Genomic DNA, 56,948 nt, shown 5'->3' with positions numbered 1-56,948 from the left:
ACGTGGCGCCGGGTCTCCGTAGAACGTCAGCCGGAGGTCGCGGTCCCGTCCTCCATGACGTCCCACTCGGCCTGCGCGCGCCGGTGCCACCGGTTGCGCAGGTCGTGGAAGACGGCCGCGGCCCGCGGCCCCGGCCAGTCGTGCTGGAGCAGCTCGGCGGGCAGGTCGGGGTCGAGGAACGGGAAGCGCCGCCACTCCTGGATGAGCAGCACCTGGTTGACGAAGGCCTCCCGGCCCGACTCGGGGGTGACGCGCTCGAAGCGCTCGATGAAGCGCAGGTAGCGTTTCTCGACGTCGCCGAGGTCCCACGCGGCCATGATCAGCTCGCCGGTGTCGCCGATCCCGGCCGACGGGCCCGTCCAGGCGAAGGTCCGGCTCTCCGGCACCCCGGCGGTGAGGACCAGCCGGCGGCCGTCCCAGTCGTGCGGGCCGCGCATGAAGCCGTAGATGCTTCGGTGCCCTCGCGCAGCAGCCGGTCGCCGGCGCCGGTCAGGCTCCAGCGCACCCTGCGGCCGTGCCGGGCGGGTTCGAGCAGGCCCTCGGCGGCCGTGCGCGACAGGGCCTGGCGGGCCGACTTCTCCTCCACGCCGAGCGTGCCGAGCGCGGTGACCAGGGTGCCGGTCCAGACCTCGCCGCCGCGGGGGAGCACGAACTCCCCGAGAACGGTCAGCAGCAGCGAGCGGGCGCCCGCGCCCGCCTTCTCGCGCCGGCCATGACGTGCTCCGTCAGCGGCCACGGCAGCCTCCTCACGCACTACAAACCTCTGACGGCGCATGCTTGCGGCGTCGAGCACAGTGTAAGGGCCACACCCCAATTACCCGTAAAACCAGTAGGAAATATTGACTTATCTGGAATGTCGGCTTAGCGTCGTGACCATGAGCCAGGGCCCCCTCCTCACCAAGCGCCCCCACGTGGACTTCGGCCACGTCGCCAGCGCCCAGTGTCGTTGATCACGGATCGACCGCCGCGGCGTGGCCGCCGTCGCCCACGCCCCCGCCCTCTTCCACCCGCGCTCGTTCTCCCGTGAGGAACATCCCCGTGAGGAACATCCCCGTCATCCCCACCAGCTCAGCCCTGCCGTCCACCCGCCACCGTCCCGGCCGCGAGGGGAGCGCGGCATGACGGAAACGCTGCCAGGGCGCACCGTGGGCGCCGACCACTTCCGCCGCGCGCTCGCCGTGCACGCCAGCGGCGTGGTGGTGATCACCGCGCAGACCGACGGCGTCCCGGTCGGGCTGACCGCCACCTCGTTCTCCTCCGTCAGCCTCGAACCGCCGCTGGTCTCCTTCTACGTGGACCGTTCCTCGACCACCTGGCCGCTGCTCGGCGCCGCCGACCACTTCGCGGTCAACATCCTGGCCAGCGACCAGGCCGAGGTGGCCACCCGCTTCGCCCGCAAGGGCGTCGACCGGTTCGCGCCGCCCACCCGCTGGCGGCCGGGGCCCCTCGGCGCGCCGCTGCTGCGGGACGTCTCCGCCCACCTGGTCTGCCTGCCGTACGAGCGGGCCGAGGTCGGCGACCACATCCTGGTCGTCGGGCTCGTCGCCGAGGTCGAGACGCACAACACCGGCCGCCCTCTCCTGTACCACCAGGGCCGTTTCGGCCGCTTCCTCCCGCACCCCGAAGACTGACATTTCCGCACCTGGAGCTGAGTGTGACCATCTCCACCGGGACTCCCACCTACGCGAGCCCCGTCGACCACGTCTCCTACGGCCAGTACGGGCCCGGCCGCCTGCACCTGTCACCGGACTGGAACCGCCCCCTCTACCCCTTCCAGGGCCGGATCACCGCCGACGGCTCCAGCGGCCACCCCGCCGAGCCGGGCCGCTACCACCTCTACGTCTCCTGGGTCTGCCCGTACGCTCACCGCGCCGCGATCGTCCGCAAGCTCAAGGGGCTGGAGGAGGTGGTGTCGCTGTCGTACGTGGACGACGAGCGCGACGGCCGCGGCTGGGCCTTCAGGGAACGCCGCGGCCCCGACCCCGTCAACGGCTTCACCCTCCTGGAGCAGGCCTACGAGGCCACCGAGGAGGGGTACGGCGGCCACATCTCCGTCCCGGTCCTCTGGGACAGGAAGCAAGGGGTGATCGTCAGCAACCACTTCCCCGACATCACGATCGACCTGGCCACCGAGTTCGAGCAGTGGGCGGACCCGTCGATCGACCTCTACCCCGAGCCGCTCCGCCCCGAGATCAACAAGCTGAACGGGTGGCTCCACCACGACGTGAACACCGGCGTCGGCCGCGTGGCCCGCGCCCACGGTAAGGAGCGGGAGGACGAGCGCCACCGGGTGCTGGCCGCCCTGGAGTGGATCGACGAGCGGCTGGCCGAGCGCCGCTACCTGACCGGCGACACGCTGACCGAGGCGGACGTGCGGCTGTGGGTGACGCTGGCCAGGTACGACGCCGAGTACAACCGCGACCACCTGATCAGCGACTGGGACCTGTCCGGCTTCGAGCACCTGTGGGGGTACGCCCGCGACCTCTACCAGCGCCCGGCCTTCCGAGAGACGACCGAGGGCCTGCCCGCCGGCTGGGACACCCCGCACGGGAGGCACTCCCGATGAGCCGCAAACAGGTTCACCTCGCCGCCCACTTCCCCGGCGTGAACAACACCACCGTCTGGACCGACCCCCGCTCGGGCAGCCAGATCGACTTCGCCTCGTTCACCCACCTGGCCAGGACGGCCGAACGCGGCAAGCTCGACTTCTTCTTCCTGGCCGAGGGCCTGCGGCTGCGCGAGCTCAAGGGCCGCATCCACGACCTCGACGTGGTGGGACGGCCCGAGTCGCTCACCGTGCTCAGCGCGCTGGCCGCCGTGACGCACCGCCTCGGCCTGGCCGGGACCGTCAACGCCACCTTCAACGAGCCGTACGAGCTGGCCAGGCGCCTGTCCACGCTGGACCACCTGAGCGGCGGCCGGGCCGCCTGGAACGTGGTGACCACCTCGGACGCCTTCACCGGCGAGAACTTCCGCCGCGGCGGCTTCCTCGACCGCGCCGACCGGTACGAGCGGGCCGCCGAGTTCGTCCGCCTGTCCCGCGAGCTGTGGGACTCCTGGCAGCCGGACGCGGTCCTCGGCGACCAGGCGGCGGGCCGTTTCCTCGGCCAGGACGACGCCATCGGCACGGTCAGGCACCGGGGCGCGCACTTCTCCGTCGAGGGCCGCTTCACGCTGCCCCGCGGCCCGCAGGGGCACCCGGTCGTCATCCAGGCCGGCGACTCCGGCGAGGGCAGGGAGTTCGCCGCCGCCCACGCCGACGTGATCTTCACTGGGCACGGCTCGCTGGAGGACGGCAAGCGCTTCTACGCCGACGTCAAGGGCCGCCTGGCCAGGTACGGCCGGCAGCCGCACCAGCTCAAGATCATGCCCGGCGTGACGTTCGCGCTGGGCGACACCGAGGAGGAGGCCGCCGAGAACGCGGCCGCCATCCGCCGCCGGCAGGTCGGCCCGCAGACCGCGATCGCCTTCCTGGAGCAGGTGTGGGGCCGCGACATGTCCGCCTACGACCCGGAAGGCCCGCTGCCCGACCTCGAACCCGACCTGTCCGACGGCGTCTCCCAGGGCCGGGTCGCGATCAAGGACCGCGCCGCCGTGGCCGCCAAGTGGCGGGCCCTGGCCGAGGAGAAGGGGCTGTCCATCCGCGAGCTGGTCATCGAGGTGACCGGACGGCAGACGTTCATCGGCACGCCTCGCACGGTGGCGCGGATGATCGACGAGCACGTGCAGGCGGGCGCCGCCGACGGGTTCATCCTCGTCCCGCACCTGACGCCGGGCGGGCTGGACGAGTTCGTCGACCGGGTGGTGCCGCTGCTGCAGGAGCGCGGCGCCTTCCGTGCCGACTACACCGGCACCACCCTGCGCGAACACCTGGAGCTGGCATGACCCTGCACCTCGCCGTGGCGCTGGACGGCGCCGGCTGGCACCCGGCCGCCTGGCGGGAGCCGAGCGCCGCCCCGCGCGCCCTGTTCTCGGCCCGCTACTGGGCCGGGCTGGTCACCGAGGCCGAGCGCGGGCTGCTCGACTTCGTCACCATCGAGGACGCCCTCGGCCTGCAGTCCACCCTGACCGACGCGCCCGACGAACGCACCGACCAGGTACGGGGCCGCCTCGACGCCGTCCTGCTGGCGGCCAGGCTGGCCCCCCTCACCCACCGCATCGGCCTGGTGCCGACCGCCACCACCACCCACACCGAGCCGTTCCACGTCGCCATCGGCATCGCCGCGCTCGACCACGTCAGCGGCGGGCGCGCCGGCTGGCGGCCGCAGATCTCCGCACGCGGCTTCGAGTCACGCCACTTCGGCCGCAGGGACTTCCCGCCGCTCGACCAGGTGCTGAACCGCCCCGGCGGCGCGGACCTGTCCGCCGACCCGCACGTGCGCGACCTGTTCGCCGAGGCCGGGGACGCGGTCGAGGTGGCACGGCGGCTCTGGGACAGCTGGGAGGACGACGCGGAGATCCGCGACGTGCCCACCGGCCGGTTCATCGACCGGGACAAGCTCCACTACATCGACTTCGCCGGCCGCTTCTTCTCCGTCAAGGGGCCCTCCATCACGCCCCGGTCGCCGCAGGGGCAGCCGGTCGTGGCCGCGCTGGCGCACGCCCGCCTGCCGTACGAGTTCGCGGCCGCACACGCCGACGTCGTGTTCGTCACACCGCACTCGGCCGAGCAGGCGCGCGCCATCGTGACCGAGGTCAGGGAGCTGTCCGCCGACGTGAAGATCTTCGCCGACCTCGTCGTGTTCCTCGGCGACGACGCGGCCGGGCGCAAGGCGCGCCTCGACGAGCTGGACGGGGCCGAGCTCGCCTCCGACGCCGCGATCTTCACCGGGCACGTGCGGGAGCTGACCGGGCTCCTGCTGGAGTGGCAGAGCGCCGGGATCCAGGGGTTCCGGCTGCGGCCGGGGGCGCTGCCGTACGACCTGTGGCAGATCGCCTCCGGGCTGACGGGCGAGCTGCGCGCCCGCCAGGCGTTCAGGAGCCGGTACGAGGCGCCGACGCTGCGCGGGCTGCTCGGCCTGCCCCGCCCGGCTAGCCGCTACGCGGAGGCACGATGAAGTTCCTGCTCATCACGCTGATCACGCACACCGGCGACAGCTCGCCGACCGACCGGTTCCGCGAGGTCGTGCGGAACGCCGTGCTGGGGGAGGAGCTGGGCTTCGACGGGTTCGGGGTGGGGGAGCGGCACGAGCGGCCCTTCATCTCCTCCTCGCCGCCGGTCGTGCTCAGCCACATCGCGGCCAGGACGTCCAGGATCCGGCTGTTCACGGCGGTGACCACGCTCAGCCTGCTCGACCCCGTGCGGGCCTACGAGGACTACGCCACGCTCGACCACCTGTCGGGCGGCCGCCTGGAGCTGATCATCGGCAAGGGGAACGGGGCGGCGCAGGCCGAGCTGTTCCACGTCACCGCCGAGGACCAGTGGGAACGCAACCGGGAGTCGTACGAGCTGTTCCGCCGCCTGTGGCGGGAGGACAAGGTCACCTGGGCGGGCCGGTTCAGGCCGCCGCTCGCCGAGGCCGAGACCTGGCCGCGTCCCCTGCAGCAGCCGATCAGGGTCTGGCACGGCAGCGCCACCAGCAAGGAGTCGGTGGACCTGGCCGCCCGCTACGGCGACCCGCTGTTCTCGGCGAACGTCACCAACCCCATCGAGCCCTACGCCGAGCTGATCGACCACTACCGGGAACGCTGGGCGCACTACGGGCACGACCCGGCCGCCGCCCTCGTGGGGGCCGGGACGGCCGGCTTCTACGCGGCCAGGACCTCCCAGGAGGCCATCGCCACCTACCGGCCGATCTACGACGCCCGCGTGGCGTTCCAGCGCGAGCTCGGCCTCCCGGTCGTCTTCCCCACCCTGGAGGACGCCATCGAGCGCAGCTCCATCCTCGTCGGCAGCCCGCAGCAGATCGTCGACAAGGTGCTGCGCTACCACAAGCGGTTCGGGCACGAGGTCATGCACCTGCACGCCGACGCCGACGGGCTCACCCCGGCGCAGCACCGGGGGGCGCTGGAGCTGTTCCAGAGCGAGATCGCGCCCGTCCTGCGGGCCGAGATCCCGAGCCGGCCGTTCCCCGCGCCCCCCGTCCCCGCCGCCGCGGCCACCAGTACCCCCGTCAGTGCCGTCGCCGGAGGTGACTCATGACGCTGTCCATCCTCGACCTGTCCCCGATCCCCTCGGGCGGGACGGCCGCCGACGCGCTGCGCAACACCATCGACCTCGCCCGGCAGGCCGAGCGGTTCGGCTACCGCCGCTACTGGGTGGCCGAGCACCACTTCGCGCCCGGCGTGGCCAGCTCGGCGCCCGCCGTGCTCATCGGGCTCATCGCCGCGGCCACGGACACCATCCGGGTCGGGTCGGGCGCCGTGCAGCTCGGGCACCAGACGCCGCTGTCGGTCGTCGAGCAGTTCGGCCTCGTGGACGCGCTCCACCCCGGGCGCGTCGACCTCGGCATCGGCCGCTCGGGCCAGCGCCGCGCCGAACTGGCCACGGCCCGCCCGCCTGCCGAGTCTGCGGCGGAGCGGGTCGTGGACGGCCTGCTCATCCCGAAACCGTTCGACTTCTCCACGCTCGTCACCCACCCGCAGCTCGCCCACCACGCCACCCTGCTCCAGCAACCCGGCGCGCAGACCCCCGACTTCGCCGGGCAGATCGACGACGTGCTCGCCTTCCTCGGCGGCACCCACGAGGCGCACGCCGTGCCCGGCGAGGGCGCCGACCTGCAGGTGTGGATCCTCGGCAGCAGCGGCGGGCAGAGCGCCCAGGTGGCGGGGGAGCGGGGGCTGCCGTTCGCGGCCAACTACCACGTCAGCCCCGCCTCCGTCCTGGAGGCCGTCGAGGCCTACCGGGAGGCGTTCAAACCCTCCGCCTGGCTGGCCGAGCCGTACGTCGTCGTCTCCGCCGACGCGGTCGTCGCCGAGGACGAGGCCACCGCGCGCGAGCTGGCCTCCCCCTACGCCCTGTGGGTACGCAGCATCAGGACGGGCGCGGGCGCCATGCGGTTCGCCACGCCCGCCGAGGCCGCCGCCCACCCCTGGACCGACGCCGACCGCGAGCTGGTCAGGGACCGCGTGGACACCCAGTTCACCGGCACGCCCGAGCAGGTCGCCGAGCGGCTGCGCGTGCTGCGCCGCGTCACCGGGGCCGACGAGCTGCTCGTCACCACCATCACGCACGACCACGACGACCGCGTGCGCTCGTACGAGCTGCTCGCAGAAGCCTGGAACCGCCGGTGAAACGCCTGATCCCCGCCCTGCTGCTGGCCCTGGCGGCGTGCGGCGCCCAGCCCGCCGCCGAGCAGGCCGCCCCCACCTCCCTGACCTGGGCCATCGAGACCCAGCCGATCACGCTCAACCCGCAGCAGTGGGCCCAGAACAAGGTCAGGCTGCTCGTGTTCAACCAGTTCGACGCGCTGCTGACCAGGAAGGAGGACGGCTCCTTCGGACCCTGGCTGGCCACGGCGTGGAAGGTGTCGGACGACGGGCTGACCTACACCCTCACCCTCAGGGACGACGTCACCTTCCACGACGGCACGAAGTTCGACGCGGCCTCCGTCAAGGCCAACCTCGACCAGTTCCGCGTGCCCGGCTACAACCCGGCCGTGGCCGCCATCCAGCTCCGGGCCTACCAGGAGGCGAAGGTGATCTCGCCGGCCACGCTGGAGATCACCCTCAAGGAACGGGACGCGCTCTTCCTCGACTTCCTCGCCTCCCCCTACGCCGGGCAGGTCTCCCCGAAGTCGCTCAAGAGCGCCAAGGACCTCAAGTTCGGCGGGCCCGACCTCGCCGGCACCGGGCCGTTCATCCTCGACAGGTACGTGCAGGGCCAGGAGATCCACTACCGCCGCAACCCCGCCTACAACTGGCCGCCCGACGGAGCCGCCCACCAGGGCCCCGCCCACCTGTCGGAGATCACCTACCGGTTCCTGCCCGAGGCCGCCGTCCGCGTCGGCGCGCTCACCTCGGGACAGGTGCAGGTCATCGAGGGCGTGCCCGCCACCGAGGCCGGCCTCATCCAGCGGGATCCCGGCCTGTCCCTGCAGACAGCGCTCAACTCCGGCACCTCCTTCTCCTACTACTTCAACACCTCCCACGCCCCCTTCGACGACCAGCGCGTACGGGAGGCCTTCCGCGAGGCCGTGGACGTGGACGCGGTGCTGCGGGCCGTCTACCAGGGCACCGCCACCAGGGCGTGGAGCATCGTCGCCAAGGGCGGCACGTTCTACGACGCCTCGCTGGAGAACTCCTACGGCGGCGACCCCGCCAAGGCCAACGCGCTGCTCGACGCGGCCGGCTGGAAGCAGCGCGACGCGCAGGGCTACCGGGTCAAGGACGGCAAGCGGCTGACCGTGCGCACGGTCGCCTCCGCGCCGTTCGTCCGCGACCGCCGCGACATCCTCGCCCAGGCCATCCAGGCGCAGGTCAAGCAGAACGCGGGCATCGACTTCCAGGTCAAGATCGTGGACCAGGGCACGGCCCAGAAGGCGCTCGACGACGACGCGTACGAGATCTTCGAGAACTCCCGCGGCGACTCCGACGCCGGGGCGGCGCTCAACCTCATCCTGCCGACCGGCGGCGCGATCAACCGGACCCACTTCTCCGACCCGCGGGTGGACAAGTGGCTCGCCGAGGCCGGAGCCACCTCCGACCAGGCGCGCCGCAAGGAGCTCTACACCAGGGTGCAGCGGGAGGTGGTGCGGGAGAAGGCCATCGTGTTCCCGATCTACGTGCCCGCCGACCAGATCGCGGCGCAGAAGAGCGTGCAGGGGCTCCGGTTCGACCCCGCGTCCGGCACGCCCGCGAACGCCTACGACGTACGGATCGGCACGTGACCAGCCGGCCACGAGGTGCGGGTCGGCAGGTGGCCGACCGGCCACAAGGTGCGGATCGGCAGGTGACCGGCCCGCTGAAGGCGGTGCGGAGGCTGGGGGTGGTCAGGCGGCTCGGCGCCGGGCTGGCCGTGCTGTGGGCCGCCGCCACCGCCTCCTACGTCGCGCTGCTGCTCGCCCCGGGCGACACCGTGGACATCCTGGTCGGCGACGGCATCGACACACCGGAGATCCGGGCCAGGATCGTCGAGGAGTGGGGGCTCGACCGGCCCGAGATCGTCCAGTACCTGTCGTACCTGTGGCGGCTGCTGCACGGCGACCTCGGGCGCTCCTACCAGTTGCAGCGCGGCGTCGGCGAGATCCTGGCCACGCAGGTCGGGCCGACCGTCCAGCTCACCCTGGCCGCGGCCGCCGCCGGGGTGACGCTGGCCGCCGCCATCGCGCTCGTCACGGCCGGGCGCGGCCGGCTCGCCCGGGGCGCGGCCTCGGTCGCCGAGCTGGTGGCGGTGTCGGTGCCGCCGTTCCTCGTCGGGATCGTGCTGCTGGCCGTCTTCTCGTTCACGCTCGGCTGGTTCCCCGTCTCGGGCGCGCAGGGGCCGTCGGCGCTGGTGCTGCCCGCGCTCGCGCTCGGGCTGCCCATCGCGGGCGTGCTCGGGCAGGTGCTGCGGGGCGGGCTCGAACGGGCGCTGGAGCAGCCGTTCGCGGTCACGGCGCGGGCGCGCGGGCTCACCGAGCGGGCGCTGGTCGTCCGGCACGCCCTGCGGCACGCGCTCATCCCCGCCGTGACACTGGCCGGCTGGTTCACCGGCACCCTGCTCGGCGGGGCCGTCATCACGGAGGTGCTGTTCGGCCGGCCCGGGCTCGGGCGCGTCGCCATGGACGCCGTCACGGGGCGCGACATGCCGGTGGTCATGGCCGTCGTGCTGCTGTCGGCCGTCGTGTACGTGACCATCAGCACGCTCCTCGACCTGGCCTACCGCGTCATCGACCCGCGAATCCGAGGCTGACCGCCCATGACCGCACTCACCCCGGCCCCGTCCCCGCACCCGCCCGCCGGTGACGCCGCACGCCTGCCGCACCAGCCCGCCAGTGAGGCGGAGTCCTCGCGGCGTCCGCCCGGCGGCCCTTCTTCCAGGCGTCCGGCGCGGGCGCGCGGGCAGGCGGCGGCGAGGGTGCCGGCCTCGCCCGGCGTCCTGCGGCTGCTCCTGCCGAGCGCCTTCCTTCTCCTGCTCGCGCTCGCGGTCGCCGTACCGGGCCTGCTGACCGGCGCCGATCCGCTCGCCGCCGACCCGCTCAGCGCGCTCGCGCCCCCCGGGCCCGAGCACTGGCTCGGCAGCGACCACCTCGGGCGCGACGTGCTGGCCAGGGTCGTGCACGGCGCCCGCCACTCCATCAGCATCGGCGCCGCCGCCACCGCGCTGGCCGTCACCTCCGGCGTGCTGCTGGGCCTGGCCGCCGGGCTGTCGCCCAAGTGGGCGGACGAGGCGCTGGCACGCGCGTTCGACGTGCTGTCCACCCTGCCCGAGCTGCTGCTCGCCCTCCTCGTCGTGGCGATCACCGGCCCCGGCACCGGGAACGTGATCTTCGCCATCGCCGTCGCCCAGATCCCGAACTACGCCCGCGTGATCCGCGCCCAGACCTTCGTCGTCCGCCGCTCCGGCTACGTCGAACAGGCCGTCACGTTCGGCCGCCCCCGCCTGGCGATCACCGCCGGGCACGTGCTGCCGAACGTGCTCGGGCCCATCCCCGTGCTGGCCACCATCGGGCTCGGCCAGGCGGTCATCGCCAGCTCGGGGCTGAGCTTCCTCGGCATGGGGCCGCAGCCCCCGGCCGCCGAGTGGGGCGCGATGCTCTCCGAGGCCCGCAACTACCTGCGGGTGGCCTGGTGGGAGGCGCTGTTCCCGGGGCTGGCGATCACGCTGACCGTCGTCTGCCTGACCGTCGTCGGCCGCCGCCTCCAGCGCCGCTTCGAAGGAAGGACCCCATGACCACGACTACCGCCGTCCAGCCGTCCCCTCTGGTCGCCGTGGCGGACCTCCGGGTGAGCTTCAAGGGGACGGAGGTCGTGCGAGGGGTGTCGCTGTCCGTCGCGCCCGGTGAGTGCGTGGCGATCGTGGGGGAGTCCGGCTCCGGGAAGAGCGTCACGGCGCGGACCCTGCTCGGGCTGGCCGGGCCTGGCTCGGCGGTGCGGGCGTCCGCGTTCACGGTCGCGGGGCAGGACGCGCTGGGGTTCGGGGAGCGGGAGTGGCGGGCGCTGCGGGGCAGGTTCGCCGGGCTCGTGCTGCAGGACGCGCTGGTCTCGCTCGACCCGCTGCGCACCGTGGGCGCGGAGATCGGCGAGGTGCTGGCCGTGCACGACGTGGTGCCGCGGCGGTGGCGGGAGAGCAGGACGCTGGAGCTGCTGGAGGCGGCCGGCGTCCCGGAGCCGGAGGTACGGGTCCGGCAGCGTCCGCACGAGCTCTCCGGCGGGCTGCGGCAGCGCGTGCTCATCGCCTCCGCCATCGCGGCCGAGCCCGAGCTGATCATCGCCGACGAGCCCACGACCGCGCTCGACGTCACCGTGCAGGCCCAGATCCTGCGGCTGCTCGCCGAGCGCAAGGCGGAGGGCACCGCGCTGCTGCTGATCAGCCATGACCTCGCCGTCGTCGGGTCGATCGCCGACCGCATCCTCGTCATGCGCGACGGCCGGGTCGTCGAGGAGGGACCCGCCGGGGAGGTGCTGGCCGCGCCCGCGCACGACTACACGCGCGCCCTGCTGGCGGCGGTGCCGTCGGCCGCCTCCCGCGGCACCCGCCTCACCGACGGAACCCCGCTCCCGCACCGGCCCCGGACCCTGAGCGCCGCGCCGCCCTCCGCCCCGAGCGCCGCGCGGGCCGCCGCCTCAGATGCCGCCCCAGCCGAAGCGCCAGCCGTCTCGGGCGCAGCGCAGGCCGCCTCGGGCGCCGTCCCGGGTGCCGGTGGGGAACCGGTGCTCGCGGCCGTCAACCTGACCCGCTCCTACGGCTCCCGCCGCGTGGTCGAGGACGTCTCCTTCGCCCTCCACCGGGGCGAGACCCTGGGCATCGTCGGCGAGTCCGGCTCGGGCAAGACCACGGTGGCCCGGCTGGCCATGGCCCTGCTCGAACCCGACCACGGCCGGGTCACCCTGCACGGCGAGCCCTGGAGCGGCCCGCGCGAGCGTCCGCGCCGCCCCCGCCGTCCCACCATCCAGCTCATCTCCCAGAACCCCCTGGACTCCTTCGACCCCCGCCACACCACCGCCCGCCTGATCGCCGAGCCGCTGCGGCTGCCGAGGGCCGAGCGGCGGGCACGGGTGCTGGACCTGCTGGCCCGCGTCGGCCTCCCTCCGGAGGTGGCCGGCCGGCACCCGCGCGAGCTGTCCGGCGGCCAGCGGCAGCGGATCGCCATCGCCCGCGCCCTCGGCCCCCGCCCCGACGTGCTGGTCTGCGACGAGCCCGTCTCCGCGCTGGACGTCTCCGTCCAGGCCCAGGTGCTCGACCTGCTCGCCGAGCTCCAGGCCGAGTACGGCACCGCGATGGTGTTCATCTCCCACGACCTGGGCGTCGTCCATCACATCGCCGACCGGGTGCTGGTCATGAAGGACGGCCGGGTCGTGGAGGAAGGGCAGGTGGACGAGGTGTTCACCGCGCCGCGCCACCCGTACACACGCGATCTGGTGGCCGCGGTGCCCCGGTTGCCCGCCGGCGAAGTGGCAGATCTCCCCTTGACGGCGGCGAAACCGCAGGTGAGCGCGGGGATGTGAGCCAAGGGGAGGTGGCGCAACCTCCCCGTTATCCCCTTTTTCCTACTCATTAAGTAGGTTAGAGGGCATGGAACGGATGGCCCTCGACGATCGGCGGCGCCGGGCGGATCGTGCCCGGCAGGTCGCCGACCTGCTGAGAAGACAGATCATCCACGGCGGCTTCCCCGGCGGGCAGCTCCCGCTGGAGGCGGCGCTGGCACGCGAGTTCGACACCTCGCGCAACACCGTGCGGCAGGCGCTGGACCTGCTGCGCGAGGAGGGCCTGGTCGAGCGGTGCCCGGGGGTGGGCACCACGGTGGCGGCCGAGAAGTACCCGCACGGCCTGCACCGCCTGCTCGGCCTGGCCGAGACCCTGCACGAGCACGGCCGGGTCGTCAACCAGGTGCGCACGATGACCCTCATCGAGCCGCCCGCCCCGGTCAGCCACCGGCTCGGGCTGGCGCCCGGCGAGCAGGTCGTCTACCTCGAACGGCTGCGCAGCCTCAACGGCCTGCCGCTCTCGCTCGACCTGACGTACCTGGTGCGTGACGTCGGCGAGCCGCTGTTCGACGAGGACCTGGCGGGCAACGACATCTTCGTCCTGCTGGAGACGATCACCGGGCAGCCCCTCGGCATGGCCGAGCTGACCCTGGAGGCGGTCAACGCCGACCCGCACACCGCCGCCGCGCTCGGCACGCCGCGCGCAGCCGCGCTGCTGATGGTCGAGCGGCTGACCCACCTGGCCGACGGCAGGCCGGTGGACCTGGAGTTCATCCGTTTCAGGGGTGACCGGCTGACGATGCGCGGCCACCTCCGGCGTACCGAGAAGGAGGAGCAGGCATGGCCCTGATCGAGCAGCGGGTCGAGGTGCCCGTGACGATCGACGAATCCCTGTGCATCGACGGCTGCACGTTGTGCGTGGAGGCGTGCCCGCTCGACTCGCTGGCGATCAGTGACGAGACCGGCAAGGCGTACATGTACGTGGACGAGTGCTGGTACTGCGGCCCCTGCGCGGCCCGCTGCCCGGTCGACGCGGTCACCATCAACATCCCCTACCTGCTGCGATGAAGGAACGCGCGATGCGCAAAGCGCTCATGGCGGCCGCCCTGCTGCTGGCGGCGACGGCCTGCTCGGTCTCCGGAGCGTCCGGCGACGGCGGGAAGATCACGCTCGTCGTCGGGTACCAGTCCAGGACCATCAACACGGTGACGGCGGGCACGCTGCTGCGCTCGCTGGGATACCTGGAGAAGCGGCTCGGCGACAGGTACGCGGTCGAGTGGCAGGACTACGAGACCGGCGCCCCCATCACCGCCAAGATGGTGGCCGGCAAGATCGACATCGGCTCGATGGGCGACTACCCGCTGCTGATCAACGCTGCCAGGACCCAGCCGATCCCGGCCGCCCGCACCGAGCTGATCTCCATCACCGGCTACAACCTGCGCGGCGGGCTCAACATGGTACTGGTCCCGCCCGGCTCCACGGCCCGCACGCTGTCCGACCTGGCCGGCACCAAGATCTCCGCCAGCGTCGGCTCGGCCGGGCACGGCACGCTGGTGCAGGCGATGGAGCGGGCGAAGATCACCGCAGAGGTGGTCAACCACCAGCCCGCCGTCGGCGCGGCACAGCTCGAGTCGGGCGGCGTGCAGGGGTACGCGCAGTTCGTGGCCTGGCCCGGCCTGCTGGCCTTCCAGGGCAAGGGCCGCCTGGTGTACGACGGGTCGGCCCTGGACGTACCGACCTTCCACGGGGTGGTGGCGCGGCAGGCGTACGCCGAGGAACATCCGGAGGTCGTGGACGCCTTCCTCAAAGCCCAGCTGGACGCCACCCGCTACCTGCACGAGCACCCGCTGGAGGCGGCCGAGTCCGTGGCGAAGGACACCGGGCTGCCCGCCGAGGTGGTCTACCTCTACAACGGCCGGGACGGCATCTCGACGTTCGACGTCACGCTGAAGGAGCCGCTGCGGCAGGCGCACCAGCGCGACGTCGCCTACCTCAAGCAGATCAGCTCCGGCTTCTCCGGCGTGGACGTGCAGGCGTTCGTCAACGACAGCTACCTGCGCAAGGCGTACGGGGCCGCGTACGACAGGGACCGGGCCTCGACCGCGAACCCCGCCACGACCACCGGCCACGACGCCGTCTGCGGCCGGCCCGTCACCGACCCGGGCACCGCCTCGGAGCTCTGGCTGGCGGGCGAGAGCGCGACCAGGCCCGCCGCCACCCCCACGTGCCTGCTGCGCCAGATCGCCGCCGCCCGGGGGAAGGTGCGGGCGGCGTACGTGCCCGACACCGTGACCGGCACCAGGTGGTTCGCCGACCGGTCGGTCTGGCTGAAGGAACCAGGCGGGAGCTTCCTGCCCTTCACCACCCAGGAAGGCGCCGACGCCTACCGCGCGGAGCACCCGAAGGCCGAGCCCGTCGGCTACGCGGACGCGCTCGCGTCGGTGGCGGGGGGAGGTGACGCCCGATGACGGCCGACGCCCGGATCACAGACGCCCGGATCACAGACGCCCGGATCACAGACGCCCGGCCTGCCGAGGTCCGGCCTGCCGAGGTCCGGTCTGCCGACGAGGTCCGGGCTGCCGAGGGCAGGACCGCTGGGGCGCGGGCTGACGGGCCGCGGGCCGCCGGCGCCCAGGCGGGCGACCCGCCGGGGGCGTCCGCCTGGGCGCGACGGCGCGCCAGGAGCGGCGCGAAGGTGCGGCGGCGGCTCGTCGGGGCCGCGTCCCTGCTGGTCGCGGCCGGGCTGTGGCAGGTGCTCACCGTCACCGACGCCCAGGTGTGGCTGCGCTTCGACCGGCTGCCCACGCTGGGCGAGATCGGCGCCGGCACCGCGAGCCGGGTCACCACCCCGCTCTACTGGCTCGACCTGCTGCAGAGCCTGATCAGGATCCTCACCGGGTTCGGGCTGGCCGCGGTGGCGGGGGTGGCCGCGGGCGTGCTGGTGGCCAGGTCCGCCAGGGCGGGGGACGTGCTGACCCCGCTGTTCGAGGCCGTGCGGCCCATCCCCGCGATCGCGCTGGTGCCGGTGGCCATCCTGCTGTTCCCGGCCGACGAGCAGGGCATCGTGTTCATCACGTTCGCCGCGGCGTTCTTCCCGATCATGGTGAGCACCCGGCACGCCGTACGCGCCCTGCCCACCCTGTGGGAGGACGCCGTCAGGACGCTGGGCGGCGGCCGCCGTCACGTGTTGTGGCACGTCGTGCTGCCGGGGATCCTGCCCGGGGTGTTCGGCGGCCTGTCGGTCGGCATGGGCGTGTCGTGGATCTGCGTCATCTCGGCGGAGATGATCTCGGGAGAGTTCGGGGTCGGCTACCGGACGTGGATGTCGTACACGATCGTCGACTACCCGGCCGTGATCGTCGGCATGATCACCATCGGGGTGCTCGGCTGGCTCACCTCGGCCGCCGTCGAGCTGGTGGGGCGCCGGGTGACGCCCTGGCTGCCCAGGGCGCAGGAGGAGTCGTGACGCTCGGCATCACCCTGGAGTCCCTTTCGCTCGGCTACGCGCGCGGCCCCGTGCTGCGGGAGGTCGACCTGGCGGTCCGGCCCGGCGAGGTGCTGGTGATCGTCGGCGCGTCGGGGTCGGGCAAGTCCACGCTACTGCGCGCGCTGGCCGGGCTGCTGCCCCCGCACGGCGGCCGGGTCCTCGCCGATGACGCGGAGGTCACCGGCACCTCCCGGGAGCGGGCGATGGTCTTCCAGGACGACGGGCTGCTGCCCTGGCGTACCGTGCGGCGCAACGTCGAGCTGCCGCTGCGCATCCGCGGGCTGTCCAGGCGCGAGCGCAGGGCGGTGGCCCAGGACTGGCTGGCCCGCGTCGGCCTGGAGGGCCACGAGGACCGGCTGCCCCGCGAGCTGTCGGGCGGCATGCGCCAGCGCGTGCAGCTCGCCCGCGCCCTGGCGGGGACGCCCCGCGCGGTGCTGATGGACGAGCCGTTCGGCGCGCTCGACGCCCAGACCCGCGCCGGCATGCAGGCCCTGCTGCTGGACGTGCTGCGCGACACCCGGGCCACGATCGTCTTCGTCACGCACGACGTGGACGAGGCGCTGCTGCTCGCCGACCGCGTCGTGGTCCTCGGGCGGGGCGGCGTCCGCTCGGTCGTCGAGGTGCCCTCGCCCCGCGACCCCGCCGCCGGCCGCGCCGGCCTGCGCGGCCAGATACTCGAGGAGCTGTGAAGATGGAGATCCCCCCGATCGAGGACCGCCTGCACCTGGAGTGCGAGGTGCTCGTCGTCGGCGGCGGCACCGCCGGGACGATGGCCGCCATCACGGCGGCCGAGCGCGGCGCGCGCGTGCTGCTGCTGGAGAAGGCCCACGTGCGCCACAGCGGCGCGCTGGCCATGGGCATGGACGGCGTCAACAACGCGGTCATCCCCGGCAAGGCCACGCCCGAGGACTACGTCGCCGAGATCACCCGCGCCAACGACGGCGTCGTCAACCAGAAGACGATCTACCAGACCGCGACCAGGGGCCACGACATGGTGCGCCGCCTGGAGGGCTACGGGGTGAAGTTCGAGAAGGACGAGCACGGCGAGTACGCGGTGCGCCGGGTGCACCGCTCCGGCAGCTACGTGCTGCCGATGCCGGAGGGCAAGGACGTCAAGAAGGTCCTGTACCGGGTGCTGCGGCAGCGCCACATCCGGGAGCGGGTCCGCATCGAGAACCGCGTCATGCCGGTCAGGGTGCTCACCTCCGGCGGCCGGGCGGTCGGCGTGGCCGGCCTCGACTCCCGTTCGGGGCGGTTCGTCACGGTCTCCGCCGGAGCCGTGATCCTCGCGACGGGCGCGTGCGGCCGGCTCGGGCTGCCCGCCTCGGGCTACCTGTACGGCACGTACGAGAACCCGGCCAACGCCGGCGACGGCTACGCCATGGCCTACCACGCCGGTGCCGAGCTCAGCGGCATCGAGTGCTTCCAGATCAACCCGCTGATCAAGGACTACAACGGCCCGGCCTGCGCGTACGTGGCCAACCCGTTCGGCGGCTACCAGGTCAACAACCAGGGGGAGCGGTTCGTCGACTCCGACTACTGGTCGGGACAGATGATGGCCGAGGTGTCGGCCGAGATCGGCTCCGCCCGCGGCCCCATCTACCTCAAGCTCTCCCACCTGCCCGACGAGACCGTCACCGCCATCGAGAACATCCTGCACACCACCGAGCGCCCTACCCGTGGCACGTTCCACGCCGGGCGCGGGCACGACTACCGCACCCACGACGTGGAGATGCACATCTCGGAGATCGGCCTGTGCGGCGGCCACTCCGCCTCCGGCGTGTGGGTGGACGAGAACGGCGCGACCACCGTGCCCGGCCTGTACGCCGCGGGCGACCTGGCCTGCGTGCCGCACAACTACATGATCGGCGCCTTCGTCTTCGGCGACCTGGCGGGCGCGCACGCCGCCGCCCACCACCGGGTGCCGGGCGCGTTGCCCGAGGACCAGATCGCCGCCGCGCACGAGCTCGTCTACCGGCCCCTGCGCCACCCGGACGGGCCGCCGCAGCAGCAGGTCGAGTACAAGCTGCGCCGCTTCGTCAACGACTACGTGGCACCGCCGAAGACCGGGGCCAAGCTGGAGATCGCGCTGGAGTCGTTCGAGCGGATGCGGGAGGAGATCGCCGCGATGGGGGCGCGCACGCCGCACGAGCTGATGCGCTGCGCCGAGGTGGACTTCATCCGCGACTGCGCCGAGATGGCGGCGCGCTCCTCGCTGGCCCGTACCGAGAGCCGGTGGGGGCTCTACCACGAGCGGGCCGACCTGCCCGGGCGCGACGACTCGCAGTGGCTGTTCCACCTCAACCTGCGCAAGCGCGCCGACGGGGCGATGGAGTTCGTCAAGCGGCCGGTGGAGCCGTACCTCGTGCCCGTCGAGGAGTTCACGCCCGTCCAGGCCGAGCCGGTGGTGCTGGGTACGCGAGGCGCGGTCGCCGTCGTGCGGCGGGCCGCCGGCCAGGTCGTGCGGCAGGCCGCGGTGGGGCGCTCGCCGCGGATCCTGGAGCTGCACCGGCTCGCCGAGCAGCAGCCGGCCGTCTCCGACCTGGCCCCGTACCTCGCCGACCCCGACCCCAAGGTGCGCCGCGCCGCGATCGCCACGCTCACCGAGACCGTCCCGCCCGGCACGGGACCGGCGTTGGCGGAGGCGCTCGACGACGCCCACGGCACCGTGCGGCGGGCCGCCGCCACCGGGCTGGTCGAGCTGGTCGAGGTGCTGCCCGCCACCGGCACGTTCGGTGCCGCGCTGGCCGGGCGGCTGCCGAGCGGGGACGCCACGGTACGGGCGGCGGTCCTGGACGTGCTGCGCGCGCTGCGGCTGGGCGGCACGGAGCTCTTCCACGGCGCGCTGCACGACGCCGACCACCGGGTGCGGATCGCGGCCGTCAGGGGGCTGGTCTCGCTCGACGCGGTCTCCGAGGTGGCGGGCGCGGCCACGGACCCGTCACGAGAGGTGCGCGTGTGGGCGGCCAAGGGCCTCGGCCTGATCGGCAAGCCGTCGCCGGCCCTGGGGGTGCTCGCCGGCGACGCCGACCCTCTGGTCAGGGCCGCCGCCCTGGAGTCGTCGGCCGCCACGCGCGATCCGCTGGTGTCGGCGGCCCTGGAAGGGCTGCGGGACCCGGCCTGGCAGGTGCGGGTGGGGGCGGCGCGCTGCCTGGCGGCCGCGGACCCCGCCACGGCGACGCCGCCGCTGGTCGCGGCGCTGTCGGACGCCAACCCGGACGTACGCAAGGCCGCGGTGCTGGCGCTGGGGCCATGGGCGGCCGCCACAGGTGCGAGCGGGACTGGAACGGCCGGCGCGGGTGCGAGCGGGACTGGAACGGCCGGCGCGGGTGCGGACGGTACTGGGGCGGGCGGCGCGGGTGCGGACGGCAACGGCGCGGGGGGCGCGGGTGCGGAGGGCAACGGGGCGGACGGCACTGGGGCGGGCGGCGTGTGGGCCGGTGGCGCGGAGGTGGTGCGGGCGTTGCGCGGCGCGCTCGACGACACGGACGCCGACGTCCGCGCCTACGCCCGCCGTGCCCTGGCCACCCCACGACGCCACACCAGGAATTAGCACTGGGAGTTTTGGCCCTCACTCCGCCACAATTGGTGAAGTGTGCCTCTTTTGGGACTTAAGTGGCGCGCGGCCTATTTGTGGTTCATCGAGTGATTGGCGAGTGCATGGCGGGCGAGCACAGGCGTACGGTCCTGGTGGTACGAGGCGGGTGGGAAGGGCACGTCCCGGTGGCGGCCACCGACCTCTTCGTGCCCTTCCTCGAGAAGAACGGGTTCGAGGTGCGGCTGGCGGACAGCCCGGCGCCCTACGCGGACCCCGCGTACATGTCCGGGGTCGATCTCATCGTGCAGTGCTACACGATGGGCACCATCGAGCAGGACCAGCTCAAGGGCCTGCGGGCGGCGATCGAGGCCGGCACCGGGATGGCCGGCTGGCACGGCGGCATCGCCGACTCCTACCGCAACTCCTCCGACTACCTGCACCTGATCGGCGGGCAGTTCGCGTGCCACCCGGGCAAGCACCCCGACGACGAGGACGCGGGCACCGAGCGGCACAACTTCGTCCCGTACACCGTCAACATGCTGCCCGAGGCGGCCGCGCACCCCATCACCGAGGGGATCGGCGACTTCGACCTCGTCACCGAGCAGTACTGGGTGCTGGCCGACGACTACAACGACGTGCTGGCGACCACGACGCAGAAGGTGCGCCCGTGGGACCCCTGGCACCGGGAGGTGACCTCGCCGGCGATCTGGACGCGCCGCTGGGGCAAGGGGCGCATCTTCGTCGCGACCCCGGGGCACAGCCTCGACGTCCTGCAGCACGACAGCGTGCGCACCATCATCGAGAGGGGAATGTTGTGGGCCAGCCGCTGAACCTCGGCATCGTCGGTTGCGGGGCCATCTCGGCCCAGTACCTGCGCACCATCGACCGGCTGCCGCAGGTGCGGCTGGTGGCGGTGGCCGATCTGGACCCGGAGCGGGCGCGGGCGGCGGTGGCGGCGTACCCAGGCGTGGATGTGCTGGGCGTGCCGGAACTCCTGGCCGACGCCCGGATCGACGCCGTGCTCAACCTGACCATCCCGGCCGCGCACGCCGAGGTGGCGCTGCTCGCCATCGCGGCCGGCAAGGACGTCTACTGCGAGAAGCCGCTCGCCGCGACCGGCGAGGACGCGCGCCGGGTGCTGGAGGCGGCCGAGGCGGCGGGGGTACGGGTCGGCTGCGCGCCCGACACGGTGCTCGGCACCGGCACCCAGACCGCCCGCCAGGCCATCGACGACGGCCTCATCGGCCGGCCGGTCGCGGCCACTGCGACGATGGTGACGCCCGGTCACGAGCGCTGGCACCCGAACCCGGACTTCTACTACGTCGCCGGCGGCGGGCCGCTCCTGGACATGGGGCCGTACTACATCAGCAGCCTGGTGACGCTGCTCGGCCCCGTGACGACGGTGATCGGCGCGGCCAGCCGTACGCGGGCCAAGCGCACGATCGGCTCAGGCCCGCGCCAGGGCGAGGAGATCCCGGTCACCGTGGACACCCACGTCACCGGCGTGCTCGTGCACGAGTCCGGCGCGCTGTCCACGCTGGTGATGAGCTTCGACGCGGTGGCCACCAAGGCGCCGAACATCGAGGTGCACGGCGAGCGGGGCTCCCTCGTGGTACCCGACCCCAACCACTTCGACGGCGAGGTCATGCTGACCCGCCTCGGCGACGAGGGCCCGCGCCCGCTGCCGGTGTCGGCGGGGTACGCGGGCGCGGGCCGCGGCGTCGGCCTGATCGACCTCGCCGAGGGCCGCGAGCCCAGGGCGGGCGGCACGCTGGCCTTCCACGTGCTCGACGTCATGGAGTCGCTGCTCGCCTCGGCGCACGAGGGCCGGGCGGTGGACATCGAGAGCACCTGCGAGCGACCCAAGCCGGTGGCGCTGGACGGGCTCGGCGCCGAGCGGTAGTCAAGCGAGTGAAACCGTCCTGACTGCCGGATGAGGCCGTCAAACGGTTGCGGTCGTCAAGCGGATGAGGTCGTCAAACGGTTGTGGCCGTCAGGCGGGCGAGGCCGTCAGCGGGCTGAGGCCGTCACGGCGTGCGGAAGCCCCGGAACGTCACGGGCTTGCGGGTCTCGAAGCCGAGCCGCTCGTAGAGGGCGATCGCGCCGGTGTTCGCCTCGGCCACGTGGAGGAAGGGACGTTCGCCGCGAGCCAGGACACGCGCGGTGAGGGCACCGACCAGGCGGGCGGCGTGCCCTCGCCCGCGTGCCTCCGGGGCGGTGCAGACGGCGCTGATCTCCGTCCACCCCGGAGGCCGCAGGCGCTCGCCCGCCATCGCCACCAGGGCGCCGTTCTCGCGCACGCCGAGATAGGTGCCCAGCTCGCGGGTACGCGGCCAGAACGGCCCCGGCTGGGCGCGGGCGACGAGGGCCAGCATCTCGGGCACGTCGTCCGCGCCCAGCTCGACCACGCCGGCGCCGGTCCCGGCGGGCGGGCGATCGGGCCCGACCATCTGCCGGCCGTCGAGGACGAAGACCGGCTCCCAGCCCGGCGGCGGTGTCGCCGGGCTGCTGAACATGTCGGCGAGCTCGCCCGTGCCGAGCAGCCGGGCGAGGTCGGCCCACTCCTCCGGTCCCGCGCCAGGGGTCACCGTGGAGAAGGTGGCGACTCCCGGCTGGTAGGTGGCGGCCCGGCCGAGCCGGCGGGCGAGGTGCGCGTGGTGACCGCGCAGCGACTCGCCCACCGGGTCGTCGAGAGCGGGGACGTCGCGGCTGACCATGGTGCTGCACCTCTCGTGTCCTGCGGGGATCGACGGCCATCCTACGAACCACGCGAAGCGCCGCGGGCGCCGGGCCGGCCGGCACCGGCCTGTCGGGCACTCCCTCCCACTCCGGGCACGAGACCTGTCAGAGGGAGCCGGGACGGCCGCCCTTCTGCGCGGGCACGGGAGCGGGCCGCCCAGCATCGACGACATCATCACGATCCCCGTGGCAGGCGGCTACGGGCGGCTCCCCGGCATGTCGCGGGATCTCGACGGGGCCGGCGTGCGCGTGGCCGACCTGGCGCTGCGCCGGCCGAGCCCCGACGACGCCTTCCTCACCCTCACCGGCCTGTGACGGCCCTGCCGGACCGGCGCCGGCAGGGCCTGGCACAGCGCGGCCAGGGCCCGGCGCGACCCGGGATCATCGCGGCTCACCGGACGGAGTCGCCGGTGGTGGTCAGGTCGCGGCGGTAGGACTCGGGTGCCTTGTAGACGGCGATCATCGTCACGACCGCTCCCACCATGACGTACACCGCCACCAGCGGCCAGCGTGACCCGTCCGCCCCGGCCAGGGCGGTGGCGACGAACGGCGTCAGCCCGCCGGCGAAGATGGAGGCGATCTCCCGTCCGGCCGCGGCCCCCGTGTAGCGCCGCTCGGCGGGGAAGAGCTCGGCGTAGAAGGCGGGCTGGATGGCGTTGATCGCGTTGTGCCCGACGTTCAGCACCAGCACGTACCCGAGCACGATCAGCACCATCGACCCGCTGTGCAGCATCGCGAAGAACGGGAAGGCCATCACGAACACCACTGCCGCCCCGAAGAAGTAGACCGGCCGCCGCCCGATCCGGTCCGACAGGGCGGCGAAGGCGCCGTGGCTGACGAAGGCCAGCACCGCGGCGATCAGGATCGCGTTGTTGAGCTGCGCCTTGTCGATCCCGATGCTCGCCCCGTAGGACAGGGCGAACACCGTGAGCAGGAAGTACGGCAGCGCCTCGGCGAACCGCAGGCCCACGATCAGCAGCAGGTTGCGCCAGTCGTCGACGAAGATCCGGCGGATCGGCCCGTGGGCGTGACGCTGCGGATCCGCGGCGACGGCCTCGGTGAAGACCGGGGTCTCGTGCAGGCTGCGCCGCATCCAGAACGTCACCACGAGCACCACCGCCGACAGCAGGAACGGGATGCGCCACCCCCAGCTCAGCAACTGCTCGTCCGGCAGCGTGAAGACGTAGGCGAAGACGCCCGTGATGAGGATCTGCGCGGAGAACCCGCCGGTGTTCGGCCAGGCGCTGAAGAAGCCGCGCCGGTGCGGCGGCGCCGACTCCAGCACGATGATCATGGAGCCGCCCCACTCGCCGCCGACCGCGAACCCCTGCAGCAGCCGCAGCACCACCAGCAGGACCGGCGCCCAGACCCCGATCGAGTCGTACCCGGGCAGCAGGCCGATGAGGATCGTGCTCACCCCCATCAGCACCAGCGTGACCATCAGGGTGGACTTGCGGCCGTGCCGGTCGCCACGGCTGCCGAAGTAGAGGCCGCCCAGCGGCCGGGCCAGGAAGCCGACCGCGAACGTGCCGAAGGCCGACAGCGTGGCCACGAAGCCGCCGGCGTCGGGGAAGAAGACCTTGGGGAAGACGACGGCGGCGGCCGTGCCGTAGACGAGGAAGTCGTAGTACTCGAGGGTGTTGCCGAGGAAGCTGGAGGCCGTGACCTTCCAGGTGTAGCGAAGGTCGGTGCGTGGGGGAGAGGTCGCGACCATGGCGACGCCCTTTCTGCCGTGCGGCATTCGACGTTTCCGCAGGGATTCAGTTGCCGCACACTATGACTCGGCAAACGGTTAACCGTCAACGGTTAACGTTGACCGTATGCCGTCCAGCGCGTTAGGCTCCGTGCAGGACACGAGAGGAGAGCTGGGTGACGATCACCAATCCGCTGCGTCATCCCCCGCTCGGGGACCAGCTGCTCGCCCAGCTCCGCTCGCTCATCGTGCGCGGCGAGCTGGCCGTGGGGACGCACCTGGTCGAGGGCAGGATCGCGGAGCGCTTCGGGGTGAGCCGCGGGCCGGTCCGCGACGCCCTGCGCCAGCTCGAGATCGAAGGCCTGGTCGAGACGCGCAAGCGTGGCGTCTTCGTACGCGGCCTGTCCGACACCGACCTCGTCGAGCTCTACTCCCTGCGCGGCGCCCTGGAAGGCCTGGCCATCAAGGAGGCCATCGCCCGGCTCGACGCCGCCGACTGGACCCCGGTGGACGAGGCGGTCGAGCAGATGCGCGCCGCGGCGGCCACGCCCGACCCCGCCAAGTTCGCCGCCGCCGACCTCGACTTCCACAGCGGCTTCTACACGCTCGGCGCCAACCGCTGGCTCACCGCCACGTGGGAGCTGCACCGGCCGCTGTTCGCCACCGTGCTGGAGATCACCAACACCGACCGCGACCTCATCCCCGTCGCCGAGGACCACGCCGACCTGAGCGGCATCGTCCGCTCGGGCGACGTGGACGCGGCGCTGACCGCCCTCGCGGCGCACCTCGACGGCTCCTGCGGCCGCATCCGCGCCACGCTGAGCGAACGGCCCCGCCCGCAGCCCGCGTTCTGACACCGATCCTCGTCCCAGGCCGGGCCGGTCCGCAGTGGACCTCCTGACTCGGACCGGCCCTTCCCTTCGAGTCACCACCTCGGACCGGTCATCTCACAGCGAGGCCTCGCCATGCCACAAAGCGCCATGCCACAAAGCGCCATGCCAGAAAGCGCCGCGCCCCACGATCCAGCACGACACAACCCCGCACAGCACAACGCCGCGCCACAGGGCAGTGCCGCACCACAGAGCCCCCACACGTCGTACGACGCCGCGCCAGGAAGCGCCGGCCCTCCCGCTCCGCGCGCCGAGGTGCTCGCCGCCGTCCCGACCTTCTTCGACGAGGCCGGCGAGCTCGACCTCGCCACCACCAAGGCGTACTTCGCCGACCTCGCGCCCCGCGTGGACGGCGTGTTCGTCTGCGGCACCACCGGCGAGTTCCCGGCCCTGGAGCGGGCCGAGCGGCGGGCGGTCGCGGAGGCGGCGCTGGCCGCGTTCGGGCCCGAGCGGGTGGTGGTGCACGTGGGGGCCGCCGCCACCCGGGAGTCGGTGGCGCTGACCAGGGACGCGGTCGCCGCGGGCGCGCGCAGGCTGGCCGCGCTGACCCCGTACTACCTGCCCGCCGACACCGGTGCCGTCCTGCGGCACTTCGACGAGGTGGCGCGGGCGGCGGGCCCGGCCGCCGTGTACGGGTACGTGTTCAGCGAGCGCACCGGCGTGGCCGTCGAGCCCGCCGCCCTGGCCGCCGCGACCGGGCTGGCGGGCGCCAAGCTGAGCGGCCGCGCGGCGGACCGGTTCGCCGAGTACGCCGCCGCCCTCCCGCCCGGCCAGCGGCTGTGGTCCGGCTCGGATACCCGGCTCGCCGAGGTCGTGCGTGGCGGCGGCGCCGGAGTCGTCTCCGGCCTGTCGGCCGCCTTCCCCGAGCCGTTCACCCGCCTCGCCGACGCTGTCGCGAGCGGCGACACCCGGGCCGAACGCGACGCGCAGGCCCGGGCGGACGAGGTGCTGGACACGCTGGCCGGCACCGTGGAGGGCATCAAGCTCGCCCTGCACCACCTCGGCCACGGCACCGGAACCCTGCGCATGCCGGCTCCGGAGATCACCCCCGAGCGGCGCCGCCGCATCGCCCGCCTGGCGGCACGACCGTGAGGGGCCTGCCGAGCGGCGACACCGCACGCCCGCCGTACAGCGGTGAACGGGCTCAGGCGCGGTGAACGATCTTCCCGTCCAGCATGGTGAGCCACGCGTCCACCCCGGCCAGCTCGTCGGCGGGCAGCCCGGCGACGTCGGCGTCCAGCACCACCACGTCCGCGAGCTTCCCGGGCGTCAGCGACCCGATCCGATCCTCCATGCGCAGCGCGTAGGCGGCGTCGATGGTGTGCGCTCGCAGCGCCTCCTCCAGGGTGATCGCCTGCTCGGCCCCGATCGGGCCGCCCTCACGGGTCCGCCGCCGCACCGCGTTCGAGATCGTCTCCATCGGCCGCAGCGACGACACGAACGAGTCGCTGGACAGCACCGGTCGCAGCCCGGCGTCCAGCTCCTCGCGCATCGGCTGCAGCCGGTGCGCCCGCCGCTCCCCGAGCCGGCGCACGAAGTCGGTGCCGCTGTCGAACAGGAAGTTGGGCTGGTTGACCGGGATCACCCCGAGCGCGGCGAACTCCCTGACCTGCGCGGGCGTCGGATGGCCGCAGTGCTCGATCCGGGGCCTGGCGTCGTCGCCCGACACCGCCACCGCGGCCTTGATCGCGTCCAGGGAGTAGCCCATGGCGCGGTCGCCCTGCGTGTGAATGCCGATCTGCCAGCCGGCGGACGCCGCCTTCCGCACCAGCTCCACGAGCTGGGCGGGCTCGTGGTAGAGGGACCCGGCGAAGTCCTCCCCGTACGGCTCCTCGAACATCGCGGTGCCGCCGAGCAGCGTGCCGTCGCAGTAGAACTTCATCGCGCCGAACCGCAGCCGGTCGTCGCCGAACGGTCCCGCCAGCCCGATCGAGGCCAGCTCGTCCAGCATGTGCGACAGCGGCATGACGGCCGTCCGGACCGGCAGCGTGCCCGCCTCCCACGCCGACCGGTAGACCAGCAGCTCCCGCCGCGACACCTGCGGGTCGCACACGGTGGTCACCCCGGCCCGCAGGTACGTCTCGCCGGCCAGCTCCAGCCACGACCGGAGCTGCTCCAGCGGCAGGTCCACGTGGAAGTTCGGGCCGTGGCAGCCGATGTCCACGGCCACCGGCAGCAGCAGCTCCATGGCGGAGTCCAGCACCATGCCGGTCAGCCGGCCGCCCTCGTCGCGCACGAACGCGCCGCCCGCCGGGTCGGGCACGTCCTCGCCGATGCCGCGCCAGGCCAGCGCGGTGGAGTTCACCACGGCCTGGTGCCCCGACACGTGGTAGACGATCACCGGGTGGTCGGTGGTGGCCTCGTCGAGCTGCCGCCGGGTGGGCCGGCCGCCGGGGAACTTGGCGTCGTCCATCCCGTACGCCCTGATCCACTGGCCCGCCGGCGTCCTGGCGGCCTCGGCGGCGATCGCGGCGACCAGATCGGCGGCGCTGCCGACGGCCGGGTAGCGCGCGTCCACCGCCACCAGCGTCTCGGCCGTGGACAGCAGGTGGTTGTGCGGGTCGATGAAGCCCGGCAGCACGCTGCGCCCGCCCGCGTCGACCACCGCGGCGCCGGGACCGGCCGCGGCCAGCACGTCGGGCTCGCGGCCCACGGCCAGGATCCGGCCGTCGCGGACCGCCACGGCCTGCGCCTGCGGGCTCGCCGGATCCATGGTGATGACCTTGCCGCCGGTGATGACGGTCGTGGACATGTCTGGGCTCTCCTGTTCGGTGAGGATCGGGGCTATTGGCTGAGGACCGGGGCGGCCGGCACGCGGTCGCGGTGACGCGGCGCCACGGCCAGGCAGACGACGCTGAGCACGCACATGCCGACGAGCAGCGCCACGGCCGGCCAGGCGGCGCCGCCGTACGCGGCGACGAGGGCGGTGGCGGCCAGCGGCGACAGGCCACCGAAGATCGCGCCCGCGCCCTGGTAGGCGAGCGAGATCCCGGTGTAGCGGACCTGCGGCGGGAACATCTCCGCCAGGATCGCGGCCATCGGCCCGTACGTGCCGGACGTGGCCAGCCGCATCAGCCCGAGCAACGCGAAGATCAGCACCGCGTCGCCCGAGCCGAGCACCGCGAACTGCGGCACGGCCAGCGCCGCGGTCAGGACCAGGAACACGATGGCGACCTTGCGGCTGCCGAACCGGTCGCCCAGCCAGGCGATGCCCAGCGTGGCGACCAGCTCGACGAACGAGGCGAAGCTGAGGCCGTTCAGGATGAGCTGCTCGGAGGCGCCGACGGACGGCCCTGTCGCGTACGACAGCAGGAACGTGGTCAGGATGTAGTAGCCGCCGATGGCCACCGGCAGGGTGCCGATCCCGAGCAGCACCGACCGCCACGAGGTGCGGAACACCTCCTTGATCGGCACCCCGGTCTTGTCCGCCTGCTCGAAGACCGGCGACTCCTCCACCCGCAGCCGGATGAACAGGCCGACCAGCACCAGCACGGCCGAGACGATGAACGGCACCCGCCAGCCCCACGACTGCAGGGCGTCGTCGCCGAACAGGCTCATCAGGCTGAACGCGCCCGTCGCCAGCAGCGCGCCCGCCGGGTTGCCGAGCTGCGCGAACCCGCCGTAGAAGGTCTTCCTGCCCTCGGGCGCGTGCTCGACGGCCATGAGCGCCGCCCCGCCCCACTCGCCGCCGACCGCCAGCCCCTGCACGAACCGCAGCAGCACCAGCAGCACCGGGGCGAGCGCCCCGATGGAGTCGTACGTGGGCAGCAGCCCGACGGCGAACGTGGCCGCGCCCATCATGAGCAACGTCACCACCAGCGCCGACTTGCGGCCGACCCGGTCGCCGAAGTGGCCGAACACGATGCCGCCGAGCGGCCTGGCGAAGAAGCCGACCGCGTAGGTGGCGAAGGACGCCATGAGCGCCACCGTGGGGCTGGAGGCGTTGGGGAAGAACAGGTCGTCGAAGAGCAGCGCGGCGGCGGTGGCGTAGACGTAGAAGTCGTACCACTCGATCGTGGTCCCGACGAAGGCGGCGCCGGCCGCCCGGGTGGCGCGGTTCATGGTTCCTCCGGGTGTAGGGGGTGCGACGACGATATGCGCAGGTCACCCCAGGGAGAGCCGGGACGGAACGCACCACCGGAGGTGAAATAGAGTGCGGTATGCACTCTCGTGAGGTGGCGCCGTGGCGTTGACGGTGGCGCAGGTGATGACCCTGCCGGCGATGGAGATGCGGCTGCTGGCCGGGCGCGCGGGCCTGGCGCGGGCGGTGCGGTGGGCGCACGTGTCGGAGCTGACCGACCCGGTGCCGTGGCTGCTCGGCGGCGAGCTGGTGATGACGATCGGCCTCGGCCTGCCCGCCGATGCCGCAGGGCGGCGCGCGTACGTCGAGCGGCTGGCCGGCGCGGGCTGCGCGGCGCTGGCCTTCGCCCTGGGAGAGGCGGTGACCTCGGTGCCCGCCGAGGTGCTGGCCACGGCCGACGAGCACGGCCTGCCGGTCCTGGAGATCCTGACGCCGTTCATCGCGGTGACGGAGGCGGTCGCCCGCTGGCACGCCGACGAGCGCGTACGCGGTGAGCGCCGCGTCGTGGCCGCCCAGGAGGCCATGGCGCGGGCCGCGCTGCAGGCGGGCAGCGCGGGCATCCTGCGCGCCCTGGCGGAGCACACCGGCGGCGAGGCCCTCCTGCTGGACCCGCACGGCACACCTCGCGCGTCGAGCCCGGCCGGGCCGTCACCCGAGCAGCACGGCGCGCCCGGTGCCCGCGTTCCCTCCGGCCCCCTCGGTGCTGCGGCCGGTAGGGCAGGGGTGGTGGAGCGGCCGTGGCACGGCAGGGCGGTGGCGGCGGCCCGGAGCGCGGCGCGCCGCAGTGCCACCGTTCTCGACGACGGCATTCACGCCGTCCAGGTGCAGAGCCTCGGCTTCACCGGCCCGCCGAGCGGCTGGCTGGCGATCCGCACGTCCTCGCCCCTGGAATGGCACACCAGGATGCTGGCCAACCAGGCGGCCTGCCTGCTGGCCATGGAGCTGGTGGGCGTGCGCGCGAACCGGGCCAGGGCGCACGCCCAGCGGGCCGCGCTGCTGTCGGCCGTGCTCGACGGCACCCTGACGCCGCGGCAGCTCGGCGAGCTGTGCCCAGTGGCGCCGCCGTACGAGGTGATCGCGGTGCGGGCGCCGGTACCGGCGGACGCGGCGATGGAGGCGCTGGAGGACGTGCTGCCCGCCCCGGACGCCGAGGACCGGGCGTTCGTCTGCGCCCGGCCCGGCGGGACGACCCTCTTCGTGCTCCCTGAGGACATCCCACCGCGGAGCCCCGGGCAGGGCGACGCCCGATCGCGGGGAGCGCGGCTGTGCGACCGGCTGGGCGCGCCGGGCGGCGGTTGCCGGGCGCACGACCTGGAGGAGCTGCCCGCGGCGGCCCGCCACGCCACCGCCCTGGCCGGCCGCGGCACCGCCCCCGGCTACACGCACGTGGACGAGCTGGAGACGGCGGCCCTGCTCAGGGACGCGTTCGTGCCCGAGGCCGCACACCGCTTCTCGGCCGCCGTGCTGCGCCCGCTGCGCGAGCACGAGGCGCGGCACGGCGGCGACCTGGTGGGCACGCTGCGCGCGTACCTGGAGGCGGGGGAGAACCTGGAGCTGGCCGCCAGGCGCCTGGGCGTGCACCGCAACACGCTGCGCCGCCGCCTGACCACCGCCGAACGCGTCTCGGGCCGCCCCTTCGCCGACCCTGGCCACCGCCTGCACCTGTGGCTGGCCGTCTCGCTCGGCGATCTCGTGCCGCCCGGCCGCCCGCGGGACGGGGAGAACGCCTAGCATCTGGAGGTGGCGGTCAGCGCAGATCCCCTCGGGAGACCACATGAGCGATTCCGCGACCTTACCCCTCTACATGCGCCGCTCCCTGTTCGACCCGGACCCCGAGCTCGTGCGGGTGCGCGAGCAGGAGGGCGTACGGCGGGTCGCCACCCCGTTCGGGGTGGACGTCTGGATGGTCACCAGGTTCGCCGACGTCAGGGAGGTGCTCGCAGACCCCGCGCGCTTCAGCAACGCCCGGCAGCCGCGCCCGCCGGGCGCGCCCGACATGCCCAGGGAGCAGGTCGAGGCGCAGCGGGCGGGCCACCTGCTGCTGCTCGACCCGCCCGAGCACACCCGGCTGCGCCGGATGCTGACGCCGGAGTTCACCGTGCGCCGCATCCGCCGCCTGGAGCCGCGCATCAAGGAGATCGTGACCGAGCACCTCGACGCGATGGAGGCGGCCGGCCCGCCCGCGGACCTGGTCGAGTCGTTCGCGCTGCCGATCCCGTCCCTGGTGATCTGCGAGCTGCTCGGCGTGCCCTACGCCGACCGTGAGGAGTTCCAGCGGCGCACGGCGAGCCTGCTCGACCTGTCCCTGTCGCTGAAGGAGCGGGCCCCGATCCGCGACGCCGCGCGGGCCTACATGGGCGAGCTCGTCGCCCGCGCCCGGGCGGAGCGGGGAGACGACCTGCTCGGCATGCTGGTACGCGAGCACGGCGACGACCTGACCACCGACGAGCTGATCGGCATCGGCAGCCTGCTGCTGGTGGCCGGCCACGAGACCACCTCCAACATGCTCGGCCTCGGCACCCTGGCCCTGTTGCGCCATCCCGACCAGCTCGACCTGCTCAGGAAGGAGCCCGAGCGCGTCGGCGCCGCCGTGGAGGAGCTGCTGCGCTGGCTCAGCATCGTGCACAACGGCACGTTCAAGGTCACCACCACCGAGGTCGAGCTGTCGGGTGTGAGCATCCCCGAGGACGCGCTGGTGGCGGTCGCGCTGCCCGCCGCCAACCGCGACCCCGCGCTCGTGCCCGACCCCGACCGGCTCGACCTCGGCCGCGGCGACCTGGGACACCTGGCCTTCGGCCACGGCGTGCACCACTGCCTGGGCGCGCCGCTGGCCAGGATGGAGATGCAGATCGCCTTCAACGCCCTGCTGGCGCGCTTCCCCGGGCTGCGCGAGGCCGGTCCGCCGCCCGGGTTCCGCGCCATGAACGTCGTGTACGGGCTGACCTCCTTCCACGTCACCTGGTGAGGCTCAGCCCTTCAGCCCGCTGAACGTCATGGTGGCCACGAACTGCCGCTGCGCCAGCACGAACGCGATGATGAGCGGCATCGTGGCCACCACGTTCCCGGCCATGAGCAGCGACCACTGCGTGTGCCGGGTGCCCTGGAAGTTGGCCAGCCCGAGCTGCATCGTGTAGAGGCTCTCGTCGCTGATCGCGACCAGCGGCCAGATCAGGTCGTTCCACGAGCCGAGCAGCGTGAACACGGTGAGCGTCGCCAGCGCGGGCCTGGCCAGCGGCAGCACCACCCGCCAGAACACGCCGAACGTCGAGCACCCGTCGATGCGGGCCGCGTCCTCCAGCTCGGCCGGCAGCGACAGGAAGAACTGCCGCATCAGGAAGATCCCGAACGCCGACGCCAGCCACGGCACGAACGCCGCCGCCAGGGTGTCGATCAGGCCGAGCCGGCTGAACATCACGTACGTCGGGATCATCAGCAGCTGCGTCGGGATCATGATGGTGGCCAGGATCATCAGGAACCCGGCGTTCCTGCCGAAGAACTTCAGCCGCGCGAAGCCGTACCCGGCCATGGAGCAGAGCACGAGCTGCGCGAGCACCGCGATCGCGGACACGATGACGGTGTTCAGCAGCCAGCGCAGCGCCTGCGACTCGGTGAACAGGCCGACGAAGCCGTCGAGCTGCAACCGGCTCGGGATGAGGCGGGGCGGGAAGCGGTTGATGTCGCCGTCCGGCATGAACGCGGTGAGCACCATCTGCGCCAGCGGCAGCGCGAACAGCAGGGCCAGCGGCATCAGCAGCAGGTGCCACGGGCTGAACGGCAGGCGTCTCAGCATCAGAAGGCCTCGATCTTGCTGCGCCGGGAGTAGACGATCATCCCGACGGTGATGAGCAGGGTCGCGGCGAACAGCCCGTAGGCGACGGCCGAGCCGTAGCCGAACTTCGTGAGCTTGAACGCCTGGAGGTAGACGTAGTAGACGATCGTCTGCGTCGCGCCCAGCGGGCCGCCCCTGGTCGTGGTGAAGACCAGGTCGAACAGCTGCAACGCGGTGATCGTCTGCCAGATGGAGGTGAAGACGGTGACCGGCCCGAGCGCGGGCAGCGTGACGTGCCGGAACACCTGCCAGCGGTTGGCGCCGTCCATCCGGGCCGCCTCGACCACGTCCTTCGGGATGTCCTGCAGCGCGGCCAGGTACACGACCACGGTGAAGCCGACCTGGCCCCACAGCGCGATCAGGCAGATCACCGCGAGCGCCTGCGACTGGCTCTCCAGGAACTGCTGCTGCGGCAGGCCGATCGTGCGCAGCACGGTGTTGGCGGCGCCGTACTGGGGGTTGAAGACGAAGCTGGCCAGGATGCCGGTCGCCGCCGCCGACGCGACGAACGGGATGAAGATGCACGTACGGTAGAAGCCGACCAGCTTGATCGGCCGGTTGAGCGCGACGGCGATCAGCATGCCGAGGAAGATCGACGAGGGCACGAACAGCACCGTGAACACCAGCGTGTGCCGCACCGCCGCGAGCAGGTCCGGGTCCTGGACCATGAGCTCGTAGTTCAGCAGGCCGATGGGCTTGGCGGGGGAGATGCCGTTCCACTTCTGCAGCGAGATGAGGAACGCCCACACCGCCGGAAAGATCGACAGGCCGACCACGAGCGCGGTGGCGGGCCCCGCGAACCCCCACCCGACCAGGCTGCGGTGCAGCCACCGCAGCCGGCCGGACGGGATCGCCGCGCGGGGGGCGGCGGACCGGCGCCGCCCGGCGAACAGCAGCGACATCCTCAGCCCCCGGCCAGCGCCTGGCGCGACTTGGCGGCCGCCTCGTCCAGCGCCGCCTTCGGCGTGGCCGCGCCCTGCAGCGCCTTGGCGATGGCCTCGCCGACGTAGCGCGACATCTCGACGTACCCGCTGACCGTGGGCCTGGCCTGCTTGGCGTTCGCCAGGTTGGCCACCAGCTTCTCGACGCCCGGGTACTCCTTGACGTAGGTCTGGTACTCCGGCAGCGACGTCTCCGAGGCGCGCAGCGGCAGGTTGCCCTGGGCCAGGTTCCACTGGGCGTCGCCCTCGGCCGAGGTGAGCCACTTCATCAGCTCGAACGACCAGTAGGCCCGGTTGGCGTCGCCGTTGTCGAACAGCGTCCACAGGTCCGGTCCCGAGACCGTCTGGTGGTCGCCGTTGGTGCCGGGCAGGAAGGCCACGCCGTAGTCGGTCTTCTTCTCCTTCAGTTCGAGCAGCGACCACGGGCCGTTGATGATCATCGCGATCCGGCCGTCCCCGAACAGCGGCGCGTACCGCTCGTCGGTCTGGTCGAGGTAGACGCTCTTGTCGTCCACCGCCATCGCCCGCAGGAACTCCAGCGCGTCCACCCCCGCCTGGGAGTTGAACGCGGCCTGCTTGCCGTCCTGCGACAGGATGCTGCCGCCGCGCTGCCACAGCAGCGGCCAGAAGTGCCAGGTGGTGTCCTCGGAGGCGCTCACCGAGTACGCGGTCCCGTAGATCTTCTCCGCAGGATCGGTCAGCTTCTTGGCCGCCGCTCTGAAGTCGTCCCAGGTCCAGTCGTCGGTCGGGTACGGCACCTGCTTGGCGTCGAAGAGCGTCTTGTTGTAGAGCAGGGCGAGGTTGTCCACGATCGCGGGGAAGCCGATGACCTGGCCGTTCGGCGTCGCGGTGCTGCGGGCCGAGGCGGGGAACTCCGTCCACTTGACCGCCGGGTCCTTCACCTTCTCGGTCAGGTCGAGCGTCTTGCCCGACTCCTGAAGCTGCGACGCCCAGCTACCGAAAGCATAGGAAATATCGGGATACACGCCGCTTGCGAAGCCCGCGGACAGCTTCTGCAGCAGCTCGTCGGTGGTGGACGCGCCCGAGGTGACCTCGATGGTGACGTTGGGATGCTGCTGGGTGAACTTGGCCGCCAGCCCCTCCAGGATCTTCTGCGCGTCGGAGGTCTGCCCCGACCACCACGTGAGCTTCACTTTCGCCTGCGGGTCCACGGTCCTGGGGCCCTCCTGCGACGGGCCCCCGCAGCCGGCGGCCGCCAGGATGATCGCCGCGACCAGGGCCGCCACGGTTCTTCTTCGCACTGGGGATGCTCCCTCCCGGAATGTTGGAGCCCATCATGGCTACTTTCGAAGTCTTGTCAATACCTTCGAAAAAGCGCAAGGGTTGACAAGCTTTCACAACTCCTGCGACTGTGCCGTGGTGTCCAGAACGACCTTCGACCTTCTAGTCGTGGGCGACGCCAACCCGGACGTGATCGTGTCGGGTTCGCCTCGCCATCCCGAGTTCGGCCAGCGCGAGCAGCTCGTCCCCGCCGCCGGCCTCGTGCTCGGCGGCTCCGGCGCGATCACCGCGTACGGCGCCGCCCGGCTGGGCCTGCGCACCGCGTTCGTCGGGCGGGTGGGGGACGACCCCGCGGGCGCCTTCGTCCTGGACGCCCTGCGCGGCGGCGGCGTGGACGTCTCGGCCTGCGTCGTCGATCCCGCCGTGCCCACCGCCATGACCGTGGTGCTGGTGGACGGCGACGACCGGGCCATCCTCACCGCCCCCGGCTGCCTCGACCGGCTCACCGCCACGGACGTGCCGCCCGGCCTGCTCGAACGCGCCGCGCACGTGCACGTCTCCTCGTACTTCCTGCAGCCGCTGCTGGCGGCGGGGCTGGCCGGGCTGTTCGGCATGGCCAGGGCCGCGGGCGCCTCGACCTCCCTCGACACCAACGACGACCCGGCCGGCCGCTGGGCGGGCCTGGCGGACGTGCTGCCGGTCACCGACGTGCTGCTGCCCAACGAGAACGAGGCCCTCGCCATCGCCCGCGCCGTCTCGGGAGCCGGCACGGACGAGCACGTCGATCTCGGGCGCGCGGTCAAGGAGCTGGCGGCCCTCGGCACCCTGCCCGTCGTCAAGCGCGGCGAGCGCGGCGCCCTCGCCTTCGCCGACGGCCAGCCGGTCGAGGTCTCCGCCCGCCCCGCCACCGTCGTGGACGCCGTCGGCGCGGGAGACAGCTTCAACGCGGGCCTGCTCGCCGCCCTCCTGCGCGGCCTGCCCCTGAGCCGGAGCATGTCGGTCGCCGTGACCTGCGGCACCCTTTCCACCCGCGCCGCCGGGGGCACCGCGGCGCAACCCACCTGGGAGGAAGCAACCTCATGAAGAAGATCGTGTTCGTCGGGGCGGGAAGCGTCGTCTTCACCCAGGGGCTGCTCGCCGACCTGGTCGCCTTCCCCGAGCTGCGCGGCATGCGCATCGCCCTGCACGACATCGACCCCGAGCGGCTGCGGGTGGCCGAGGCCGTCGCCCGCCGCATCACCGCCGGTGACGGCGACGGGGCCGCCGCCGTCACCGCCCACCTCGACCGCCGCGAGGCGCTCGACGGCGCCGACTTCGTGATCAACATGGTGCAGGTCGGCGGCTACGACGCCACCGTCACCGACTTCGAGATCCCCGCCAGGTACGGCCTGCGCCAGACCATCGCCGACACCATCGGCGCGGGCGGCGTGTTCCGCGCGCTGCGCACGTTCCCCCTCCTCGACGCGCTCGCGGCGGACATCAACGCGGTCTGCCCCGACGCGCTGCTGCTCAACTACACCAACCCGATGGCGATGAACGTCTGGTACCTGTCGGGCAAGGTCAGGAACGTGGTCGGCCTGTGCCACTCGGTCTACTGGACGATGCGGGGCCTGGCAGAGCTGGTGGCGGTGCCGTACGAGGAGATCTCGTACATCGCGGCCGGCGTCAACCACCAGGCGTGGGTGCTGCGCTTCGAACGCGACGGCGAGGACCTGTACCCCCGGCTGAACGTGGACGACCCCGAGCTGCGGCGGCGGGTGCGGATCGACATGTACCGGCGGCTCGGCTACTACCCGACCGAGACCAGCGAGCACTCCGCCGAGTACGTGCCCTGGCTGATGCACCACGACTCCGAGCTCGACCGGCTGCGCATCCCGGTGGGGGAGTACCTGCGGGTCAGCGAGGACAACCTGGCCGAGTACAAGCGCACCCGCGACCTCGTCCGGCACGGCGGCGAGCTCGACATCGCCGGCACCGACGAGTACGCCCCCCAGATCATCCACAGCATCGTCACCGGCACGCCCCGCGTCGTTTACGGCAACGTCGTCAACGACGGGCTCATCTCGAACCTGCCCCAGGGCTGCGTGGTGGAGGTGCCGTGCGCGGTGGACGCCACCGGCGTGCGGCCCACCGCCATCGGCGCGCTGCCCCCGCAGTGCGCGGCCCTGAACAGGACCTACGCGAGCGTCAACGAGCTGACGGTACGCGCCGCGCTCGAAGGCGACCCCCGCCACGTCAGGCACGCCCTGATGATCGACCCCAACACGGCGGCCTCGCTCACGCTGGACGACATCTGGCGCATGGCCGACGACCTCACCCGCGCCCACGGCGACCTCCTCCCGGAGGCCCTCAGGGCGTAGCAGGGAGCTCAGCGGGCGATCTCGACCGCCAGCCCCTTGTCCCGCAGCGCGGCCACGCACTCGGGGTCGGCCGACTCGCCCGTGATCAGCAGGTCGATCTCGCCGACCGCGCAGATCGGCGCCATCTCCACCACACCCAGCTTGGACGCGTCCGCGACGAGGATCTTCCTGGTCGCGGCGCGCAGCATGCGCTGCTTCATCTCCGCGTCGGGCAGGCTCACGTTCGTCACCCCGCCGGCCGCGTCGACGCCGCCGCAGCCCAGGATGACGGTGTGGGCGCGGATGCCCTCCAGCAGCTTGCCGCCCAGCGGATCGACCAGCGAGTGCTGCTGCCGCCGCAGGCTGCCACCGGTCACCACGACCGAGATGCGCGGCAGCGCGGGCTCCAGCTCCAGCGCCGTGCGCAGCCCGTTGGTGAACACCGTCACCTCGGTCAGGTCGGAGCGCGCCACCAGCTCCCTGGCCACGTACGTCGTGGTCGTGCCCGCCCCCATCAGCACGCTCTCGCCCGAGCCGACCAGCCGCGCCGCGACCTTCGCGATGGACGACTTCTCCACCGCCGCCGTGCCCAGCGACAGCTCGAACGACGGCTCCACGTGCGGCGCGGGCCCGGCGGACACGGCACCGCCGCGCACCCGGCGCACCTTGCCCTGCTCCTCCAGCGCGTCGAGGTCGGCCCGGACCGTCACGCTGGACACGCCGAACGCCTCGGCCAGCTCCGCGACCCGGGCGAACTCCTGCTCGGTCAGCAACGCCAGCATGCGCTCGCGCCGCACCTCCGTCGGCATCGATTCGCTCACCGGCGCACCGCCGCCGGCAGCAGGTCGCCGTGCGCCTCGATCAGCTCGTCGCAGAGCGCCTCGATCGCGGGCAGCGGCAGCGTGGCCGCTGTGTTGGGGTCGAGCATGGCCGCCCGGTAGACGTGCGCGCGCTCCCCGTCGAGCACCGCGCGCACGGTCAGCTCCACCACGTTGAGGAACGTCCGGTTGAGCGCGGCGAGCTGGACGGGCAGGTCGCCGACGGCCCGCGGGCGCACCCCGCCGGAGCCGACCAGGGCCGGCACCTCCACGCACGCCTCCCCGGGCAGGTTGCCGATCAGGCCGCGGTTGGGCACGTTGACGTAGATCTCCTTCTCCTCGCCGGTCAGCAGAGCCAGGATCATCGCGGCGGCGGGCTCCTGGTGCTGCCACCGGATGAGCAGCTTGTGGCCGGCGGACAGGGCGCGCCGCGTCTCCTCGTACAGGTGCAGGCTCTGCCCGACGCGGCGCAGGTACTCCTCGACCGGCACGCCCAGCCTGGCGGTCTCCTCGGGATGGCGCATGATCCACGGCACGTACTCGGCGGCGTGCTCGCTCGACTGCGTGGGGAAGTGGCCGAAGGTCCGGTAGAGCTCGACCCGCACGTGCCTGCGCAGCTGGGCGTCGGCGGCGATCACCGCGTCGAGCTCGGGGTAGAGCGAGCGGCCGCCCGCCTCGAAGCGCAGCACGAACGACTGGTGGTTGAGCCCGGCGCTGAGGAAGGTGATCTCGTCCTCGTCGCGGCCGACCAGGTCGGCGAGGTAGGCGTGCGTGTCGCACACCGCGTGGCACAGCCCGGCGAACCGCTCGAACCCGGTGGCCTCGTGCACCGCCCACCCGGTCATCGCCATCGGGTCGGTGCAGCTCAGCAGCCACGCCTGCGGGCACAGCTCGGCCATCTGCCCGGCCAGCTCCACCAGCACCGGGATCGTGCGCAGCCCGCGGAACACGCCGCCGATGCCGATGGTGTCGCCGATGGTCTGGCGCAGGCCGTACCGGTGGGGGATCTCGAAATCGCGCAGCGTGGCCTCGAACCCGCCGACGTCGAGGTGGCCGACCACGAAGTCGGCCCCCTTGAGCGCCTGCCGCCGGTCGAACACGCTGCGGATCTTCGCATCCGCCCCCGCCTCCGCGCCCAGCGCCCGCACCAGCGTCTCGGCCGTCGCCAGCCTGCCGGGGTCGTCGTCGTGCAGCACGACCTCCAGCTCGCCGCGCAGGGCAGGGGCGAGCATCAGCGCGGACAGGACGCGGCGCGTCAGCTCCACGTCACCGACCCCGATGAAGACGATCCGCGCCATCCCCGCAGTATCCCACGCCCGCGGCGCGGGGGCGGCTGCGTCAGACCCGCAGCAGCGGCGCCCAGGTACGCGGCCCGACGAGGCCGTCCGGGTCGATGCCCTCGGCCTGCTGGAACCTGCGCACCAGCTCGACCAGCCCGTCGTCGCAGCGGGTGGACTTCAGCCACCCCTCCAGCCCGTCCTGGACCGAGGCGTAGGCGGCGGGAGGCACGTGCCCCCGGGCGAACAGGCAACCCCTGACGGTCTTGACGTCGTAGTTGTCGTCGCCGAGCCGGATCAGCGGCAGTTCCTTCACGATCTCCTCCGTCCAGGATGGGCCGGGCGCGCCGGCGATGAGGGCGGCGACGGCCGCCCGGAAGTCGGTCATGTCGATGGAGTGGGGGTCGGGCTTGGCGGTGTTGACCTCCCGGTGGGCCTTGACGCGCGAGGCGCCCAGCCCGAACTCGCGGCACAGCTCCGCGCACAGCCGCCGGTACGCGTCGAGCTGGACCTCCGGCCACGGCTGGGAGCCGTTGTTCTCGGCCTCGATGCCGAGCGAGCTGGAGTTGTCGTGCCGCGGCGAGGTCGAGGGCGCGTTGTGCCAGCAGCGCCCTGCGGCGATGACGTAGATGCGGCCCGACCTGCCGAGCCCGAACTGCGACAGCGGCCCCGGCAGGCCCGGCCGGCCGTCGCGCACCACCGCGAGCGAGGGGTGGTCGCCGCCGCCGGCCGGGCCGGCGGTGTGGTGGCAGACGATGCCCTGCACCTCCGGCTGCGGCCCGTGGCCGCGGCTCTTCCACCCCGCCACCTCGGTCACCGGGTGGCCCGTGCGGCGGGCGACGTCGGCGAGCTGGGTCAAATACGGCATCGAGCACCTCCGTCTTGCGTCTGGATGAGTCTCACACCCTTCGATCGGCGACGAGTATCCATCGTGTCGCTGTACGTGATCACCGCCGGGCGGGCCGATGACCGCGGCCCCGGCCACGCTCGGCGGGCGCCTACAGATCACTACCATGCCGTACCGGTACGCGACCGGGAGATCCGGAGAATCAGGGCGATCCGCCCTCTGGCAGGCGCGCGAACCCCGGGGTCTCTGAGATCTATCCCCGGACGTCATCGCCCGGTCACGGCATCGGCGGCAAGGTTCCCGTACTCGGGGTGCACCGGTTCCGGGGGACGTCCAGCAGCCTGCCGGGCCGCGCTGGGGTGCCGCGTGGACGGGGTGCCGGGCACGTCCGCACCCGGATCTGCCGGTGACGTCTCAGGGCCGGATGGCGCCGACGAGGCGGCCCCGCCAGTAGTCGTCGAGATCGACCACCTTGATGACGTCGCCGGTCTGCGGGGCGTGCACCATCTTCCCCCCGCCCGCGTACATGCCCATGTGCCCCAGCCCCTTGCTGAACAGCAGGTCGCCGGGCTGCACCTGGTCCAGGGGCACGCGCCGGCCGGCGCCCCAGGCCCACTGCGTGTACGTGGTGCGGGGCAGCTCCACCCCGGCCGCCCGCCAGGCCGCCTGGGTCAGGCCCGAGCAGTCGAAGGAGCCCGGCCCCGTGCCGCCGTACCGGTAGGGCTTGCCGACCTGGGCGAAGGCGAACTCCAGCGCCTCGCGGGCGTTGCCGGAGGCCGGGCCCGTGTACCTGATGCCGGTGCTGCGCGGGTCGCCGGTCCGGTAGGCGCCCAGGCGGCGCAGCAGCTTCGTCTGCTGGTCGACGAGGTCGTCGACCTCCTCCTGCTTGCCGCGTACGTCGTCACGGGCCCGCTCGGCCTCCTCCAGGGCGGCCCTGGCCCGGTCGCGCCGATCGCGCAGGCCCTGGGTCGCCTCCTCGAACGCCTGGATCTTCGCCGCCCGGTCCCGGGCCATCTGGTCGAGGGAGGCCATGCCGCTGAGCATCGCCTCCGGCGGGCCGCCGATGGCCAGCCGCTGCCAGCCGAGCGACGGGCCGAACTGGTAATTGTGCGCCGCGATGGCGGCCAGCTCCTCGCGCAGCGCCGCCACCTGCTCGTCCTTGCCGGCCAGCTCGGTCTCCAGCGCCCGGTACGTCTTCCTGGCCTTGCGGTAGGCCTCGGTGGCCTGGTTGTAGCGCTCGACGAGCCGGTCGGCCCGCTCGTTGAGCTTCACCAGCCGGGCCCTGACCTGGGCGGGTGACGGGTCGGCCCAGGCCGCGCCCGGTATGACGACCGAAACGGTCATGGCCAGCGCCGTGGCAGCCGCCGCCCGTGCGAGCCTCGCCGACACCGTCACCCGCCTGCCTCCTTCGCGCCGTTCCATGAGGAGGTACGCGGCAGGCGCCGCGGGTGTTCAACTCGCCGGCGGTCAGGACGGGACGCCGGCCCTCCTGCCGCGGACCGGCCGCTCGCTCAGCGGGTGAACGTGCAGGGCAGCCGCTTGTAGCCGTTGATGAAGCTGGACAGGAGCCGGTCCGGCTCGCCCGCCCTGATGTCCGGCAGCCGGCCGAACAGCTCGCGGAACATGACCGTGATCTCCCGGCGCGCGAGGTTGGCCCCCAGGCAGAAATGCGGCCCCGGCCCGCCGAACCCCACGTGCGGGTTGGGGGAGCGGGTGATGTCGAACACGTCGGGGTCGGCGAAGACGCTCTCGTCCCTGTTGGCCGAGGCGTACCAGAGGGTGACCCGGTCGCCCGCCCTGAACCGGTGGCCGTTCAGCTCGTGGTCGCGCGTGACGTTGCGGCGCATGAAGATCACCGGTGTGCTGTGGCGGACGATCTCCTCCACGGCCCCGCCGATGCGGGCGTCGAAGTCGGACAGCAGCAGCTCCCGCTGGCCGGGATGGTCGGTGAGCAGCTTCAGCCCGTGGGCGAGCGCCGTGCGGGTGGTCTCGTTGCCCGCCACCACCAGCAGCAGGAAGAACGCGCCGAACTCCCGCGGGCTCAGCCGCTCGCCGTCGATGTTGGCGTTGACCAGGGCCGAGGTCAGGTCGCCCGTCGGCGCGGCGCGGCGCCGCCTGCCCAGCTCGGCGGCCAGCCGGTGCAGCCGCCAGCCGGCCGCCGACACCGTGCCCAGCAGCCGGGCCGTGCGCAGGCGGCCGACCCGGGCCGTGCCGCCGGCGTAGTCGACGGGATTGCCGACGTACTCCGGGTCGGTGTAGCCGACCACGATGTTGGTCAGGCGTACCACGCGCTCGTGCTCGTGCGGCGGGATGCCGAGCATGTCGCAGATCACCTCGACCGGCAGCCGCGTCGCCACCCGCGAGACGAAGTCGCCGGGGCCGCCCGCGATCAGCTCGTCCACGATGCGCCGGGCGCGGCGCGCGATGTCGTCCTCGGTCCTGGCCAGCGTCTTCGGCGTGAACGCGCGGGAGACGATGCGGCGGATCTTGGCGTGCCGCGGGTCGTCCATGTCGATCATCGAGTTGAAGTAGCCGTCCATCCAGCGCGGCAGGTCGGCCGGGCTGGTCGCGCTCGGCTCGCTGCTGAACACCTCGGGCCGGCGGCTGGCCGCCACCACGTCGGCGTGGCGCACCAGCGCCCACGCGCCCGGGTCCCGGCGCAGGAACGGCACCTTGGGCATGGCGAACAGCCGCAGGCCGGGCTCGGCGCGCAGCCTGGCGAACGCCCGCGCCCGCTCCTGTTCGGGCCGCTCCCAGAACCGCAGGTCGCTCAGGTCGATGTCGGCCAGGGTGAGGGCCGCCGGGTTCTCCGCCGTCACGGTCCACCCCCTTCCACGGATCTGGTGTTTACCATCACCAGATTTGCCGCGGGCGTCAAGGGCCTGCGGCAGAATCGGGGACATGACGCCCCACCGCACCTCCATGCGCCCCTACCGCGGCGTGCCGGCCGAGCAGCGGCGCGCCCGGCGGCGCGCGGCGCTGCTGCAGGCCGGCCTCGACGTGCTCGGCACCGAAGGGTGGACCGCCGCCACCGTGCGGGGCGTCTGCGCGCGGGCGGGGCTGAACGACCGCTACTTCCACGAGAGCTTCACCGACCTCGACGCGCTGCTGCTGGCCGTGGTCGACGACCAGGCCGCGCAGGTCACCGACCTGATCACGACCGTCGCGGCGCAGTCCCCGCGCCGCCTGCGGGCCCGCGCCACCGCGGTGGTGAGCGCCATCGTCGACTTCCTGGCCGCCGACCCGCGCCGGGCCCGCGTGCTGGCGTACGAGTTCCCGGCCAGCCCGCTGCTGCAGGAGCGGCGCAGGCAGATCATCGCGACACTGGCCGGCATCTACCTCGCGCAGGTCGGCGAGCTGTTCGAGGAGACGCCGCTGGGCGAGACCGACCTGCGCATGACCGCGCTGACCGTCGTGAGCGGCCTGTGGGAGCTGCTGTCGGCCTGGCTGCGCGGGGACGTCGACACCGGCCGCGACCACCTCGTCGACTACATCGTCGCGCTGCTCCTGACCACGACGGAGCTCGCCCCCGCCCTCGACCGGCGGCTCAACTAATACGATTTATTCGTATTCGTTCGTGCGACGACAGGAAGGCCCCCGAGTGCAGCGCATCACCGTGCCGCCCGAGACGACCCCGCCCACGCAGGGCCACCTGCGGCTCGGCGACCCGCCGGACCGGCCGGACGCGATCACCGTCAATTCCCGCCACCTCAGCCGGGCGGGACAGCCCTGGTTCCCCGTCATGGGGGAGTTCCACTACGCCCGCTACCCGGCCGCGGAATGGCGCGAGGAACTGCTCAAGGTGCGCGCCGGCGGCGTCACGATCGTCGCCGCGTACGTCTTCTGGAACCTGCACGAGGAGCGCCGCGGCCTCTTCGACTGGAGCGGCGACCGCGACCTGCGCCGCTTCGTGACGACCTGCGCCGAGCTGGGCCTGGACGTGGTGGTGCGGATCGGCCCGTGGGCGCACGGGGAGTCGCGCAACGGCGGCTTCCCCGACTGGCTCCTGGCTGCCGGTTGCGTGCCGCGTACCGACGACCCCCGCTACCTCGACCTCGTCCGGCCGTTCTTCGCGCAGATCGGCGCGCGGCTGCGCGGCCTGACGCGCGAGCACGGCGGGCCCGTCGTGGCCGTCCAGCTGGAGAACGAGCTGCACGACCAGCCCGGCCACCTCCTCACGCTCAAGCGCATGGCCCGGCAGGCCGGCATCGACGCGCCCCTGTGGACGGCCACCGGCTGGGGGCACGCGCAGCTGCCGCCCGACGAGGTGATCCCGCTGTTCGGCGGCTACCCGGAGGCCGCCTGGGACACCGCGCACGACGGCTGGCCGGCGCAGAGCCGGGCCCACTACTTCTTCGGGCCGGGGCGGGACGACGACTCGATCGGCGCCGACCTGCGTACCGGCGCGGCGTCCGGCGGCGACGAGAGCCACCTGGCGCGCTACCCGTTCGCCACCTGCGAGCTGGGCGGCGGCATGTACACCGCCTACCACCGGCGGCCCGTCGTCGCGGCGGCCGACGTGGCCGCGCTGGCGCTGGTCAAGCTGGGCAGCGGCTCGGTGTGGCAGGGCTACTACATGTACCACGGGGCGTCCCAGAAGATCGGCGAGCTGTCCACGCTGCAGGAGTCGCACGCCACCGGCTACCCCAACGACTGCCCGGTCATCACCTACGACTTCCAGGCGCCGCTCGGCGAGTACGGCCAGTTCCGCGACTCCTACCGGCACCTGCGGCTGCAGCACCTCTGGCTGGCCTGCGACGGGCCCGACCTGGCCACCATGACGCTGACGATGCCGCCGGGCGCGCCCACCGACCCCGCCGACCGGGCGGCGCTGCGCTGGGCCGTGCGGTCGGACGGGCGTTCGGGGTTCCTGTTCGTCAACAACCACCAGCCCGTCGAGACGCTGCCCGATCACGACGGGGTGCGGTTCGCGGTCGAGCTGGACGGGCGCTCGCTCGTCGTACCGCGCGAGCCCGTGACCGTGCCGGCGGGCGCCTGCTTCGCCTGGCCGCTCGCGCGGCGCGTCGGCGACTGCGTGCTGCTGACGGCCACCGCGCAGCCCGTGTGCGTGATCGACGCCGGGGAGCCCGTGCACGTGTTCACGCAGACCGCGGGCATCCCGGTGGAGCTCGCCTTCGACGCCGCCACCGTCGCCGGCGTGGAAGGGCCCGCGACCGTCACCACCTGCGGCGGCGACGTCGTGGTGAGCGGGCTGCGGCCGGGCCCGGAATGCCTCCTGCGGGTGACCGCCCCCGGGGGCACCGCAAGGGTGCTGGTGCTGGATCACGGCAGCGCTCTCACCGCGACCCGCGGCCGCCTCTGGGGCGCCGACCGGCTCGTCCTGAGCGACCGCCCCGCCGTGATCGACGGCGACCACCTGGTGGTGTACGGGAACGGCGGCGCCGCCCCCGGGCAGGGCGACCGGGCCCCGGTGGTGAGTGGCGGGAAGGCCGGTGGCGACCGCGCCCCGGCGGGGGACCGCGTGCTGGTCTTCCCCGCACCCGCCTTCGCGACCGGCACCCACGGCGTGTTCGGCGTTCTGCCGCTGCCCTCGCGGGCGGGCGAGCCCCCGGCGGTCGCGGTCGAGACCGTCAAGCAGGCCGGTCCCGCCCGGCCCCCGGTGATCGACCCGGCCTCGGGACGGGCGTCGGCCCCGGTGGACGCCGACTTCGACGCCGCCGCCGTCTACCGCCTCACCATCCCCCCGGACGCTTTCACCGGCGACGACGAGGTGCTGCTGCGCCTGGACTGGACCGGCGACGTGGGCCGCGCCTACATCGGCGGGCGCCTGGTGGCCGACCAGTTCTGGCACGGCCCGCCGTGGGAGATCGGCCTGCGCAGGTTCCGCGAGGAGGTCCTCGCGCACGGCCTCGAGCTGCGGCTGCTGCCCCTGCGCGAGGACGCGCCCGTCTACCTCTCCCCGCGCTTCCGCCCGCCCGCCTACCCGGGCGGCGCCGTCCTGGAGCTCCGCTCGGCCACGCTCGTCCCGCTGCCCCGCACCGTGATCACGGCCGCTGCGGGCTGACCCCGGCAACCGGCACCGGCGGTCAGGTCCGCCGCCGGCACTCTGCCCGCCGGCACTCCGTCCGCCCGTACTTCGCCCGGCCGGGCTAGTGGCAGGCGTTCTGGCCGTGGACCTTCTTGGCCAGCTCGACGTCCGCGATCGAGCGCTCGACCAGCGCCCGCATCGCGGACTCGGCCGCCTTCGGCCGCCGCCTGCGCACCGCCAGCAGCACCTCGGCGTGCCCATCGGCGTGCCCGTCGGCGTGCCCGTCGGCGTGCCCGTCGGCGGACTCGCCGGTGATCGTGGCGTGCACGAACTGGTCACGCAGCCGCAGCCCCGCCTCGATCGCCGTGGCCATCCGCGCCATCAGCTCGTTGTGCGCCGCCCGCAGCAGCGCGTGGTGGAAGGCCAGGTCGGCCTCCACCTGATCGCCGGCGGGCCCACCGCCGGCGGCCCGCATCGCGGCGAGCGCGTCCTCCAGCTCCGCCAGGTCCCGGTCCGTACGCCGCAGCGCCGCCATCCGCGCCACCGCCGGCTCCACGGTCAGCCGCACCTCGCCCAGCTCGTCGAGGAACACCTCGTCCAGCCGGGCGGCGAACCGCCACCGCAGCACGTCGGCGTCGAGCAGGGCCCACTCCTCGCGCGGCGCGACGAACGTGCCGCGCCGCGGCCGCGCGCCCACCAGCCCCTTGGCGGCCAGCACGCGCAGCGCCTCGCGCACCGCGGTCCTGCTCACCCCGAACCGCTCCTGCAGCGCCACCACGTCGAGGTCGGCGTCCGGGGCGAGCTCGCCGTTGACGATGGCCGTGCCCAGGCTGCCGACCACCCGGTGGTGCGCGCCGCCCCCGCCGCTGTCCGCCATGCGGGCATCATGCCACGCGGCGCCCGGGCCCGGATAAAGCGGACTGAAGGCGGGAAGTAATAATATTAATTATTGACATCCGGTCAGGGTGTGACGGCCTCACCGTGCCCGTACAGATCATGAGGAGCCCCCTTGTCCCACGATCGCCGCTTCGAGGGCAGGACGGCCCTGGTGACCGGCGCCGCCTCGGGCATCGGCGCGGCCACCGCCCGCCGTCTGGCCGCCGAGGGCGCGCGCGTGCTGCTGGCCGACGTCGCCGACGAGCCTGGCGCGGAGCTGGCCGCATCGATCGGCGAGCGGGCCGCGTACGCGCACTGCGACGTCTCCTCCGCCCGCGACTGGGCCGCGCTCCTGGAGGAGGTGCGCGGCCGCTTCGGCCGCCTGGACGTGCTGCACGCCAACGGCCCCGGCCGCGTGGTGCCGGCCCGCCCGGTGCACCAGCTGCCGGAGTCCGACTGGGACCTGCAGCTCGACGTCTCGCTCAAGGCCGCCTACCTGGCGGCGCGCACGTTCTGCCCGCTGCTCGCCGAGACCTCGGGCGCCCTGGTCATCACCTCGTCCGTGCACGCCCGGACGGGCATCCCGGGCTGCGCGCCGTACGCGGCGGCCAAGGGCGGGCTGGAGGCCCTGACCCGGCAGCTGGCCGTCGAGTACGCACCCAGCGTCCGGGTCAACGCGGTCGTCCCCGGTCCCATCATGAGCCCGGCCTGGGACGGCATCGACCAGGACGGCCGCGACGCCACGATCAGGGAGACGCCGGCCGGCCGGTTCGGCACCCCGGACGAGGTGGCCGCCGCCGTGGCGTTCCTGGCCGCGCCCGAGGCCTCGTTCGTCACCGGAGCCTGCCTGAACGTCGACGGCGGCTGGAGCATCTCCACCACCTCCTCCTAGAACGGAACCGCATGAAGATCGTGTCGATGGACACCTTCCTCGTCCCGCCGCGCTGGCTGTTCCTGCGCGTGCGCACCGACGAGGGCGTCACCGGCTGGGGCGAACCGGTCGTCGAGGGCCGGGCGGAGACCGTCCGGGCGGCCGTGGCCGAGCTGTCGGACTACCTGATCGGCCAGGACCCGCTCCGGATCGAGGACCACTGGCAGGTGCTGACCAAGGGCGGCTTCTACCGGGGCGGGCCGGTGCTGTCCAGCGCGGTCGCCGGCATCGACCAGGCCCTGTGGGACATCGCGGGCAAGGTCGCCGGGCTGCCGGTGCACCAGCTGCTGGGCGGGCCGGTACGCGAGAAGGTCCGCATGTACGCCTGGATCGGCGGCGACCGCCCCGCCGAGGTCGCCGAGCTGGCGGCGGCCCAGATCGAGGCCGGGTTCACCGCCGTGAAGATGAACGGCTCCGGTGAGCTGACCACCATCGACACCCCGGCCCGCACGATGGAGGTCGTCCAGCGCGTCGCAGCCGTGCGCGAGGCCATCGGCGAACACCACGACCTGGTGGTGGACCTGCACGGCCGGGCCTCCACCGCGATGGCCAGGCGGCTGCTGCCGCTGCTGGAGCCGTACCTGCCGCTGTTCGTGGAGGAGGCGGTGCTGCCGGAGCACTCCCGCAACCTCGCCGCGCTGGCCGCGAGCACGTCGATCCCCCTGGCGACGGGGGAGCGGCTGTACTCGCGCTGGGACTTCCGCGACGTGCTGCCCAGCGGCATCGCGGTGGCCCAGCCGGACGTCAGCCACGCCGGCGGGATCTCGGAGGTCCGCAGGATCGCCGCGATGGCCGAGGCCTACGACGTGGCGATGGCCCCGCACTGCCCGCTCGGCCCCATCGCGCTGGCCGCCAGCCTGCAGCTCGCCTTCGCCATCCCCAACTTCCTCATCCAGGAGCAGAGCGTCGGCATCCACTACAACCAGGGCAACGACGTGCTCGACCACCTGCTCGACCCGGGCCCGCTCACGTTCGCCGGCGGGTACGCGCGGCGCACCACCCGCCCCGGGCTGGGCATCGAGCTCGACGAGCGGGCCGTGGAGCGCGCCGCCGAGCTCGGCCACCGCTGGCGCGGCCCCATCTGGCGGCACCCGGACGGCTCCTTCGCCGAATGGTGATCACCCCGGCGCCGGGCCCGTGCTGCCGCGGATGAGCAGGCGAGGCTGGTAGCGCACGTTGTAGCCGCCGCCCTCGCCGTTCATCAGTCCCCACAGCCGCTCCCACGCCTGCCGCCCCAGCTCGCTCTGCGGGATCGACACCGTGGTCAGCGGCGGCGTGGTGTAGCGGGCGAACGGGATGTCGTCGAACCCGGTCACCGACACCTCGCCGGGCACCCGCACCTCCAGCTCCCGCAGCCCGGTCAGCACGCCCGAGGCGACCATGTCGTTGAAGGCGACGACCGCGCTGGCCCCGCACTCCACCACCCGCGGCGCGGCGGCGTGCCCGTGCTCGAACATCGACCCGCACGCCAGCACGGTCAGCTCGAACCCCGGCACGGCCTGCGCCAGGGCGCGCAGCGCGGCCAGCCGCTCGGCGTTGCCCGCGCTGCCGTCCGGCCCGGCCAGGTAGGCCAGGCGGCGGTGCCCGTGCCCGGTCAGGTGAGAGACGACCGCGCCGATGCCGGCGGCGTTGTCGATCGACAGCGACGGCGCCTCCAGCCCGGCGACCTCCCGGTAGAGCAGCACGAACGGCGCCAGCCGGTCACCGAGCGCCCGCAGCCTCTCGTCCGGCGCCCGCGGCGAGGCCAGCACCAGCCCGTCGGAGTTGCGCCGCGCCTCCAGCGCGAGGATCACCTCCTCCTCGGGGTCCTCGTCGGACTCGACCACCAGGAGCTGGCGGCCCGCCCTGCCCGCGGCCTGGCTCAGCCCCCGCAGCACGCTCTGGAACAGCGGGTTGGCCAGGTCGGGGACGACCAGCGCGACCGCGCCGGTACGGCCGAGCGCGAGCCTGCGGGCGGCGGCGCTGGGCTCGTAGTCGAGCGCCTCGGCCGCGGCGCGCACCCGGGCGGCCAGCTCGGGGTTGACGGTCGGCGAGCCGTTCATCACCCGTGACACCGTCGCCCGCGAGACCCCGGCCGCCTCGGCGACGCGGCTGATCGTGGCCTGCCCGGCCGGCCTGGGCCCGCGCCTGCCGGCCGGCCTCGGCGGGGACGCCGGCGCCTCCAGGTCCTGCTCGCCGTCTCCGGTGCTCGCCCTCATCCGCTCTCCCTGCACGCCGCGCGGGCCGCCTACGCATGCATTAAAGCGCGGAGCCGCCCCCTGCGGCTCCCCGCATCGAGATACCGGTTTCTCACCTCGTTGCCACAACCGGTTGCCGACGCCTTCGCCGTTCGGATTTACCCAGTTCAGCGCTTCGTCAACCGAGCGTTGACACCCGTTGCGGGCGGTGTTAGAAACTGGTTACTGCGAAGGGTGCCAGATGAGCAAACGTTTGGAACTCGCCGACACCGCCGTCGCCCCGCCCCCGCCACGACCGCACCCCGCCGAGAGCTCAAGGCCCGCCCGCCCCGGCAAGGACCGGATCGGCTACCTGTTCCTGACCCCGTGGTTCCTCGGCATGGCCCTGTTCACCGTGGGCCCGATCCTGGGCTCGCTCTACCTGTCGTTCACCGAGTACACCCTGCTCAAGCCGCCCGAATGGCTCGGGCTCGAGAACTACCGCCAGATGCTGGACGACCCCCGGCTGCACCGGTCGCTGCTGGTCACGTTCGTCTACGTGTTCGTGTCGGTGCCCGTCCAGCTCGTCCTGGCGCTGGCGCTGGCCCTGCTGCTCAACCGCGGCGTGCGCGGGCTGAGCTTCTACCGGTCGGTCTACTACCTGCCCTCGCTCCTGGCCGGGAGCGTGTCCATCGCCATCCTGTGGCGGCAGATCTTCGGCAAGGACGGCCTGGTCAACCAGCTCCTCGCGGTCGCCGGCGTCGAGGGCGTGAGCTGGGTGGCCCACCCCGACTTCGCCCTCGGCACGCTGGTGCTGCTCAACGCCTGGACGTTCGGCGCGCCCATGGTCATCTTCCTGGCGGGGCTGCGGCAGATCCCCGCCTCCTACTACGAGGCCGCCCAGGTGGACGGCGCCGGGCCCGTGTCGCGGTTCCTGCACATCACGCTGCCCATGCTGACCCCGATCATCTTCTTCAACCTGGTCCTGCAGCTCATCGGCGCCTTCCAGAGCTTCACCCAGGCGTTCGTGATCAGCGGCGGGCGCGGCGGCCCGTCGGACTCGACCCTGCTCTACACGCTCTACCTGTACGAACGCGGCTTCGGCTCGTTCGACATGGGCTACGCCTCGGCGATGGCGTGGGTGCTGCTCGCGATGATCGCCGTGCTGACCGGGCTCAACTTCCTGTTCGCCAGGCGGTGGGTGTTCTATGGGAGCTAGCCGATGGCCCAGGCACCTGCTGCTCATCGGGTTCGGCCTGGTGATGCTCTACCCGCTGCTGTGGATGGTGTCCAGCTCGGTCAAGCCCACCGAGACGATCTTCCGCGACCCGTCGATCTGGCCCACGGAGCTGGACCTCGGCAACTACACCGAGGGCTGGACGGCCCTGGAGCACCCCTTCCACCACTACCTGTGGAACTCGGCCGTCATCGCGATCCTGGCCGTCGCGGGCAACCTGATCTCCTGCTCGCTGGCCGCGTACGCGTTCGCGCGGCTGGACTTCCCCGGCAGGAAGCTCTTCTTCGCCCTGATGCTGGCGACGCTGATGCTGCCCGTCCACGTGCTCATCGTCCCCCAGTACGTCCTGTTCTCCCAGCTCGACTGGATCAACACGAACCTGCCGCTGGTCGTGCCCAAGTTCCTGGCGCACGACGCGTTCTTCATCTTCCTGATGGTGCAGTTCATCCGCGGCCTGCCGCGCGAGCTGGACGAGGCGGCCCGCATCGACGGCTGCGGGCACATCAGGATCTACTGGCGGATCATCATGCCGCTGTCGGTGCCGGCGCTGGCCACCTCGGCGCTGTTCACCTTCATCTGGACCTGGAACGACTTCTTCAGCCAGCTCATCTTCCTGACCGACCCCGAGCTGTGGACCATGCCGGTGGCGCTGCGCTCGTTCATGGACGGCCAGGGCGAGACCGCCTGGGGCCAGCTGTTCGCCATGTCCATCGTGGGGCTGGCCCCGATCTTCGGCTTCTTCCTGGCCGGGCAGCGCTACCTGACCCAGGGCATCTCCACGACCGGCTTCCGTTGATTCGTTCACCTCGTGAAGGAGAAGGGCCATGCCGAGAACCAGTGGCCTGGCGGCGCTCTGCCTGACCGGCGTCCTGCTCGCGGTCACCGCCTGCGGCGGGGGCTCGTCCGGGGGCTCGTCCGGCGGTGACGGGACGGTCGAGCTGCGCTTCGGCTGGTGGGGCAACAACGACAGGGCCGCCGCCACCCAGCGCGTCATCGACGCCTTCCAGAAGCAGAACCCCGGCATCAAGGTCAAGGGCAGCTACACCGACTTCAACTCCTACTTCGACCGCCTGGCCACCGAGGTCGCGGGCGGCCGCGCCCCCGACGTCATCACGCTCGGCGGCGCCTACCCCCGCGAGTACGGCGACCGCGGTGCCCTGCTCGACCTGTCCAGGACCGCGCTCAAGACCGACAGGATCGGCGCCGCGGCCCTGGACAACGGCAAGTTCGGCGGCGTCCAGTACGGCGTCCCGACCGGCGTCAACGCCATCGCCGTCGTCGTCAACGAGGCGGTCTTCGATAGGGCCGGCGTCCCTCTGCCCGACGAGGACACCTGGACCTGGGACGACTTCACCCGCATCGCCACGCAACTGGCCGGCAAGCTGCCCGAGGGCACGTTCGCGCTGGCCGACCCGACCAGGACCGACATGCTCGACGCCTACTCCCGCCAGCGCGGCGAGGCGCTCTACACCGCCGACGGCAAGGTAGGCCTCACCGAGAAGACGCTGGTGGACTGGTGGACGATGACACTCGGCCTGATGAAGGCCGGCGCCACCCCGCCGGCCTCCCAGACGGCCGAGCTGATCACCCAGCCCGCCCCCGAGCAGTCGCTGATGGGGCGCGGCCAGGCCGCCATGCAGTTCGACTGGAGCAACCAGCTCAGCGCGCTCAGCAAGGCCGCCGGCCAGCCGCTGCGGCTGATGCGGGTGCCGGGCGAGAGCACCAGGCCCGGCATGTGGCTCCAGGCCTCGCAGATCTACAGCATCAACGCCAGGAGCGAGCATCCGCAGGAGGCGGCCAAGCTCGTGGACTTCCTCGTCAACAGCCCGGAAGCCGGGAAGATCATCCTCGCCGACCGCGGCATCCCGGCCAACTCCGACGTCCGCGCGGCCATCCAGGGCGTGCTCGGCGAGGCGGAGAAGACGCAGGCCGCCTTCATCGACGCGCTCACCCCGAAGGCCGGACCGCCCCTGGTGATCGGCCCCGTCGGCTCCACCGACACGCCGAAGATCCTGGACCGGGTCAACGCCGAGGTGCTGTTCGGCCGGCAGCAGCCCGCCGCGGCGGCGGCCGACTTCGTGCAGCAGGTCTCCACGGCGATCAAGCAGTGATCGACCGCCGCGAGCTGGCCGGGCGGCACGCCGTCGAGCTGACCGGCCACGTCCCCGGCTCGCCGCTGTCGGTCGGCAACGGCGAGCTGTGCTTCACCGCCGACGTCACCGGCCTGCAGACGTTCCCCCAGGCGCTCCCCGGCCGGCACCCGGCAGGGGAGGGGACGCTGCTGGCGACCATGGCCTCGTGGGGCTGGCACAGCGTCCCCGGCGAGCACTCGCTGGAGCAGGTGACGCGCACGTACCGGACGCCGCGCGGGCTCGTCCCGTACGTGGACATGGCCGGGGAGCTGAGCGGCTCCGGCAGCGAGACGCCCGCCTCGGCGGCCGAGTCGTGGCTGCGCGCCAACCCGCACCGCCTGGACCTCGGCCGGATCGGGCTGACCGCGCCCGGCAGGCCGTTGACGCCGGCGGACGTGAGCGGGGCCCGGCAGCGGCTCGACCTGTGGACGGGCACGCTGACCAGCCGCTACCGGCTGCGCGGAGTGCCGTTCGAGGTCGTCACCGCCTGCCATCCCGCGCTCGACGCGATCGCCGTACGGCTGCGGTCACCCGCCCTGGCCGACACGGGGGTGCGGGTGGCGTTCCCGTACGGGTCGCAGGCCTGGGGGAACGCGGCCGACTGGGCGCGGCCCGACGCGCACACGTCGCAGCTGCGGATCGAGGAGGGCGGGTTCACCGTCGAGCGCACGCTGGACGCGACCGCGTACCGGGTGTCGGTGCGGATGGCGGGCGGCGGCGAGGTGATGCGGACGGGGCCGCACGAGTTCCGCATCACCTTCCCCGGGCCCGCCGCCGAGCTGACCGTCGCCTTCCGGCGCGGCGCCGCGACCCGGGTGCCCGGCTTCGCCGAGGTGGTGGAGTCGGCCGCGGCGCACTGGGCGTGGTTCTGGAGCACGGGCGGCGCGGTCGAGCTGTCCGGCAGCCGCGACGAGCGCGCCCACGAGCTGGAGCGGCGGATCGTGCTGTCGCGGTACCTGACGGCGATCCACTGCGCCGGCTCCAGCCCGCCGGCCGAGACCGGGCTGATGGCCAACAGCTGGCGGGGCCGCTTCCACTTGGAGATGCACTGGTGGCACGCGGCGCACTTCCCGCTGTGGGGCCGGCCCGAGCTGCTGGAGCGCAGCCTCGCCTGGTACGCCGCCATCCTGCCGGCCGCCCGCGGGACCGCCCGCGCCCAGGGCTGCCCGGGGGCGCGCTGGCCCAAGCAGACCGGCCCCGACGGGCGGGAGAGCCCCAGCCCGATCGGGCCGTTCCTGGTGTGGCAGCAGCCGCACCCGATCTTCCTGGCCGAGCTGGTGCGGCGCGCCGCCGGCACCCGCCACGCCCTCGGCCGCTACGCCGATCTGGTGCTGGAGACCGCCGCGTTCATGGCGGCGTTCGCGGTCGAGGGACCCGGCGGGTACGGGCTGGGGCCGCCGCTGGTGCCCGCCCAGGAGTCGTACGCCGCGGTGCGCGCCCGCGCGGCGAACCCGACGTTCGAGCTGGCCTACTGGTCGTGGGCCCTGGAGGTGGCCCAGCGGTGGCGGCGCCTGCTGGGGCTGGCGCCCGAGCCCCGCTGGGCCGAGGTGGCCGCGGGCATGGCCAGGCCCCTGGTGCGCGGCGGCGTGTACGCGGCGATGGCCGCGCCGCCGTACACGGTGCGCGACGACCACCCCTCCATGCTGTACGCGCTCGGCCTTGTCCCCCCGACCCGCCTCATCGACGCTGCCACGATGCGCGCCACCCTGCACGACGTGCTGTCCGGCTGGGACTGGGACAGCACGTGGGGCTGGGACTACCCGGCCATCGCCATGACCGCCACCCGCCTCGGCGACCCGCGCACCGCCGTCGAGGCGCTGCTCATGCCTACGGCCAAGAACACCTACCTGCCCAACGGGCACAACTTCCAGACCGCCGCCCTGCCCGTCTACCTGCCCGGCAACGGCGGCCTGCTGGCCGCGGTCGCGCTCATGGCCAGAGGCTGGGACGCCGGCCCGCGCACCCCCGGCTTCCCCGGCACCTGGCACGTCCGGCACGAGGGACTGCTGCCCTCACCCTGACCAGTCGATCTCCTCCCGCTTGCCCAGGAACTCCTCGGCCGCCTCCCACTCCAGCGGCAACGGCATCGGATACGTCGTCCGGATCCTGGACAGCTCCCGGTGCGCGCGGATCAGCCCGGCGAAGTCGCGGGGGTAGGTCCGCGTGTCCACCCCGGTGAACACCCCGACCTTGCGCGCCCGCTCCAGCAGCCGCCGCCAGTCCCCGACGCCGGCCAGCCCCACCGACTCCACCCCGTGTGAGAACAGCATGAGCCTGATCTCGTCGAACGGATCGGCCCCGTCCAGGTAGGCCATGGCCCGCGCGTGCGACTGCTCGGCGTTGAACACCATCCAGTACGGCACCGACCCGCTGCGCAGTGCCCACCACGGCTCCAGCAGCAGGAAACACTCCACGAGCAGCCGGTCGCCGGGCAGCCCCCGCCGCTGGTACCAGTCGCGGTACAGGTCGGCCACGACCGGGCTCAGGTCCTCCGGCTCGGAGAAGCGCATCCGCGCCAGCCGCCACCCGTTGCGCGCCGCCAGCTCCTCCAGGTCGGCGAGCAGCTCGGGCTCGAACCCCCACTCCGCCTCCGGGCTCTCGCCGTCGGCCGGAGGGTAGTCCCACCGCTCCCGCCCGGCGCCGTACCGGCTGAGGTAGCCGGCCACGCGCGGCCCGCCGTGCTCGTACTCCTCCCGGGTGGCGCCGCCCAGCGCGCCGTGCTGGAACACGTAGCGCGGCCCCACGCGGGTGACCGGCCAGCGCAGCCCGCACTCCGGCACGACCAGTGTCCCGCCCGCCGGCAGCGACTCCTCCAGGAACCGCCGGTAGGCCTCGGGCAGCCTGCGCCACTTCACCCGGAAGTACGTCATGCCCGCGATCATCAGCCGGTCCTGGTTGGCGTCGTGCATGTGATGCAGCACCAGGTCCGGGTTGGCCGCCAGCAGCGCCTCGCCGGCCGCCCGGGTCGCGCGCAGGTCGCCCTGCGGGTCGTCGGGGCCGACGCCGCGGCGGCGCACCGGCAGCAGCAGCGTCTGCGGCAGCCACGGCGCCCGCAGCGCCGCCGCCAGGTGCACCAGCGCGCCGTTGGACGACCCGACGAACGCCACCGGGTACGGCCCCCGCGGGTAGTGGCCGCTCACCCAGCGTGCCAGCTCCTGCGAGCGGATCTCCGGCACGCGGCGCAGCGGCACCGCCTCGGCCCAGCCGCTCACCGCGTACGCCTTCTCCTTGGCCGCCCTCGGCAGCCGCGCCGCCGCGCCCGCCACGGCGGCGGCCACCGGCTCCAGCGCGCCCGGCGCCTGCCCGAGCATCGGCACGTCCCGGTCGCGCAGGAACCGC

51 protein-coding genes (1 of these 51 only partly in view) are annotated in these 56,948 nt (G+C 73.2%); 33 read left to right on the top strand and 18 right to left on the bottom strand.

Annotated features, from left to right (window positions below):
• Positions 1-26: 26 nt before the first annotated feature.
• The 3 genes from AB0I79_RS39200 to AB0I79_RS39190 all read right to left on the bottom strand — a co-directional run bounded on the left by AB0I79_RS39200 (position 27) and on the right by AB0I79_RS39190 (position 1,085).
• Positions 27-317, bottom strand: coding sequence for a PaaX family transcriptional regulator C-terminal domain-containing protein (locus tag AB0I79_RS39200; protein WP_357884630.1), 291 nt, complete (start codon positions 315-317; stop codon positions 27-29).
• A 2-nt stretch (positions 318-319) separates the two neighbouring features.
• Positions 320-736, bottom strand: coding sequence for a hypothetical protein (locus AB0I79_RS39195; RefSeq protein WP_357884628.1), 417 nt, complete (start codon positions 734-736; stop codon positions 320-322).
• Positions 737-950: 214 nt separating this feature from the next.
• Positions 951-1,085, bottom strand: coding sequence for a hypothetical protein (locus tag AB0I79_RS39190; protein WP_357884626.1), 135 nt, complete (start codon positions 1,083-1,085; stop codon positions 951-953).
• 33 nt (positions 1,086-1,118) lie between these two features.
• Between AB0I79_RS39190 and AB0I79_RS39185 the strand changes: the two genes are divergently transcribed.
• The 18 genes from AB0I79_RS39185 (at position 1,119) to AB0I79_RS39100 (ending at position 21,495) form a co-directional block, all read left to right on the top strand.
• Entirely contained in the window at positions 1,119-1,631 is a 513-nt protein-coding gene (locus AB0I79_RS39185) for a flavin reductase family protein (protein WP_357884624.1), read from the top strand.
• Between the two features lie 23 nt (positions 1,632-1,654).
• Positions 1,655-2,566, top strand: a complete 912-nt coding sequence (locus tag AB0I79_RS39180) for a glutathione S-transferase C-terminal domain-containing protein (protein WP_357884622.1) — start codon at positions 1,655-1,657, stop codon at positions 2,564-2,566.
• Entirely contained in the window at positions 2,563-3,885 is a 1,323-nt protein-coding gene (locus AB0I79_RS39175; RefSeq protein ID WP_357884621.1) for an NtaA/DmoA family FMN-dependent monooxygenase, read from the top strand. Before AB0I79_RS39180 ends, AB0I79_RS39175 begins: the two co-directional genes overlap by 4 nt.
• On the top strand, positions 3,882-5,057 hold the full coding sequence (locus AB0I79_RS39170) for an LLM class flavin-dependent oxidoreductase (RefSeq protein ID WP_357884619.1): 1,176 nt from the start codon (positions 3,882-3,884) through the stop codon (positions 5,055-5,057). The genes AB0I79_RS39175 and AB0I79_RS39170 overlap by 4 nt, the downstream gene beginning before the upstream one ends.
• Entirely contained in the window at positions 5,054-6,142 is a 1,089-nt protein-coding gene (locus AB0I79_RS39165; RefSeq protein WP_357884617.1) for an LLM class flavin-dependent oxidoreductase, read from the top strand. The genes AB0I79_RS39170 and AB0I79_RS39165 overlap by 4 nt, the downstream gene beginning before the upstream one ends.
• The gene (locus AB0I79_RS39160; protein ID WP_357884615.1) at positions 6,139-7,233 is read left to right on the top strand and encodes an LLM class flavin-dependent oxidoreductase; all 1,095 of its coding nucleotides are present in this window, start codon (positions 6,139-6,141) and stop codon (positions 7,231-7,233) included. Before AB0I79_RS39165 ends, AB0I79_RS39160 begins: the two co-directional genes overlap by 4 nt.
• Positions 7,230-8,828, top strand: a complete 1,599-nt coding sequence (locus AB0I79_RS39155; RefSeq protein ID WP_357884613.1) for an ABC transporter substrate-binding protein — start codon at positions 7,230-7,232, stop codon at positions 8,826-8,828. Before AB0I79_RS39160 ends, AB0I79_RS39155 begins: the two co-directional genes overlap by 4 nt.
• Positions 8,829-8,890: 62 nt before the next feature.
• Positions 8,891-9,832 (top strand): ABC transporter permease, encoded by a 942-nt coding sequence (locus AB0I79_RS39150; RefSeq protein WP_357884611.1) that lies wholly within the window; start codon positions 8,891-8,893, stop codon positions 9,830-9,832.
• A gap of 6 nt (positions 9,833-9,838) precedes the next feature.
• On the top strand, positions 9,839-10,813 hold the full coding sequence (locus tag AB0I79_RS39145) for an ABC transporter permease (RefSeq protein ID WP_357884609.1): 975 nt from the start codon (positions 9,839-9,841) through the stop codon (positions 10,811-10,813).
• Positions 10,810-12,588: an ABC transporter ATP-binding protein gene (locus AB0I79_RS39140; RefSeq protein ID WP_357884607.1), complete on the top strand. Its 1,779-nt coding sequence runs from the start codon at positions 10,810-10,812 to the stop codon at positions 12,586-12,588. The genes AB0I79_RS39145 and AB0I79_RS39140 overlap by 4 nt, the downstream gene beginning before the upstream one ends.
• Positions 12,589-12,655: 67 nt before the next feature.
• Positions 12,656-13,417, top strand: a complete 762-nt coding sequence (locus AB0I79_RS39135) for a GntR family transcriptional regulator (protein WP_357884605.1) — start codon at positions 12,656-12,658, stop codon at positions 13,415-13,417.
• A complete protein-coding gene (locus tag AB0I79_RS39130) occupies positions 13,408-13,635 on the top strand; it encodes a 4Fe-4S dicluster domain-containing protein (protein WP_080039017.1) in 228 nt (75 codons plus the stop codon). Before AB0I79_RS39135 ends, AB0I79_RS39130 begins: the two co-directional genes overlap by 10 nt.
• 11 nt (positions 13,636-13,646) lie before the next feature.
• On the top strand, positions 13,647-15,035 hold the full coding sequence (locus AB0I79_RS39125; protein WP_357884603.1) for an ABC transporter substrate-binding protein: 1,389 nt from the start codon (positions 13,647-13,649) through the stop codon (positions 15,033-15,035).
• Positions 15,032-16,033: an ABC transporter permease gene (locus AB0I79_RS39120; RefSeq protein WP_357884601.1), complete on the top strand. Its 1,002-nt coding sequence runs from the start codon at positions 15,032-15,034 to the stop codon at positions 16,031-16,033. The genes AB0I79_RS39125 and AB0I79_RS39120 overlap by 4 nt, the downstream gene beginning before the upstream one ends.
• Positions 16,030-16,743, top strand: coding sequence for an ABC transporter ATP-binding protein (locus AB0I79_RS39115; protein ID WP_357884599.1), 714 nt, complete (start codon positions 16,030-16,032; stop codon positions 16,741-16,743). The genes AB0I79_RS39120 and AB0I79_RS39115 overlap by 4 nt, the downstream gene beginning before the upstream one ends.
• A gap of 2 nt (positions 16,744-16,745) precedes the next feature.
• Positions 16,746-19,607: a fumarate reductase/succinate dehydrogenase flavoprotein subunit gene (locus AB0I79_RS39110; RefSeq protein ID WP_357884597.1), complete on the top strand. Its 2,862-nt coding sequence runs from the start codon at positions 16,746-16,748 to the stop codon at positions 19,605-19,607.
• 107 nt (positions 19,608-19,714) lie between these two features.
• Positions 19,715-20,422 carry a ThuA domain-containing protein gene (locus AB0I79_RS39105; RefSeq protein ID WP_357884595.1) on the top strand — a complete coding sequence of 236 codons (708 nt, stop codon included), beginning with the start codon at positions 19,715-19,717 and terminating at the stop codon, positions 20,420-20,422.
• Positions 20,407-21,495 (top strand): Gfo/Idh/MocA family oxidoreductase, encoded by a 1,089-nt coding sequence (locus AB0I79_RS39100; protein ID WP_357884593.1) that lies wholly within the window; start codon positions 20,407-20,409, stop codon positions 21,493-21,495. The genes AB0I79_RS39105 and AB0I79_RS39100 overlap by 16 nt, the downstream gene beginning before the upstream one ends.
• Positions 21,496-21,619: 124 nt before the next feature.
• Here the strand turns inward: AB0I79_RS39100 and AB0I79_RS39095 are convergent, their stop codons facing one another.
• Entirely contained in the window at positions 21,620-22,309 is a 690-nt protein-coding gene (locus AB0I79_RS39095) for a GNAT family N-acetyltransferase (protein WP_357884591.1), read from the bottom strand.
• A 208-nt stretch (positions 22,310-22,517) separates the two neighbouring features.
• Here AB0I79_RS39095 and AB0I79_RS39090 point away from each other — a divergent pair, with 208 nt between their 5' ends.
• Positions 22,518-22,646, top strand: coding sequence for a hypothetical protein (locus AB0I79_RS39090; protein ID WP_357884589.1), 129 nt, complete (start codon positions 22,518-22,520; stop codon positions 22,644-22,646).
• A 76-nt stretch (positions 22,647-22,722) separates the two neighbouring features.
• Here AB0I79_RS39090 and AB0I79_RS39085 read toward each other — a convergent pair whose 3' ends face one another.
• A complete protein-coding gene (locus AB0I79_RS39085) occupies positions 22,723-24,072 on the bottom strand; it encodes an MFS transporter (RefSeq protein ID WP_357884587.1) in 1,350 nt (449 codons plus the stop codon).
• Between the two features lie 128 nt (positions 24,073-24,200).
• Here AB0I79_RS39085 and AB0I79_RS39080 point away from each other — a divergent pair, with 128 nt between their 5' ends.
• Entirely contained in the window at positions 24,201-24,878 is a 678-nt protein-coding gene (locus AB0I79_RS39080; RefSeq protein WP_357884585.1) for a GntR family transcriptional regulator, read from the top strand.
• Positions 24,879-25,019: 141 nt separating this feature from the next.
• Positions 25,020-26,006, top strand: a complete 987-nt coding sequence (locus AB0I79_RS39075; RefSeq protein WP_357884583.1) for a dihydrodipicolinate synthase family protein — start codon at positions 25,020-25,022, stop codon at positions 26,004-26,006.
• Between the two features lie 52 nt (positions 26,007-26,058).
• On the opposite strand, the gene AB0I79_RS39070 is transcribed toward AB0I79_RS39075, so the two are convergent.
• A complete protein-coding gene (locus tag AB0I79_RS39070) occupies positions 26,059-27,666 on the bottom strand; it encodes an amidohydrolase (protein ID WP_357884581.1) in 1,608 nt (535 codons plus the stop codon).
• A gap of 32 nt (positions 27,667-27,698) precedes the next feature.
• Positions 27,699-28,976, bottom strand: coding sequence for an MFS transporter (locus tag AB0I79_RS39065; protein WP_357884579.1), 1,278 nt, complete (start codon positions 28,974-28,976; stop codon positions 27,699-27,701).
• Positions 28,977-29,097: 121 nt separating this feature from the next.
• Between AB0I79_RS39065 and AB0I79_RS39060 the strand changes: the two genes are divergently transcribed.
• Positions 29,098-30,726 (top strand): PucR family transcriptional regulator, encoded by a 1,629-nt coding sequence (locus tag AB0I79_RS39060; protein WP_357884577.1) that lies wholly within the window; start codon positions 29,098-29,100, stop codon positions 30,724-30,726.
• A 43-nt stretch (positions 30,727-30,769) separates the two neighbouring features.
• Positions 30,770-31,960 carry a cytochrome P450 gene (locus AB0I79_RS39055; protein ID WP_357884575.1) on the top strand — a complete coding sequence of 397 codons (1,191 nt, stop codon included), beginning with the start codon at positions 30,770-30,772 and terminating at the stop codon, positions 31,958-31,960.
• Between the two features lie 3 nt (positions 31,961-31,963).
• On the opposite strand, the gene AB0I79_RS39050 is transcribed toward AB0I79_RS39055, so the two are convergent.
• Genes AB0I79_RS39050 through AB0I79_RS39040 form a run of 3 tightly spaced genes read right to left on the bottom strand, consistent with a single transcriptional unit; the run spans position 31,964 to position 35,027 of the window.
• Positions 31,964-32,785 carry a carbohydrate ABC transporter permease gene (locus AB0I79_RS39050; RefSeq protein ID WP_357884573.1) on the bottom strand — a complete coding sequence of 274 codons (822 nt, stop codon included), beginning with the start codon at positions 32,783-32,785 and terminating at the stop codon, positions 31,964-31,966.
• Positions 32,785-33,726, bottom strand: coding sequence for a sugar ABC transporter permease (locus AB0I79_RS39045; protein ID WP_357884571.1), 942 nt, complete (start codon positions 33,724-33,726; stop codon positions 32,785-32,787). The genes AB0I79_RS39050 and AB0I79_RS39045 overlap by 1 nt, the downstream gene beginning before the upstream one ends.
• A gap of 2 nt (positions 33,727-33,728) precedes the next feature.
• Entirely contained in the window at positions 33,729-35,027 is a 1,299-nt protein-coding gene (locus AB0I79_RS39040; protein ID WP_357884569.1) for an ABC transporter substrate-binding protein, read from the bottom strand.
• 118 nt (positions 35,028-35,145) lie between these two features.
• On the opposite strand from AB0I79_RS39040, the gene AB0I79_RS39035 reads away from it, so the two are divergent.
• The gene (locus AB0I79_RS39035; protein WP_357884567.1) at positions 35,146-36,090 is read left to right on the top strand and encodes a carbohydrate kinase family protein; all 945 of its coding nucleotides are present in this window, start codon (positions 35,146-35,148) and stop codon (positions 36,088-36,090) included.
• On the top strand, positions 36,087-37,367 hold the full coding sequence (locus AB0I79_RS39030) for an alpha-glucosidase/alpha-galactosidase (protein WP_357884565.1): 1,281 nt from the start codon (positions 36,087-36,089) through the stop codon (positions 37,365-37,367). Before AB0I79_RS39035 ends, AB0I79_RS39030 begins: the two co-directional genes overlap by 4 nt.
• 8 nt (positions 37,368-37,375) lie before the next feature.
• Here AB0I79_RS39030 and AB0I79_RS39025 read toward each other — a convergent pair whose 3' ends face one another.
• The 5 genes from AB0I79_RS39025 to AB0I79_RS39005 form a co-directional block, all read right to left on the bottom strand.
• Positions 37,376-38,167 carry a DeoR/GlpR family DNA-binding transcription regulator gene (locus AB0I79_RS39025; protein ID WP_357884563.1) on the bottom strand — a complete coding sequence of 264 codons (792 nt, stop codon included), beginning with the start codon at positions 38,165-38,167 and terminating at the stop codon, positions 37,376-37,378.
• The gene (locus AB0I79_RS39020) at positions 38,164-39,462 is read right to left on the bottom strand and encodes an alpha-glucosidase/alpha-galactosidase (protein ID WP_357884561.1); all 1,299 of its coding nucleotides are present in this window, start codon (positions 39,460-39,462) and stop codon (positions 38,164-38,166) included. The genes AB0I79_RS39025 and AB0I79_RS39020 overlap by 4 nt, the downstream gene beginning before the upstream one ends.
• Before the next feature lie 40 nt (positions 39,463-39,502).
• Positions 39,503-40,309 carry an N-acetylmuramoyl-L-alanine amidase gene (locus AB0I79_RS39015; RefSeq protein WP_357884559.1) on the bottom strand — a complete coding sequence of 269 codons (807 nt, stop codon included), beginning with the start codon at positions 40,307-40,309 and terminating at the stop codon, positions 39,503-39,505.
• 393 nt (positions 40,310-40,702) lie between these two features.
• Positions 40,703-41,683, bottom strand: coding sequence for an NlpC/P60 family protein (locus tag AB0I79_RS39010; RefSeq protein WP_357884557.1), 981 nt, complete (start codon positions 41,681-41,683; stop codon positions 40,703-40,705).
• A gap of 116 nt (positions 41,684-41,799) precedes the next feature.
• Entirely contained in the window at positions 41,800-43,107 is a 1,308-nt protein-coding gene (locus AB0I79_RS39005; RefSeq protein WP_357884555.1) for a cytochrome P450, read from the bottom strand.
• Between the two features lie 82 nt (positions 43,108-43,189).
• On the opposite strand from AB0I79_RS39005, the gene AB0I79_RS39000 reads away from it, so the two are divergent.
• Both AB0I79_RS39000 and AB0I79_RS38995 read left to right on the top strand, forming a co-directional pair.
• Entirely contained in the window at positions 43,190-43,843 is a 654-nt protein-coding gene (locus AB0I79_RS39000; RefSeq protein WP_357884553.1) for a hypothetical protein, read from the top strand.
• A gap of 46 nt (positions 43,844-43,889) precedes the next feature.
• Complete coding sequence (locus AB0I79_RS38995; RefSeq protein ID WP_357884551.1) at positions 43,890-46,313, top strand: beta-galactosidase; 2,424 nt, start codon at positions 43,890-43,892, stop codon at positions 46,311-46,313.
• Positions 46,314-46,398: 85 nt separating this feature from the next.
• On the opposite strand, the gene AB0I79_RS38990 is transcribed toward AB0I79_RS38995, so the two are convergent.
• Positions 46,399-47,154: a FadR/GntR family transcriptional regulator gene (locus AB0I79_RS38990; protein WP_357884549.1), complete on the bottom strand. Its 756-nt coding sequence runs from the start codon at positions 47,152-47,154 to the stop codon at positions 46,399-46,401.
• Between the two features lie 132 nt (positions 47,155-47,286).
• On the opposite strand from AB0I79_RS38990, the gene AB0I79_RS38985 reads away from it, so the two are divergent.
• Complete coding sequence (locus AB0I79_RS38985) at positions 47,287-48,045, top strand: SDR family oxidoreductase (protein ID WP_357884547.1); 759 nt, start codon at positions 47,287-47,289, stop codon at positions 48,043-48,045.
• A gap of 11 nt (positions 48,046-48,056) precedes the next feature.
• The gene (gene dgoD / locus AB0I79_RS38980) at positions 48,057-49,202 is read left to right on the top strand and encodes a galactonate dehydratase (RefSeq protein ID WP_357884545.1); all 1,146 of its coding nucleotides are present in this window, start codon (positions 48,057-48,059) and stop codon (positions 49,200-49,202) included.
• Here the strand turns inward: dgoD and AB0I79_RS38975 are convergent, their stop codons facing one another.
• Positions 49,203-50,282, bottom strand: a complete 1,080-nt coding sequence (locus tag AB0I79_RS38975) for a LacI family DNA-binding transcriptional regulator (protein WP_357884543.1) — start codon at positions 50,280-50,282, stop codon at positions 49,203-49,205.
• 358 nt (positions 50,283-50,640) lie between these two features.
• On the opposite strand from AB0I79_RS38975, the gene AB0I79_RS38970 reads away from it, so the two are divergent.
• Genes AB0I79_RS38970 through AB0I79_RS38955 form a run of 4 tightly spaced genes read left to right on the top strand, consistent with a single transcriptional unit; the run spans position 50,641 to position 55,630 of the window.
• Positions 50,641-51,459 (top strand): sugar ABC transporter permease, encoded by an 819-nt coding sequence (locus AB0I79_RS38970; protein ID WP_357884819.1) that lies wholly within the window; start codon positions 50,641-50,643, stop codon positions 51,457-51,459.
• Positions 51,449-52,273: a carbohydrate ABC transporter permease gene (locus tag AB0I79_RS38965; protein WP_357884541.1), complete on the top strand. Its 825-nt coding sequence runs from the start codon at positions 51,449-51,451 to the stop codon at positions 52,271-52,273. The genes AB0I79_RS38970 and AB0I79_RS38965 overlap by 11 nt, the downstream gene beginning before the upstream one ends.
• Before the next feature lie 28 nt (positions 52,274-52,301).
• Positions 52,302-53,588, top strand: coding sequence for an extracellular solute-binding protein (locus AB0I79_RS38960; protein WP_357884539.1), 1,287 nt, complete (start codon positions 52,302-52,304; stop codon positions 53,586-53,588).
• Positions 53,585-55,630 carry a hypothetical protein gene (locus AB0I79_RS38955; RefSeq protein ID WP_357884537.1) on the top strand — a complete coding sequence of 682 codons (2,046 nt, stop codon included), beginning with the start codon at positions 53,585-53,587 and terminating at the stop codon, positions 55,628-55,630. Before AB0I79_RS38960 ends, AB0I79_RS38955 begins: the two co-directional genes overlap by 4 nt.
• On the opposite strand, the gene AB0I79_RS38950 is transcribed toward AB0I79_RS38955, so the two are convergent.
• Positions 55,622-56,948, bottom strand: partial view of a hypothetical protein gene (locus tag AB0I79_RS38950; RefSeq protein WP_357884535.1) — the 3' portion only. It continues 65 nt past the right edge of the window; the window shows 1,327 of its 1,392 coding nt (coding positions 66-1,392); its start codon lies beyond the right edge, outside the window; its stop codon occupies positions 55,622-55,624. The genes AB0I79_RS38955 and AB0I79_RS38950 overlap by 9 nt on opposite strands.

The sequence above is a fragment of the Nonomuraea sp. NPDC050202 genome, from assembly GCF_040656115.1.
In the GTDB taxonomy this organism is placed as follows: Bacteria; Actinomycetota; Actinomycetes; order Streptosporangiales; family Streptosporangiaceae; genus Nonomuraea.
This window is presented reverse-complemented; position numbering and strand designations above follow the sequence as displayed.

Coding starts and splice junctions, on each gene's coding strand:
- AB0I79_RS39200 (WP_357884630.1), bottom strand. CDS start 317: ATGGCCGCGTGGGACCTCGGCGACGTCGAGAAACGCTACCTGCGCTTC.
- AB0I79_RS39185 (WP_357884624.1), top strand. CDS start 1,119: ATGACGGAAACGCTGCCAGGGCGCACCGTGGGCGCCGACCACTTCCGC.
- AB0I79_RS39175 (WP_357884621.1), top strand. CDS start 2,563: ATGAGCCGCAAACAGGTTCACCTCGCCGCCCACTTCCCCGGCGTGAAC.
- AB0I79_RS39170 (WP_357884619.1), top strand. CDS start 3,882: ATGACCCTGCACCTCGCCGTGGCGCTGGACGGCGCCGGCTGGCACCCG.
- AB0I79_RS39165 (WP_357884617.1), top strand. CDS start 5,054: ATGAAGTTCCTGCTCATCACGCTGATCACGCACACCGGCGACAGCTCG.
- AB0I79_RS39160 (WP_357884615.1), top strand. CDS start 6,139: ATGACGCTGTCCATCCTCGACCTGTCCCCGATCCCCTCGGGCGGGACG.
- AB0I79_RS39145 (WP_357884609.1), top strand. CDS start 9,839: ATGACCGCACTCACCCCGGCCCCGTCCCCGCACCCGCCCGCCGGTGAC.
- AB0I79_RS39140 (WP_357884607.1), top strand. CDS start 10,810: ATGACCACGACTACCGCCGTCCAGCCGTCCCCTCTGGTCGCCGTGGCG.
- AB0I79_RS39135 (WP_357884605.1), top strand. CDS start 12,656: ATGGAACGGATGGCCCTCGACGATCGGCGGCGCCGGGCGGATCGTGCC.
- AB0I79_RS39130 (WP_080039017.1), top strand. CDS start 13,408: ATGGCCCTGATCGAGCAGCGGGTCGAGGTGCCCGTGACGATCGACGAA.
- AB0I79_RS39125 (WP_357884603.1), top strand. CDS start 13,647: ATGCGCAAAGCGCTCATGGCGGCCGCCCTGCTGCTGGCGGCGACGGCC.
- AB0I79_RS39120 (WP_357884601.1), top strand. CDS start 15,032: ATGACGGCCGACGCCCGGATCACAGACGCCCGGATCACAGACGCCCGG.
- AB0I79_RS39110 (WP_357884597.1), top strand. CDS start 16,746: ATGGAGATCCCCCCGATCGAGGACCGCCTGCACCTGGAGTGCGAGGTG.
- AB0I79_RS39105 (WP_357884595.1), top strand. CDS start 19,715: ATGGCGGGCGAGCACAGGCGTACGGTCCTGGTGGTACGAGGCGGGTGG.
- AB0I79_RS39095 (WP_357884591.1), bottom strand. CDS start 22,309: ATGGTCAGCCGCGACGTCCCCGCTCTCGACGACCCGGTGGGCGAGTCG.
- AB0I79_RS39085 (WP_357884587.1), bottom strand. CDS start 24,072: ATGCCGCACGGCAGAAAGGGCGTCGCCATGGTCGCGACCTCTCCCCCA.
- AB0I79_RS39075 (WP_357884583.1), top strand. CDS start 25,020: ATGCCAGAAAGCGCCGCGCCCCACGATCCAGCACGACACAACCCCGCA.
- AB0I79_RS39070 (WP_357884581.1), bottom strand. CDS start 27,666: ATGTCCACGACCGTCATCACCGGCGGCAAGGTCATCACCATGGATCCG.
- AB0I79_RS39065 (WP_357884579.1), bottom strand. CDS start 28,976: ATGAACCGCGCCACCCGGGCGGCCGGCGCCGCCTTCGTCGGGACCACG.
- AB0I79_RS39055 (WP_357884575.1), top strand. CDS start 30,770: ATGAGCGATTCCGCGACCTTACCCCTCTACATGCGCCGCTCCCTGTTC.
- AB0I79_RS39050 (WP_357884573.1), bottom strand. CDS start 32,785: ATGCTGAGACGCCTGCCGTTCAGCCCGTGGCACCTGCTGCTGATGCCG.
- AB0I79_RS39045 (WP_357884571.1), bottom strand. CDS start 33,726: ATGTCGCTGCTGTTCGCCGGGCGGCGCCGGTCCGCCGCCCCCCGCGCG.
- AB0I79_RS39030 (WP_357884565.1), top strand. CDS start 36,087: ATGAAGAAGATCGTGTTCGTCGGGGCGGGAAGCGTCGTCTTCACCCAG.
- AB0I79_RS39020 (WP_357884561.1), bottom strand. CDS start 39,462: ATGGCGCGGATCGTCTTCATCGGGGTCGGTGACGTGGAGCTGACGCGC.
- AB0I79_RS39015 (WP_357884559.1), bottom strand. CDS start 40,309: ATGCCGTATTTGACCCAGCTCGCCGACGTCGCCCGCCGCACGGGCCAC.
- AB0I79_RS39000 (WP_357884553.1), top strand. CDS start 43,190: ATGACGCCCCACCGCACCTCCATGCGCCCCTACCGCGGCGTGCCGGCC.
- AB0I79_RS38990 (WP_357884549.1), bottom strand. CDS start 47,154: ATGGCGGACAGCGGCGGGGGCGGCGCGCACCACCGGGTGGTCGGCAGC.
- dgoD (WP_357884545.1), top strand. CDS start 48,057: ATGAAGATCGTGTCGATGGACACCTTCCTCGTCCCGCCGCGCTGGCTG.
- AB0I79_RS38975 (WP_357884543.1), bottom strand. CDS start 50,282: ATGAGGGCGAGCACCGGAGACGGCGAGCAGGACCTGGAGGCGCCGGCG.
- AB0I79_RS38970 (WP_357884819.1), top strand. CDS start 50,641: ATGGCCCTGTTCACCGTGGGCCCGATCCTGGGCTCGCTCTACCTGTCG.
- AB0I79_RS38965 (WP_357884541.1), top strand. CDS start 51,449: ATGGGAGCTAGCCGATGGCCCAGGCACCTGCTGCTCATCGGGTTCGGC.
- AB0I79_RS38960 (WP_357884539.1), top strand. CDS start 52,302: ATGCCGAGAACCAGTGGCCTGGCGGCGCTCTGCCTGACCGGCGTCCTG.